This window comes from Flavobacterium piscinae, from assembly GCF_004122145.1.
Lineage (GTDB): Bacteria > Bacteroidota > Bacteroidia > Flavobacteriales > Flavobacteriaceae > Flavobacterium > Flavobacterium piscinae.
Window position 1 is genome coordinate 1 of record NZ_SBKQ01000018.1, and the last position, 50,747, is coordinate 50,747.

The 50,747-nt window shown below is 35.0% G+C and carries 44 protein-coding genes and 1 tRNA gene; 22 read left to right on the forward strand and 23 right to left on the reverse strand.

The genetic code is table 11. The features are described from left to right. The 3 genes from EQG68_RS14095 to EQG68_RS14105 form a co-directional block, all read left to right on the forward strand. Nucleotides 1-2,753, forward strand: a 2,753-nt coding sequence (locus tag EQG68_RS14095) for a gliding motility-associated C-terminal domain-containing protein (protein WP_129465532.1), incomplete at its 5' end; no start/stop codon positions are given. Between the two features lie 14 nt (nt 2,754-2,767). Next, nucleotides 2,768-3,709, forward strand: a complete 942-nt coding sequence (locus EQG68_RS14100; RefSeq protein WP_129465533.1) for a PorP/SprF family type IX secretion system membrane protein — start codon at nt 2,768-2,770, stop codon at nt 3,707-3,709. Between the two features lie 12 nt (nt 3,710-3,721). Beyond that, the gene (locus EQG68_RS14105) at nt 3,722-5,599 is read left to right on the forward strand and encodes an OmpA family protein (protein ID WP_129465534.1); all 1,878 of its coding nucleotides are present in this window, start codon (nt 3,722-3,724) and stop codon (nt 5,597-5,599) included. 2 nt (nt 5,600-5,601) lie between these two features. On the opposite strand, the gene EQG68_RS14110 is transcribed toward EQG68_RS14105, so the two are convergent. Together EQG68_RS14110 and EQG68_RS14115 are read right to left on the reverse strand one after the other, a co-directional pair. After that, complete coding sequence (locus EQG68_RS14110; protein WP_129465535.1) at nt 5,602-6,174, reverse strand: pentapeptide repeat-containing protein; 573 nt, start codon at nt 6,172-6,174, stop codon at nt 5,602-5,604. 61 nt (nt 6,175-6,235) lie between these two features. Further along, nucleotides 6,236-6,309, reverse strand: a tRNA-Arg gene (locus EQG68_RS14115). Between the two features lie 69 nt (nt 6,310-6,378). Here EQG68_RS14115 and EQG68_RS14120 point away from each other — a divergent pair. Continuing rightward, complete coding sequence (locus EQG68_RS14120) at nt 6,379-6,891, forward strand: adenine phosphoribosyltransferase (RefSeq protein ID WP_129465536.1); 513 nt, start codon at nt 6,379-6,381, stop codon at nt 6,889-6,891. Here the strand turns inward: EQG68_RS14120 and EQG68_RS14125 are convergent. Next, a complete protein-coding gene (locus tag EQG68_RS14125) occupies nt 6,885-7,037 on the reverse strand; it encodes an SsrA-binding protein (RefSeq protein WP_129465537.1) in 153 nt (50 codons plus the stop codon). The two genes, EQG68_RS14120 and EQG68_RS14125, sit on opposite strands and share 7 nt — an antisense overlap. Nucleotides 7,038-7,054: 17 nt before the next feature. After that, entirely contained in the window at nt 7,055-8,263 is a 1,209-nt protein-coding gene (locus EQG68_RS14130; protein WP_129465538.1) for an MDR family MFS transporter, read from the reverse strand. A 314-nt stretch (nt 8,264-8,577) separates the two neighbouring features. Here EQG68_RS14130 and EQG68_RS14135 point away from each other — a divergent pair, with 314 nt between their 5' ends. From EQG68_RS14135 to EQG68_RS14155, 5 genes are all read left to right on the forward strand, one after another. Further along, nucleotides 8,578-9,996 (forward strand): alpha-amylase family glycosyl hydrolase, encoded by a 1,419-nt coding sequence (locus tag EQG68_RS14135; RefSeq protein WP_129465539.1) that lies wholly within the window; start codon nt 8,578-8,580, stop codon nt 9,994-9,996. Nucleotides 9,997-10,022: 26 nt separating this feature from the next. Further along, nucleotides 10,023-10,619 carry a DUF1684 domain-containing protein gene (locus EQG68_RS14140; RefSeq protein WP_129465540.1) on the forward strand — a complete coding sequence of 199 codons (597 nt, stop codon included), beginning with the start codon at nt 10,023-10,025 and terminating at the stop codon, nt 10,617-10,619. Between the two features lie 50 nt (nt 10,620-10,669). Further along, the gene (locus EQG68_RS14145) at nt 10,670-11,326 is read left to right on the forward strand and encodes a TatD family hydrolase (protein WP_129465541.1); all 657 of its coding nucleotides are present in this window, start codon (nt 10,670-10,672) and stop codon (nt 11,324-11,326) included. Between the two features lie 57 nt (nt 11,327-11,383). After that, complete coding sequence (locus EQG68_RS14150) at nt 11,384-12,103, forward strand: tRNA threonylcarbamoyladenosine dehydratase (protein WP_129465542.1); 720 nt, start codon at nt 11,384-11,386, stop codon at nt 12,101-12,103. A 205-nt stretch (nt 12,104-12,308) separates the two neighbouring features. Then, the gene (locus tag EQG68_RS14155; RefSeq protein ID WP_129465543.1) at nt 12,309-12,968 is read left to right on the forward strand and encodes an HAD family hydrolase; all 660 of its coding nucleotides are present in this window, start codon (nt 12,309-12,311) and stop codon (nt 12,966-12,968) included. Nucleotide 12,969: 1 nt separating this feature from the next. On the opposite strand, the gene EQG68_RS14160 is transcribed toward EQG68_RS14155, so the two are convergent. The 4 genes from EQG68_RS14160 to EQG68_RS14175 all read right to left on the reverse strand — a co-directional run bounded on the left by EQG68_RS14160 (nt 12,970) and on the right by EQG68_RS14175 (nt 17,045). Then, the gene (locus tag EQG68_RS14160; protein ID WP_129465544.1) at nt 12,970-14,430 is read right to left on the reverse strand and encodes a cryptochrome/deoxyribodipyrimidine photo-lyase family protein; all 1,461 of its coding nucleotides are present in this window, start codon (nt 14,428-14,430) and stop codon (nt 12,970-12,972) included. Nucleotides 14,431-14,546: 116 nt separating this feature from the next. Beyond that, nucleotides 14,547-15,833 (reverse strand): cryptochrome/photolyase family protein, encoded by a 1,287-nt coding sequence (locus tag EQG68_RS14165; RefSeq protein ID WP_129465545.1) that lies wholly within the window; start codon nt 15,831-15,833, stop codon nt 14,547-14,549. Between the two features lie 42 nt (nt 15,834-15,875). Continuing rightward, nucleotides 15,876-16,574, reverse strand: a complete 699-nt coding sequence (locus EQG68_RS14170) for an SDR family NAD(P)-dependent oxidoreductase (RefSeq protein WP_129465546.1) — start codon at nt 16,572-16,574, stop codon at nt 15,876-15,878. Between the two features lie 3 nt (nt 16,575-16,577). Further along, nucleotides 16,578-17,045: an SRPBCC family protein gene (locus tag EQG68_RS14175; protein ID WP_129465547.1), complete on the reverse strand. Its 468-nt coding sequence runs from the start codon at nt 17,043-17,045 to the stop codon at nt 16,578-16,580. 137 nt (nt 17,046-17,182) lie between these two features. Between EQG68_RS14175 and EQG68_RS14180 the strand changes: the two genes are divergently transcribed. Further along, complete coding sequence (locus tag EQG68_RS14180; protein ID WP_129465548.1) at nt 17,183-18,031, forward strand: DUF2911 domain-containing protein; 849 nt, start codon at nt 17,183-17,185, stop codon at nt 18,029-18,031. 70 nt (nt 18,032-18,101) lie between these two features. On the opposite strand, the gene EQG68_RS14185 is transcribed toward EQG68_RS14180, so the two are convergent. The 9 genes from EQG68_RS14185 to EQG68_RS14225 form a co-directional block, all read right to left on the reverse strand. Then, entirely contained in the window at nt 18,102-20,513 is a 2,412-nt protein-coding gene (locus EQG68_RS14185) for a TonB-dependent receptor plug domain-containing protein (protein WP_129465549.1), read from the reverse strand. A 6-nt stretch (nt 20,514-20,519) separates the two neighbouring features. Next, nucleotides 20,520-22,226: a sodium:solute symporter gene (locus tag EQG68_RS14190; protein ID WP_129465550.1), complete on the reverse strand. Its 1,707-nt coding sequence runs from the start codon at nt 22,224-22,226 to the stop codon at nt 20,520-20,522. A gap of 114 nt (nt 22,227-22,340) precedes the next feature. Beyond that, a complete protein-coding gene (locus EQG68_RS14195) occupies nt 22,341-24,848 on the reverse strand; it encodes a PIG-L family deacetylase (RefSeq protein WP_129465551.1) in 2,508 nt (835 codons plus the stop codon). Between the two features lie 114 nt (nt 24,849-24,962). Continuing rightward, on the reverse strand, nt 24,963-26,792 hold the full coding sequence (locus tag EQG68_RS14200; RefSeq protein ID WP_129465552.1) for a BamA/TamA family outer membrane protein: 1,830 nt from the start codon (nt 26,790-26,792) through the stop codon (nt 24,963-24,965). A gap of 55 nt (nt 26,793-26,847) precedes the next feature. Beyond that, nucleotides 26,848-27,378, reverse strand: a complete 531-nt coding sequence (locus tag EQG68_RS14205) for a mechanosensitive ion channel domain-containing protein (protein ID WP_129465553.1) — start codon at nt 27,376-27,378, stop codon at nt 26,848-26,850. Nucleotides 27,379-27,389: 11 nt separating this feature from the next. Beyond that, nucleotides 27,390-27,971 (reverse strand): Maf-like protein, encoded by a 582-nt coding sequence (locus EQG68_RS14210; RefSeq protein ID WP_129465554.1) that lies wholly within the window; start codon nt 27,969-27,971, stop codon nt 27,390-27,392. Beyond that, entirely contained in the window at nt 27,964-28,896 is a 933-nt protein-coding gene (locus tag EQG68_RS14215) for a geranylgeranylglycerol-phosphate geranylgeranyltransferase (protein WP_129465555.1), read from the reverse strand. The genes EQG68_RS14210 and EQG68_RS14215 overlap by 8 nt, the downstream gene beginning before the upstream one ends. Nucleotides 28,897-29,070: 174 nt before the next feature. Then, a complete protein-coding gene (locus EQG68_RS14220) occupies nt 29,071-29,598 on the reverse strand; it encodes a KdsC family phosphatase (RefSeq protein ID WP_129465556.1) in 528 nt (175 codons plus the stop codon). After that, the gene (locus tag EQG68_RS14225; RefSeq protein ID WP_129465557.1) at nt 29,582-30,343 is read right to left on the reverse strand and encodes a Rossmann-like and DUF2520 domain-containing protein; all 762 of its coding nucleotides are present in this window, start codon (nt 30,341-30,343) and stop codon (nt 29,582-29,584) included. The genes EQG68_RS14220 and EQG68_RS14225 overlap by 17 nt, the downstream gene beginning before the upstream one ends. 151 nt (nt 30,344-30,494) lie before the next feature. Here EQG68_RS14225 and ccsA point away from each other — a divergent pair, with 151 nt between their 5' ends. Both ccsA and EQG68_RS14235 read left to right on the forward strand, forming a co-directional pair. Next, nucleotides 30,495-33,644: a cytochrome c biogenesis protein gene (gene ccsA / locus EQG68_RS14230; RefSeq protein ID WP_129465558.1), complete on the forward strand. Its 3,150-nt coding sequence runs from the start codon at nt 30,495-30,497 to the stop codon at nt 33,642-33,644. Nucleotides 33,645-33,717: 73 nt separating this feature from the next. Continuing rightward, a complete protein-coding gene (locus EQG68_RS14235; RefSeq protein ID WP_129465559.1) occupies nt 33,718-34,299 on the forward strand; it encodes a glutathione peroxidase in 582 nt (193 codons plus the stop codon). Between the two features lie 94 nt (nt 34,300-34,393). Here the strand turns inward: EQG68_RS14235 and EQG68_RS14240 are convergent, their stop codons facing one another. Then, nucleotides 34,394-34,900 (reverse strand): GNAT family N-acetyltransferase, encoded by a 507-nt coding sequence (locus EQG68_RS14240; RefSeq protein WP_129465560.1) that lies wholly within the window; start codon nt 34,898-34,900, stop codon nt 34,394-34,396. Nucleotides 34,901-35,029: 129 nt separating this feature from the next. Here EQG68_RS14240 and menD point away from each other — a divergent pair, with 129 nt between their 5' ends. Continuing rightward, the gene (menD, locus tag EQG68_RS14245) at nt 35,030-36,691 is read left to right on the forward strand and encodes a 2-succinyl-5-enolpyruvyl-6-hydroxy-3-cyclohexene-1-carboxylic-acid synthase (protein WP_129465561.1); all 1,662 of its coding nucleotides are present in this window, start codon (nt 35,030-35,032) and stop codon (nt 36,689-36,691) included. A gap of 56 nt (nt 36,692-36,747) precedes the next feature. On the opposite strand, the gene EQG68_RS14250 is transcribed toward menD, so the two are convergent. From EQG68_RS14250 to porX, 5 genes are all read right to left on the reverse strand, one after another. Beyond that, nucleotides 36,748-37,188: a GNAT family N-acetyltransferase gene (locus EQG68_RS14250; protein ID WP_129465562.1), complete on the reverse strand. Its 441-nt coding sequence runs from the start codon at nt 37,186-37,188 to the stop codon at nt 36,748-36,750. A gap of 4 nt (nt 37,189-37,192) precedes the next feature. Beyond that, the gene (locus EQG68_RS14255; RefSeq protein ID WP_129465563.1) at nt 37,193-37,576 is read right to left on the reverse strand and encodes a DUF4258 domain-containing protein; all 384 of its coding nucleotides are present in this window, start codon (nt 37,574-37,576) and stop codon (nt 37,193-37,195) included. 38 nt (nt 37,577-37,614) lie between these two features. Beyond that, on the reverse strand, nt 37,615-38,808 hold the full coding sequence (locus EQG68_RS14260) for an alanine dehydrogenase (RefSeq protein WP_129465564.1): 1,194 nt from the start codon (nt 38,806-38,808) through the stop codon (nt 37,615-37,617). Nucleotides 38,809-39,068: 260 nt separating this feature from the next. Then, on the reverse strand, nt 39,069-39,473 hold the full coding sequence (gene tsaE, locus EQG68_RS14265) for a tRNA (adenosine(37)-N6)-threonylcarbamoyltransferase complex ATPase subunit type 1 TsaE (RefSeq protein ID WP_129465565.1): 405 nt from the start codon (nt 39,471-39,473) through the stop codon (nt 39,069-39,071). 92 nt (nt 39,474-39,565) lie between these two features. Continuing rightward, complete coding sequence (gene porX, locus EQG68_RS14270; RefSeq protein ID WP_129465566.1) at nt 39,566-41,119, reverse strand: T9SS response regulator signal transducer PorX; 1,554 nt, start codon at nt 41,117-41,119, stop codon at nt 39,566-39,568. Nucleotides 41,120-41,243: 124 nt separating this feature from the next. On the opposite strand from porX, the gene EQG68_RS14275 reads away from it, so the two are divergent. The 9 genes from EQG68_RS14275 to EQG68_RS14315 all read left to right on the forward strand — a co-directional run. Then, complete coding sequence (locus EQG68_RS14275) at nt 41,244-42,488, forward strand: HD domain-containing protein (RefSeq protein WP_129465575.1); 1,245 nt, start codon at nt 41,244-41,246, stop codon at nt 42,486-42,488. A gap of 24 nt (nt 42,489-42,512) precedes the next feature. Beyond that, the gene (lpxD, locus tag EQG68_RS14280) at nt 42,513-43,538 is read left to right on the forward strand and encodes a UDP-3-O-(3-hydroxymyristoyl)glucosamine N-acyltransferase (protein ID WP_129465567.1); all 1,026 of its coding nucleotides are present in this window, start codon (nt 42,513-42,515) and stop codon (nt 43,536-43,538) included. Next, nucleotides 43,538-44,935: a bifunctional UDP-3-O-[3-hydroxymyristoyl] N-acetylglucosamine deacetylase/3-hydroxyacyl-ACP dehydratase gene (locus EQG68_RS14285; protein WP_129465568.1), complete on the forward strand. Its 1,398-nt coding sequence runs from the start codon at nt 43,538-43,540 to the stop codon at nt 44,933-44,935. Before lpxD ends, EQG68_RS14285 begins: the two co-directional genes overlap by 1 nt. A gap of 11 nt (nt 44,936-44,946) precedes the next feature. Beyond that, a complete protein-coding gene (gene lpxA, locus EQG68_RS14290) occupies nt 44,947-45,732 on the forward strand; it encodes an acyl-ACP--UDP-N-acetylglucosamine O-acyltransferase (RefSeq protein WP_129465569.1) in 786 nt (261 codons plus the stop codon). 54 nt (nt 45,733-45,786) lie between these two features. Beyond that, on the forward strand, nt 45,787-46,353 hold the full coding sequence (efp, locus tag EQG68_RS14295) for an elongation factor P (RefSeq protein ID WP_129465570.1): 567 nt from the start codon (nt 45,787-45,789) through the stop codon (nt 46,351-46,353). A gap of 66 nt (nt 46,354-46,419) precedes the next feature. Continuing rightward, entirely contained in the window at nt 46,420-47,349 is a 930-nt protein-coding gene (locus EQG68_RS14300; protein WP_129465571.1) for a UDP-3-O-(3-hydroxymyristoyl)glucosamine N-acyltransferase, read from the forward strand. Between the two features lies 1 nt (nt 47,350). Further along, nucleotides 47,351-47,713 carry a nuclear transport factor 2 family protein gene (locus tag EQG68_RS14305; RefSeq protein ID WP_129465572.1) on the forward strand — a complete coding sequence of 121 codons (363 nt, stop codon included), beginning with the start codon at nt 47,351-47,353 and terminating at the stop codon, nt 47,711-47,713. Nucleotides 47,714-47,821: 108 nt separating this feature from the next. Next, entirely contained in the window at nt 47,822-48,694 is an 873-nt protein-coding gene (sucD, locus tag EQG68_RS14310; RefSeq protein ID WP_129465573.1) for a succinate--CoA ligase subunit alpha, read from the forward strand. Between the two features lie 87 nt (nt 48,695-48,781). Next, the coding region (locus EQG68_RS14315; protein ID WP_129465574.1) for a leucine-rich repeat domain-containing protein at nt 48,782-50,747 on the forward strand (1,966 nt) is incomplete at its 3' end.

Sequence of the window (50,747 nt, forward strand, 5' to 3'; positions counted from 1 at the left end):
CAGGGGTGTATACGTATACCCTTATCGGAACACCACCCTGTGCAAACAGTACGGCCAGTGTAACGGTAACAGTCAACCCCACACCAAATCCGGGAGAAGCAGGAGCTGCCCCATTTTGTGCCAACTCCCCGGCAGATGATTTATTCAATTATTTAGGCGGTACCCCTGATGCAGGCGGAACGTGGTCACCGGCATTAGCCAGTGGTACAGGCGTATTTGACCCGGCACAAGACACCGCAGGCGTGTATACCTATACAGTAAGCGGCACAGCACCTTGTACCCCACAAAGCACCACAGTTACAGTCACAATTAACCCCATCCCCAATGCGGGAACTGATAACAGTATTGTTTTATGTGAAACAAGTCCGGCAGTAGATTTATTCACACAATTGGGCAATAGCCCTGAAACGGGCGGAACGTGGTCACCGGCATTAGCGAGTGGCACGGGAGTATTTGACCCGAGTCAAGATGCAGCAGGGGTGTATACGTATACCCTTATCGGCACACCACCTTGTGCAAACAGTACGGCCAGTGTAACGGTAACAGTCAACCCCACACCAAATCCGGGAGAAGCAGGAGCTGCCCCATTTTGTGCCAACTCCCCGGCAGATGATTTATTCAATTATTTAGGCGGTACCCCTGATGCAGGCGGAACGTGGTCACCGGCATTAGCCAGTGGTACAGGCGTATTTGACCCGGCACAAGACACCGCAGGCGTGTATACGTATACAGTAAGCGGCACAGCACCTTGTACCCCACAAAGCACCACAGTCACAGTAACGATCAACCCCATCCCCAATGCGGGAACAGATAACAGTATTGTTTTATGTGAAACAAGTCCGGCAGTAGATTTATTCACACAATTGGGCAATAGCCCTGAAACGGGCGGAACGTGGTCACCGGCATTAGCGAGTGGCACGGGAGTTTTCGACCCGAGTCAAGATGCAGCAGGGGTGTATACGTATACCCTTATCGGAACACCACCCTGTGCAAACAGTACGGCCAATGTAACGGTAACGATAGATTCGACTGCAAATGCAGGAGTTTTTACAGGAATTCAAAGTGTTTGTGCTTCTGAAGGAACATTTGATTTAAACAACTTATTAGATGGAACGCAACAAACAGGAGGTATTTGGACAGATAATCAAGGTGATGTGGTTACAACTGTGATTACAATTTCTAATTTATCAGCGGGAACATATAATTATACTTATTCTGTTACGACCGATTGTAATACTGATTCAGAACCTGTTCAATTAACAATTATTCAAGGAACAGAAATTCTACCGGAAGATGTGATTGTTTTTTCCCCAATTTGTCTAGGTGAAAATTCAACGGTTACGATTTTTAATCTACCTGATGGAAGTTATTCACTAAATTATTCATTAACGGGGAGCAATAACTTTCCAAATCAAATAGTATTGTTTACAGTTACCGGAGGCGAAGTGACCTTTGAAATTGATACGACACAATTAGTAAATCCAGGAATAACTAATTTAGTTTTTAATTCAATATTAAATACGGTTACAACTTGCGAATCTTTACTAACCGGATTATCATTCACAATTGAAATTTTACCGAGATTAACTTTAGTTGAGACAAACTTAACTATTCAGAATGTTTGTTTAGGAACAGATGTAATTGTTCAAATTTCAGGAGCAACCGGTTTAGCTGACGGAATTTATCAAATTATTTATTCCATTCCAAACGCTAATCCGATAACAGGGAGTTCTGGAGATTTTACTATTACTTCCGGATCCGGTCAATTTATAATTCCGGGTACTGTTTTTCCAAATGCAGGAGCCTATGTATTATCTATTAATTCAATTACAAGTGAAGCGACTCCTTGCGACAATTTGAATCCAGCTGTTTCCTTTTCTTTTGAAATTTTACCTGCAGCTACTATAACCGATGCTCTAGTTTCATTGTCTGCACTTTGTGCTAATACTGATGGTACTGTTTCAATAACAAATGCAACCAATTTGTCCAACGGGCTTTACGAATTAACCTACCAGATAACGGGAACTATTACGCAAAACCAAACTATTAATGTTGAATTTATAAACGGTGAAACTAGTTTTATAATTCCTTCTACAATCATAAATAATAGTGGTGAAATTACCCTTTCAATCAATCAAATCAATTCAAATGCAGGAAATGCTTGTGGTACACCCGGTCATACTTTCAATTCAGTAACGTTAACAATTGAAAATGTAGAAACCCCTCAACTTGTTGAAGGAGGAAATTCATTTTGTGAAGATGATAATGCCACTATTGCTAGTTTAAGTAGCGGAATCAACACAAACGAAACCATTATATGGTATGATGCTCCTTCGAATGGAAATGCCTATGCTGATTCAACAGTTTTAGTTGACGGACAAATTTATTATGCTGCAATTCAGTCTTCTACCGGTTGTGAGAGTACAATTAGATTAGAAGTCACTGTATTTATAAACGATTGTACAGAAATCATAATTCCTGATGGTTTTTCTCCTAATGATGACGGAATTAATGACTTTTTTGTGATTAAAAACATCAGAACACTTTATCCTAATTTTGATTTGGAAATATTCAACCGTTATGGAAATATTCTTTATAAAGGAAATGCAGCTTCTCAAGATTGGGATGGTACATCCGATAAAGGAATTCAAATTGGAGGGAACAAGCTTCCGGCCGGAGTTTACTTCTTTATCATCAACTTTAATGATGGTGAAAGAGAACCATTGCAAGGAAGAGTTTATTTAAGTAGATAATTTCAACATTAGTTATGAAAAAACGTTTGAGATATAAAATTCAATTATTCCTATTACTTATGTCAATGATGGCAATGGCACAACAGGATCCGCAATACACTCAATATATGTATAATATGAGTGTTTTGAATCCCGCCTATGCCACGGATAATCCGGATGTTATTAATTTTGGGGCACTTTATCGTGCACAATGGGTAGGTTCGGTTGGAGGACCGACAACAGGTTCTTTTTTTGCACATTCTCCCATTGCAAAAAAAGTGGAAATGGGACTTTCTGTCATTCATGACCAAATTGGCGATGTAGTAAATGAAACCAATGTGTTTGTTGATTTTGCCTATGTTTTAAAATTAAATGAGTCAAACAAACTCTCCTTTGGAGTGAAAGGAGGAGCTACTTTTTTTAATACAACGTTTGATGGTTTTGTTTATTCTGATGAATTACCTGATCCGGCTTTTGCTAATAATTTAAGTAGAGTATTTCCAAATATTGGGGTGGGAGCATTCTACTTTGGTGAAAATTATTATCTCGGTTTATCAAGTCCAAATTTATTACGAACTAAACATTTGGAAAGAGAAGACGGAATTATTGCAACCGGGGTAGAAGAAATTCACTATTTTTTTACCGGAGGATATGTGTTTAATTTGAATGATAATTTAAAGTTTAAACCGGCTTTTATGTCCAAAGTAGCCACCGGAGCTCCAATGTCTTTTGATGTTACTACTAATTTTTTAATTAATAATGTATTTGAAATTGGTGCCGGCTATCGATGGGATGATTCGGTGAGCGGATTAGTAAATTTTAAAATTTCTCCTTCATTAAGAATTGGTTATGCCTATGATTACACGCTTTCTAATTTGGGTAGATTTAATTCCGGTAGTCATGAGATTATGATTTTATTCGATTTGAATAAAAAAGGTAGTATGAACGGTTATGATAAATCGCCTCGATTCTTCTAAAAAATAGAGAAAATGAAAAACATAAAAATACTATTTTTCTTTTTGGTTTGCAGTCAATTGTTATTGGCTCAAAAAGCGACACTTAAAAAAGCAAATGAACTTTTTGCCAATAAAGCTTACATAGAAGCAGCCAAAATATATGAAAAATTTAAAGATAAACAAGAACAAAATGTACTGCAGAATTTAGGAGATTGTTATTATTATAATGCAGAAATGAAGTTTGCTGCAGACAATTACGGAAACTTGGTTTTTAAATATAAGGACAGTGTAAAACCGGACTATCTTTTCCGCTATGCTCACGCTTTAAAAGGTCTGGAGGATTATGAACGAGGAGATAAAATCATGAGTGACTATTTGAAATATCCCGTCGATACTAAAAAATTTAAGGAGCATCTGAATAATATTGTTCCCTATAATTACAAAGTCAATCAAATGACCAGAAGTACTAGTACAGGTGATTTCGGAATTTCAATTTTTGGGGAGAAAGTTGTTTTTGCTTCGCTCCGAAATGCTGAAAGTCCGTTATACAAATGGAATGAAAAACCTTATTTGGATTTGTATGAAGCAACAGTTTCTAAAGACGGTATTTTAGAAAACATCAAGCCTTTTTCAGAACAAATCAATACTAAAACACATGAAAGTAATGCTGTTTTTACGAAAGATGGAAAAACCATGTACTTTAGTAGAACCAATGATAAGCAAGTGCAAGTGGGTGATGAAAAATTTGCCTCGGTTAAGCTTTTTAAGGCTGAATTAGTTGAAAATGAATGGACAAATGTATTGGAATTACCCTTTTCCAGCGATCAATTTTCAACGCAACATCCTGCTTTAAGTGTGGATGAGAAGAAGTTGTATTTTTCAAGTGATCGAGATGGTTCACTTGGTTCATTTGATATTTTTTATGTTGAAATTTTAGAGGATGGTACTTTTTCTGAACCTCAAAATTTAGGGGATAATATCAACACCATTCACCGTGAACAATTTCCATTTATTGATGAGGAAGGAACCTTGTATTTTGCTTCTGATGGGTTACAAGGTTTGGGTGGCTTAGACATCTTTATGGCTAAAGTTTATGATAATGTGTTTGCCAAACCAATTAATTTAGGTGAAACGATTAATACAGGAATGGATGACTTTGCCTATGTTTTAAAGCCCGGTGAAAACTTAGGTTATTTTGCTTCAAATCGAAAAGGGACAGATAATTTATATTCGTTTATCAGAGAAGAGAACGAAAGGAGATTTATTGTCGAAGGTGATGTTCGGGATAAAGTAACCAAGGAATTGTTACCAGGTACAACAGTTACTTTATTTGATATGGATGATAAATTAATAGGTCAATTAGTAGTTGGTGAAGATGCTGATTATGTTTTTAATACAGAACCCAACACAAAATATAAGATAGTTGCAGACAGAGATTTTTATGCATCCAAAGAACAAATATTTGAAACTACCGATGATGGACGTGTTCGTTTTACCATTGAATTAGAAATTGAATCTTATGATGATGCCGAAGAAATCATTGTAACCAAAGACGATGGATTGGTTTATATTCAACTTGAGAATATTTATTTTGATTTGAACAAATGGGATATTAAAGAAGAAGCGGCTCGCACATTGGATGTATTGGTGGCAATTATGAAAAAATATCCAAGAATGGTAATTGAGTTAGGAGCTCATACCGATTCACGTGCTTCAGATGCTTATAACTTGCGATTATCACAAGATAGGGCAGGAGCAGCTCTGGAATATTTAGTTTCTAATGGAATTGATAGAAATCGCATGCGTTCAAAAGGGTATGGCGAGCGTGTACCTTTAATTAACTGTAGTGATAATTGTTCAGAAGTTGAACATTCAATCAACCGCCGTTGTGAATTTATTATTCTGAAATAAAGTTACTTAATTACCAAATCATATTTAGAGAGCAATCCTTTTAGACCTTCTGTTGAAAAGATTGCTCTTTTCATTTTGTTTTTTTCAGGATCGATGTTAAAGTCATAACTCGAATAGAAGTCGGCTTTTTGCAGAATAGTATCAATAAAAACAGCTCTTCGTAAGTTACAATTGTCAAACAATGCTTCGGTTAAATCACAATTCATAAAATCAACCGAAATCATACTGCAATTAATGAACTGCATTTTTTTTAGTTTCAAAGCATAAAATTGAGCATAATCCAACAAACAATTTGTAAAATTAAAATTGTATATCACTTGGTCTGTCATCGCAAAATTTACCGATGTAAAATCACAACCAACAAATTCTACATCTCTTAAAGAAACATAATTAATTTTGGTTTCTTTGAAATTGCATTCATGAAAAGTACATTCTATAAAAACCACTCCTGTAAAATCACAAGATGCAAAATCACAGTTTCTAAAAATACATTGTTCAAATTCATTATAACGAATGGATGAATTTTCATAAATAATATCGTTAATTTCTTCGTTGTAAGTATAATTTGTTTTCATCAATTAAATTTTTAAATATAAAAAAAGCTTCTCTAGTAGGAGAAGCTTTTAAAGATTTTTGTGACCTCGACAGGATTCAAACCTGTAACCTTCTGAGCCGTAATCAGATGCGCTATTCAGTTGCGCCACGAGGCCTTAATGCGGGTGCAAATATAGGTATTTTTGTGTAACTTGCAAACCTAAATTCAAATTAAACCAACTTTTATGGCTCTTGAACAATACATTCGTGATATAGTAGATTTTCCCAAGCCCGGTATCATTTTTAAAGATATTACCCCACTTTTAGCAAGTCCCAAAGGAACAGAAGAATGTTTACAGTTGCTAATCAATAGTTTGAAAGAGAAACAAATTGACAAGGTAATTGGAGTGGAGAGTAGAGGATTTTTCTTTGCTACCCTTTTAGCTCATCATTTTAATGCCGGTTTTATTCCCGTTCGAAAACCTAAAAAATTACCATTTGAAACCATTTCTGCTTCCTATGAACTAGAATATGGAACGGATACCCTTGAAATGCATATCGATGCTATTCAACCCGGAGATAAAGTTTTAATTCACGATGACGTTTTAGCCACCGGAGGAACCGCCAAAGCTGTTTGTGAATTGGTGAAACAATTAGGAGGCGAAATTGTACAAGTGAATTTTTTGATGGAACTCTCCTTCCTAAACGGTCGAGAAAAAATCAAAGAATACGATATTTTTACCGCTATAAACTATTGACGCTTTTCATCCAAAGCTCTTGTAGTTACATAATACCTCCAGCCAATTATTGCCATTTGCCATTTTTTGGCTTTGGTTAAATCCAATTGTTGTTTGGTAAAACTGGGTAATATGATTTTATTGATTTTGGATAAGAATGTATACATGTTGTAAAAATATAAAATTATTCCTTTTTAACCATCTTTATCACCCAAATCGAACACAAAACAGCCACCATTCCGCAGGTGCCCATCACCAACCAATTCACTTGGTAACCATAAATGTCAATAATTTGCATGCCCATTTTTGAACTGACAATATGAGCCAAACTGAATGTCATGGTATATAAGGCCATATAACGACCTTCATGTCCTCTTGGTGCCCGGCTTAACGCAAATGAGTTGGAGAATGGGAAAGCAAACATTTCACCAAACGTTAAAAACAAAATGTTGATTACTAAAATTCCCGCCCAAATATTAATTAACAAAGCATAAAATCCTAAAGCCATACATAGTGAACCTAATAAAACAATTTTCATTTTATTGACTTTGTTGCGTTCAAAATAGCTCACAATCGGCATTTCTAAAAGGAAAACTAAAAAACCATTCAACGTCATTAATAATCCGATTTCAAATTCGGTTAATCCATATTGTTTATTATTGTATAAAGGTAATGTGGTAAATAATTGAAAGAAAATCATCCCCGTCACAAAACTCACAAACAAGAATACCCAAAATGGACGGTCTTTGAAAACCGATTTTCTAGGTTCTTCAAATGCATCAACATGTTCATTTTTTATTTTTTTCTTTTCTTTTACCAAAAGCCAAAAGATGGAAATCGCCAAGATGCAAGTACCACCATCCACCCAAAATAATCCGGCATACCCAATATTCATAATGATTAAACCTCCCAAAGCCGGTCCGGCGGCAAACCCTAAATTTACTGCCAATCTCACTAGGGTTAAAGCTCTGGTTCTGTTTTCAGGCTTGGCATAAGCTCCTAACGATACAAACATGGCGGGTCGAAACATATCGGCAATAATCATCACAAAAAACCAAGCAATACAAAGTGTCGAAAATTCTGTAATAAACGGAAAAATAAAAAGCAATAATCCTGTACTCATTAGACTGAAAACCATGACTTTATAAAAACCAATTTTATCGGCTAACTTTCCGCCAACCCATGAACCTATCATTGAACCGGAACCAAAAAAGACCAAAATTGTACCTACATCAGAATAACTAAATTTTAAATCTTCATTTAAATATTTAGTCAAAAAAGGCAACACCATCGTTCCTGCTCGATTAATAAAAGTAATAATCGTCAGAATCCAAATTTCTCTCGTAAAACCACGAAAATTATTGATGTATCTCGAAAATGCAGTTGTGAGCATGCGTAAAAGTTGACTGTCGCAAAGGTACAAAGTCAAGTGAGTAATTAATATAAATTTAGTATCAATATTTTTTTAGAAGCTATTCCGGCTATTCGTTCCAAGATTTTTTGTCTGTTTGTTTTTTTCTAAGGCAAAAAAATAGCTTCCGCTGGTCGCTTTTTTTTTGCCAAGAAAAAATACAACCATACTGCAAAAGGCTTTCCACTACTATCCGGGCTAGGATATTGTGCTAAAAAGAAAAAATCTTTTCAATGCTAAATTCAAACGGTTCTTTTTAAGTATATTTAAATTTTCAAAATTCAAACTTACTATACATGAAATTTTTTTTTAAATCGAATCGAATACATACTATTTTATCAGTTGTTATTTTTGCGTTGCTATTGAGTTGTAATAAAGAAGAATCCAACAAACAAACCAACCAAAATAGTGATGATGATCGTTATCTTCCCAAAGAATATGTGCAAGTTAAACATCCGGAATGGGTCAAGAATGCTACGATTTATCAATTAAATACTCGTCAATTCTCAGCAGAAGGAACTTTTAAAGCTGCTCAAAAAGAACTTCCAAGGTTAAAAGAAATGGGCATCGATATAATTTGGCTCATGCCTATCAATCCCATCGGTGAAAAAAATCGAAAAGGTACTTTAGGAAGTCCATATTCCGTAAAAGATTACCGAGCTGTAAATCCTGAATTTGGCACATTGGATGATTTAAAATCCTTTGTAAAGGAAGCTCACCAATTGGGTATGCATGTTATTTTGGATTGGGTGGCTAATCATACCGCTTGGGACAATCATCTGGTAAAAGATCATCCCGAATGGTATAAAAAAGACTATAAAGGTGAATTCAGACCCACGCCTTGGTGGGATTGGGACGATATTATTGATTTGGATTACAGTCAACCGGAATTGCGAAAATACATGACTGACGCTATGAAATATTGGGTTAAAGAAGCCGATATTGATGGCTATCGTTGCGATGTTGCGGGTTTTGTACCAATCGATTTTTGGGATAATCTACGTACAGAATTAGATGCCATTAAACCGGTTTTTATGTTGGCAGAATGGGAATCCCGTGATATGCATGCCCATGCGTTTGATATGACTTATGCTTGGAGTTGGAACGAAAAATTACACAAGATTTGCAAAGGACAAGCAAATGTAAATGAGCTTTATATATATTATTCGTGGAATGAAAGTTTTTTTCCGAAAAACAGTATTCGAATGACTTTTGTGAGTAACCACGATAAAAATGCTTGGGAAGGCACCATGTGGGAACAATTTGGTGACGGATTAGAAGCTGCCATTGTACTCTCGGTTGTGGGGGATGGGATGCCATTAATTTACAACGGTCAAGAAGCCGGAGAACCGAAGCGTTTAGCTTTTTTTGAAAAAGATCCAATCGTTTGGAAGTCGCATCCAATTGGTGATTTGTATAAAAAGTTGTTTGCTTTAATGAAACAAAATACTGCTTTGTGGCATGCTAATTGGGGAGCTTTAATGTTAAAAGTACCTAACTCAAAGGAACAACAAGTATTTAGTTTTGTGCGTCAAAATGAAAAAGATAAAGTTTTTTGTGTGTTTAATTTTTCAGATAAAACTCAAGATGTAACCTTTAAAGAAACACTATTTCCGGGAACATATCAAGATTTTACCACAGAAGAAAGCATAACATTATCACCAACTACCCAAATGACTTTAGCCCCTTGGTCTTACAAAGTATTTGTAAAATAAATAGTTGAAAATTTAAATCAATATCTATGAAAAAAGTTTTCTTTCTTTTCTTACTCACACAACTCGCTTTTTCACAACAACAATTTGAACGCGATTCGGTCATTCAGTTTCAAAAAAACATGAATGAACATTACGCTGATTCAGCTAAGAGTCCGTTAAAGAAAAAAGATGTAGCCGTTTTTCAATCGTTAGATTTTTTTCCAATCAACGAAAAGTATTTTGTAAAAGCAACCTTCAAACGGACCAAAAAAGAAAAACCGTTTGAAATGAAAACGACAACCTCACGCAGACCTTTGTATGTCAAATATGGCGAACTTCACTTTGAAATCGATGGAATTAATTGTCAATTAAACGTTTATCAAAACGTTGAATTTTCCAAAAAACCGGGTTACAAAAACAGTTTGTTTCTCCCTTTTACCGACTTAACTTCAGGTATTGAAAGTTATGGAGGTGGCCGCTACATCGACCTCAAAATCCAAGAAGGAAAAATCTGGACAATTGATTTCAACCAAGCCTACAATCCGTATTGTGCCTACAATGAAAAGTATTCCTGCCCAATTGTTCCTGAAGAAAACGATTTGAAAGTGGAGATAAAAGCGGGGGTAAAGGCGTTTAAGAAATAAGTTTTTAATTGCTTCGTGAAATTAGAAATCCGTGAAAATCTGTGAAATCCGTGTCTAAATTATTTAACTTACACACTCATAACTACACCAACCAAGAAAAGATTCTCGAATTGGTCAATCAATACCCGTGGGAATTTGATGAGAAAATCCCATTTTATTCCATCGGAATTCATCCGTGGTACATCAACGAAGACAGATTGAGTTTTGATTTACAAGTAATTGAACAAAAATTAGCTATAAAAAATTGCCTCGCTTTAGGCGAATGTGGACTCGACAAACGCATTGAAATTCCATTAGAAACCCAAAAAAAAGTATTCAAAGCCCAAATTTTATTAGCAGAAAAATACCAAAAACCCTTAGTTTTGCACTGCGTTGCTGCTTTTCAAGAAATCATCCAAATCAAAAAAGAACTGAACATCACAGTTCCCATGATTATTCACGGATTTTCTAAAAATGAACCAACCGCAAAACAACTTTTGGATAACGGATTTTATCTTTCCTTTGGGAAATATTTAGTGCGAAATCCGGAGTTGAAAACCGTTTTTCAATCGGTACCCAACGACAGATTTTTTCTCGAAACGGATACCATTGAAGAATCGCTTGAAGAAGTATATGCTCTAGCAGCAAAGTATAAAAACATAGAAATTGAGGAGGTAAAGTTGATTATTCAAACAAATTTCAGCAAGGTTTTTTTGCGAAATTTATGAAGTCCGATAACAGAACTGACAACTGAAAACTGACAACCGAAAACTGACAACTGAAAAATGGCTAAATGGCAAGAACGAGCTGAGCTCTTATTTAAAACCGAAGGATTAAACAATTTAAAAAACGCAAACGTACTGGTCGTTGGATTAGGCGGAGTAGGCTCCTTTGCAGCCGAATTCCTTGCCCGTGCCGGCGTGGGCAACATGACCATTGTAGATGGTGATACAGTAGATATTACGAACATCAACCGACAATTACCCGCTTTACATTCTACCGTTGGGATGCCCAAAGTGCATGTTGTAGGCGATCGATTGATGGATATTAATCCCGAATTGAATCTAACTAGAGTACAAGAATTCCTCTCTCCGGAAAGAGCGTATGAATTGGTTACTTCCGATTTTGACTATGTGTTGGATTGCATCGATAGTATTACTCCAAAACTCAATTTATTGATTGCTGCCAAACGCAAAAAAGTAAAAGTCATCAGTAACATGGGAGCCGGAGGTAAGTATGAAGCTTCCAAAGTGAAAGTACGCGACATTAGCAAAACGGAATATTGTCCACTAGCCAAAAACATCCGCAAGCGTTTGAAAAAAGAGGGAATTTCCTCAGGAATCAAAGCGGTATATTCCACCGAAATGCCTGACGAGTCCAGTTTAAAAATGACCGATGGCACCAATTTTAAAAAATCGTTTTACGGAACCAACAGCTGGATGCCGTGCTTATTTGGATTGCATGCGGCCGAAACGGTGGTGAAGTATTTGTTGAAGAAAAACTAATGTGGCAATTAGCCAATTAGTCAATGTGACAATTAATGGCATTTTCAAAATTTTATAGATTTTTAAAATCTGTGTTCAAAAAATATTTAAAAGCATTTACAAAAGCAAAAAAAAATCTGTCCCGATAGCTATCGAAATCCGCGTTTAGCTTCAGCTAATCAGAAAAATCCGCGTTCAATTTTTAAATTTAATCATAACAATCTTAATGATACAAACCGTAATTTTCGACATGGATGGCGTAATCGTTGACACCGAACCGGTGCATCATTTTGCCTATCAACAACATTTTAAGCAACTAAACATTGACGTTTCGCCGGAAATGTATGCTTCGTTTACCGGAAATTCTACCAAAAATATTTACGAACGACTTAAGACTGTTTATGGTTTAAAGGAAGAGGTGTTGGATTTGGTAGAAGTGAAACGCAATCTGTTCAATGACGCTTTTGACCAAAAAGAAGATTTGTATTTATTGGATGGAGTAGAAGATTTAATTCAAGAATTACATCAAAACGGCATGCAATTGATTTTGGCTTCGTCATCAGCCAATGTTACAATTCAACGTATTTTCAACCGATTTGATTTGGATCAATATTTCACCCACAAAGTCTCCGGAGAAGATTTTCCGAAATCAAAACCGCATCCGGCCATTTTTCAAAAAGCTGCAGAACTGGCAAAAACTCCGGTGGAGCATTGCATCGTAATTGAAGACAGCACCAACGGAATCATGGCTGCTAAAGCGGCAGGAATTTACTGTGTGGGGTACGATAGTTTTCACTCTAAACTCCAAGATTATTCATTAGCCGATAAAGTTATCAGTCATTTTAATGAATTGAGTTTTGAAAAGATTCGTTTTATAAAACACTAAATTATTGAGCCTCTCGATCCGGCAAAGTATGTTTTTCTATAATCCGAAAACTATCTTTTTTGACTTCTTTTTCTTTTCGCATCGACCAGAAAAAATCACTTGAAAATCTTCTGGCTTCTTCCAAATTCACAATTGGAAAAGGATAATCGGCTCCTATTTCAAAATCATACAGCATCTGTTCGATTGGGGTTAGTTTCCAAGGTTCATGAATAAATTCAGTTGGAATTTTGACAAGTTCCGGAACCCATTTCCGAATAAAAACTCCTTCCGGATCATGTTCATACGAGTTTTTCACCGGATTATAAACGCGTAACGTATTGATTCCTGTAACTCCGGCTTGCATCTGAATTTGCGGATAATGAATGCCGGGTTCAAAATCAAGAAATTGTTTGGCCAAGTGCGGACTACAATTTTGCCAAGGTTGAAACAGATGATGGGTGTAAAACGAAACCACCAAAGCCCGCATTCTGAAATTCAAATAACCGGTTGTATTCAAACATCGCATGCACGCATCCACCAGCGGAACGCCTGTTTTTCCTTTCACCCAAGCTTGATGGTATTCCGGAATAACCGTTTGCTTCAGATTGCGATAGCCTTTGTTCACGGCTATAAATTCCATGTGGCATTCCATTTCAAATTTTTGAATAAAATGGGCTTGCCACCGCAAACGAGAAGTGAAGTTATCAATTTGTCGCACGTTTTTCTTTTGAGCCCTGAATTGCATGCTTAATTGAATTACTTGTCGAATGGAGAGATTTCCCCAAGCAATATAAGGTGAAATTCGGCTGCAACTGTGTCGTCCTAATTCGGGTTTTGAAATATGCCGACTATAATTGGCGACTCGTTCCTCTAAAAAAGATTTCAAATAGCGAATTCCGGTAGTGGTACCTCCTTTTTGAAAAGGAGTGTTTTTTGGAGTTGAAAGTGAAACAGTTTTGAAAACTGCCTTTATTTTTTCAAAATCATTTTCAGTTAAAAAAGAATTTGATTTGGGTTGAAAAGAAAATTGCGGTAATTCCATGAATTCCACCCAATCATCACGCCACGTTTTTCGGTTGGATAAGCCACGTTTGACACCATTGGTGATGTATTCATTCCAAAGAATATTATTTTTTTTACAAAAAGTTGAAACGGCTTTGTCCCGATCAAAAGTGAGTTTGATACCGGTTTCCTGATGAGAAAAAAGTCTGGAAATCGATTGAATTTGGTTGATTTTTTCCAATGCATCAACAACTTCACTTTCAATGATTAATAGTTCAGTTGAATAGGATTTTAATTGCTTTTGAAGGTCTTCTAACGATTGTTTGATGAAATCAAAATGACGTGGACTATAATGATGATCATTGAGTAATGAAGGTTCAAAAATGTACAACAAAAGCGTTGGTTTATTCGATTCCAAAGCTCGAAAGAGAGCTTCGTTATCGAATAATCGCAAATCTCTTTTGAACCAAACGATGTTCATTTTTAAAATAAGTTACTATTATTTTTTAAACCATTAAGAGATTTAGTTACATTAAGAAATTTGATAACTTAATGAACCTTAATGTCTTAATGGTTAAAGTTTTATTATCTATGTTTTTATCCAACGGCTTCTTTATACACTTTTAAGCATCGTTCTCTTGCTTCTTTGTGATCTACAATAGGTTTAGCATACGCAGAAGTTTCCACTTCCGGCACCCATTTTTTAATGTATTGCCAGTCTTTATCAAACTTTTTGATTTGCTCTGTCGGATTAAAAATTCTGAAATACGGAGCCGCATCAACTCCGGAACCCGCTGACCATTGCCAATTGCCGATATTACTCGCTTGTTCGTAATCCAATAACTTTAAAGCAAAATAGGCTTCGCCCCAACGCCAATCGATTAAAAGATGTTTACATAAAAAACTGGCGACAATCATCCGGACGCGGTTGTGCATATGTCCGGTAGTATTCAATTCCCGCATTCCGGCATCAACGATGGGATAACCGGTTTTTCCTTCGCACCAATTTTTAAAATCCGTTTCGTTGTTATTCCAACGAATGGCATCGTATTTTTCTTTAAAACTTTTATTGATGGTTTGTGGAAAATGCCAAAGAATTTGCATAAAAAATTCACGCCAAATGAGTTCGTTCCAAAAGGTTTCATTTTTATTTTCAATGGCTTTTGCGACCATTTTTCGAATGGAAACGGCTCCAAATCGCAAATAAATACCAAGCATCGAAGTTCCCTTAATTGCCGGAAAATTTCTCGTAGCTTCGTAATTAGAAATTAACTTTTCTGAAATATCATATGGAGCTACTTTGATTGGAGAAGGTTCAAATCCAATTTCTTTCAAACTTAAAAAAGGGTAAGAGTGACTCGCGATTTTAGCTAATTTTTTTTCGGATTCGTAATGAACTAAGGGAATCGTTTTAAACTTTTCTTTCCATTTTCGGGAGTAGGGAGTATAAACAACATACGGATTTCCATCGTCTTTGGCGACTTCGCTTTTTTCAAAAATTACTTGGTCTTTACTGGTTTTAAACTCAATGTTATGTTCTTTGAAAAGTTGATACACTTCTTTATCCCTTTTGCGGGCATAAGGTTCGTAATCATGATTGGTATAAACCGTATTTATTTTTTGTTCACGAATTAATTTTTCAAAAATATCAAGGGGTTTGCCATGAAAAATAGCCAAAGATTTTCCGATTTCGTTTAATTGATGTTGAATAGTGGAAAGACATTCATGTATAAATGTCACCCGAGCATCATCTTTTGGAAGTTGTGATAAAATTGCTTCGTCAAAAATAAAAATGGGCAATACTTCTTCATTACTATTCAAAGCATGAAAAAGCCCAATATTATCATCTAAACGTAAATCTCTTCGAAACCAGAAAATTGTCATAAGTTGGGTAAAGGCTTAATGGTAATGGATATTAGTTCAAAGTTAACCATTTACAAGTAAAGTGGACATTCCGCCATCTACGTGAAAAATTTGTCCGGTTATCCAAGTGCTTTTATTACTCAATAAAAATTCGGCCATTTGTGCTAAATCTTCCGGTTGACCGTAACGCTTTAAGGGATGACGTTCTGCCGATTTTTCTTTTTTTACCTCATTATTCAAAAATTTATCCGCTAATGGAGTGTCCGTTAAAGAAGGAGCAATTACATTAACGCGAATTTTTGGAGCATATTCAGCTGCCAACGCTTTTGCAAAACCTTCAATGGCACCTTTTGCAGCGGCAACACTGGTGTGAAATGGCATTCCCATACTCGCTGCAACACTACTGAACAACACAATACTTGCTTGTTCAGAGGCAGTTAATTGTGGTAAAACAGTTTGAATAACTTTTACCATATTAATAAAGTTGACTTGCAAATCACTTTCAAAAGTTTCGGGTTTAATACCTTTAAAAGGGCGTAAATTGATGCTCCCTGGGCAAAACACTAAACCATCAATTACTGCTGGTAGTTGTGCGTTATCTAATACATCAGTTGAAGCATCAAATGGAATGTAATTTACCCTTAAATTTGTAATTTGTTCATTAGTTCGTGCGGCGATGTATAAGTTGCAATCAAATTGCATCAATTGTGCAATGGCTTTTCCGATACCATATGAACCGCCAATCAATACTATATTTTTCATCGTTTATCCTTTATATTCTCCAAAAAGTTCAATTAATTTTTTCTGACGATAATCAAAGATTTCCTTCAATTTAGGTTTTACCAAAATAGGATGCACCATTTGACCTAAGATTCCCAATGGGATTTTATAATCTACAATGTCTTCCATTTCCACACCACCCGGAATCTCTTTTAAAAAGTGTTTGTGATGCCACAAAGCATAAGGCCCGAATCGTTGTTCATCTACAAAATATTTTCTGTCTACTACATGTGTAATTTCGGTGACCCATTTGGTTGGTATGCCTAAAACCGGTGTTACGATATACTGTATTAATTGTCCAGGATACATTTCGCGGTCAGCACCGGATAAAATATTAAAACCCATGTAATCGGGTGTAATTGTTTTTAGATTTTTTGGATCTGATAAAAATTTCCAAGCCTCTTCTAATGAAATTGGCAAGTTTTGTTTAGTGTGTAAAGTGTATATTTTCATTTTTTTTGGTAAAGATATAAAAATGTTTAATCATTTGTTTAAAAAGCTAAACAAAATAAAATGTATTTATATTTTTTTTAACAGTCAGTACCGTTTGTAAACAGTAAATTTGAAACATAAACAAAATGTATTTAACTATGAAAAAATTATTTGTAAGTGCTTTTTTAACAATAGCTTTGATGAGTACTCATGCTCAAGTAAAAACACCAGCTGCCAGTCCAAGAGCTAATTTTGAGCAAATGGTTGGATTAACGGAAATAGAAATCGATTATAGCCGTCCGAGTGCAAAAGGAAGAACCATTTTTGGCGATTTAGTTCCATTTGGAAAAATGTGGCGAACCGGAGCTAACCAAAACTCCATGATTACTTTTGGGGATGATGTAACGGTGGATGGTAAAACAATCAAAAAAGGAAAATATGCTTTATTTGTTACTCCAAAAGCTGATAATTGGGAAGTTATCTTTTACACCGATACTGAAAATTGGGGTACTCCAGAAAAATTTGATGAGTCAAAAGTAGCCACACGTGTAAATGTAAAGCCGGAAACTTTAAATCGTCATGTGGAAACATTCACCATTTCATTAAATAATGTAGATAATGATTTTGCTCATTTAGAATTTGCATGGGAAAAAACGGTTGCAGCAGTAAAAATTGAAGTGCCAACTAAAAAGTTAGCCATGGCTAATATAGATAAAGTTTTGGCCGGTCCATCTGCGGGGGATTACTTTTCTTCTGCACAATACTATTACCAATCAAATGGTGATATAGCAAAAGCATTGGAATATGTGAACAAAGCAACTGAAATGACATCAGAAAAAGGAACTCCATTTTGGTATAACCGATTAAAATCTTTGATTCAAGCGAAAGCCGGAGATAAAAAAGGAGCTATTGAAACAGCAAAAGTTTCGTTAGAAGCCGCTGAAAAAGCCGGTAATGCAGATTATATAAAAATGAATAAAGACAGCATTGCGGAATGGAGTAAATAATAAGCTCACGTTAACTAAAATTGAAAATCCTATCCTTGAAAGGGATAGGATTTTTAATTTCTATTTATGATTAAAAAGCTGTTCGAACCGCTAATATGAAGTTTCGTCCCGGAGCAGTAATTCCGGAAGAATAGGGTCGATAGCGTTGATCCGTGATATTTTCTATACCACTGGAGAACGACCAAGTTTCATTCAATTTGAAGACCGATTTAACATTTAATGTATACCAACTCGGCACATACGGATTTCCATTCGCATCAGAGGCATATAAATAGTCTTTTTCAACTTCTGAAGGAGCTAAATCTTCGGCTTTTACTTGTGAATTGTAAACCAAAAACAAATCCGTAGTCCATTTATTCAATTTTAAAATCAAACGAGTATCGCCAAAAAATGGAGCAGCATGGCGAAGTGGTGCAGTATCTCCATTGTCTAATTCTTCTTCGCCTTTAGTCCAATTAGCATTGGTTTTCCAATGTAAATAGGGTAGAAGTTCTACATTCAAACCTGCTTGAATTCCATACACATTTGCTTTTGCTGCATTTTGAATGGCTTGGATGTTGCTTACTTCCCCTTGAAATTCAATAGTACTTTCACCATTTAAGGTATAATTTCTTCGTACTAACGCATCAATTACGTGTGTGTAAAATCCGGTTACATCAAACGAAATTGATTTACCTATTTTTTGTTGGATTCCAACTTCGGTATTGTAAGCATATTCAAATTCTAAATTAGGATTGGGAACCACTAAATTTCCGGGTGTGCTTTCATAAATTTTTCCGACATCATCCACATTAGGTGAGCGAAAGGCTGTTCCGGCATTATAAAATAAGGCTGTATTTTTGGCTGCTAAATAAGTGAAACCCAAACTTCCGGTAAATGCACTTGTGTTGATGTTTGTTTTGTCAAATGGATAATTTACAAAGGTTTTATCAAAAGTAGCATCCAACCAAATTTGATTAAAACGTATTCCGGATTGAAATGTAAATTTTTCAGATAATTTATTTTCATATTGTAAATATGCCGCCAACGATTGCCATCTTGCACCATCCGGATAACGAGAAGGTGCATTACTTTGTTCTTGCGTTTCAATATTTCTTTGAAAACCGGTTGAATTTACATTATTTAATATGTACTCTACACCATATGAGATTCTGTTTTTTGAACCAAATTTTTTAATAAAATCGAAATTAATCGAAAAAGCATCAACATTTTCAATAGTACTGTTTCGAGTTAAGCTATTAAAGTTTCGGTTATGGCGGCTTTCTTCAAATTGTTGAAAACCGGCATTAAATTGTGCTTTATCAAACCATTTGTTTCCTTTGGAATACTTTATTTTTAAGTGATGCATGGTCCATTCTTGCGGTCCATAATACCATTCTGCAAAGCGAAGATTTCCATCTCTTCGACGTAATAATTGGTCATAACGATTAATATCGGAAGTAGTTGAATAGTGGAGAGCATATTTAAAATACCAAAACGCGTTTGGTTTATAAGCTATTTTTTGAATAAAATTGATTTGATTATAACCGGAAGCAACTTGCCTTTCGCGGTTGTCATTGGTAATGATTTCATCTACGCCATCAATAGTTTGCACATAATCCGGTCGGGTGTAAGCATCCGGGCCATGATTTCCCATACGTAAATCTTCAAAGTCACTAAAGGAAGCTGAAGTAACAAACGCCCATTTTTCAGAAGCTACATTCAAATTAAAATGAAGTGTTTTTTCATTGTTGGCAGAAGACCAGCGGCTCATGACATTACCAAAATAGTACTGGCTTTTATCACTTGAAAATTCTGGAGCTAAGGTGTAAAAATTCATCACACCTCCAATTGCGTCGCTTCCGTAAATCACAGTACCGGGACCAAGAATTACTTCTGTATTTTGAATGGAATTGGCATCAATTGAAATCACATTTTGCACATTTCCGCTTCTGAATATGGCATTATTCATTCGGATTCCGTCAACATTAATTAACACACGATTAGTTGCAAAACCACGAATCATTGGACTACCGCCACCCAATTGGCTTTTTTGCATGAATACTTTTCCGGTGTTGGTTAGTAAATCGGCTGTCGTTTGTGGATTAGCCAAAACAATATCTTTAGGCTTAAATGTAAGAATGGAATTGGGTACACTTTTTTTAGATTCTTCCCACTTTGAAGCGGATAGAATTACCTCATTAAGTGAAGTATTATCGGGTGTAAGAAATAGTTTGAACCCCAGTTCTTTAATCTGACTGTAACTTAATGTTAAGGTTTCATAACCTAACATTCTAATAACTATTTTTCTTGCATCCTTAAAATTTGAAAGGTCTACAACTCCCATTTTATTTGTAATTGCAGATGTTTTCGGGTGATTGGAATTAAATGTTACTGACTCAAGATTTTCTCCGGTAGAGCTGTCTTTAACCGTTACTTCTTGAGCAAATAATCCGAATGAAAAGAATTGGATTAAAAGAAACCCAAGTAATTTTTTGTACATATTACTTTAGTTAATTTTTGGTTTTGAAAAAACCTGAATAAAAATTGACAAACCTATAGTAAGTAATGCTCCAAATGCATTAAGCCATAAATAGCCCAGTATTTCTTTACCGGAAGGATAAATATGAATACAAAAGTAATAAATCACAAAAATGACTAACTGACTAATTACCCCTCCATAAAAAATGGCATTTCCTTTGATAAATTTGAGAAAGAAGGCTACAAGAAATATGCCAAGAATGGTACCATAAAACACAGATCCAATAATATTTACTAATTGGATAAGGTTTTCCACCAAAGTTCCAAAACAGGCGAATAGAATGGCAATTATTCCCCAAAGTAAAGTAAAAACCTTAGAAGCTATTACAAAATGTTTATCTGATTTTTCACTTTTGATATTTCGCTTGTAGATGTCAATTACAGTTGTGGAGGATAATGCATTTAATTCTGAAGCGGTGGAAGACATGGCGGCCGAAAGAATAACGGCCAATAACAAACCTACCAGTCCGGTTGGTAAGTAATTGAGAATAAAATGAATGAATACGTAATCTTTGTCATTTGATTCTTGATTGAGATTTTTAATGATGACTTTTGCTTCTTCTTTTAAAAGTTTTTCCTTTTCGTATAATCCAATCATCCTTTTTCTTAATGCAGCATTGTCCACATCAATATTCAATTGCTTTGCATAAGTGAGTGTGATGATTTTCTTTTCTTCGTGGATTTCTTCCAATTCCTTTTGTAATGCCTTGTATTCTTCGGCATGAATTGATTTTTCAACAGCAATTTGGCTGGTTGGATTAAAATTCAACGGAACCTTGTTAAATTGAAAAAACACAAAAACCATGACGCCGGTTAACAATATAAAAAATTGCATTGGTACTTTCAAAAAGCCATTGAAAATTAGTCCGAGTTGACTCTCACGCACCGATTTTCCGGAAAGATAGCGTTGCACTTGGGATTGATCGGTTCCAAAATAAGAGAGAGCCAAGAATAATCCGCCGGTGATTCCGCTCCAAAATGTATAACGACTATTCGGATTAACGGAAAAATCCAAAATATTCATTTTGTCATTCACTCCGGCAATTTGAAGTGCATTGCTAAACGAAACCTCTTCAGGTAGATAGCTCAAAATCAAGTAAAAGGCAATGAACATTCCCAACATGATGATAAACATTTGTTGTTTTTGGGTTACGTTTACTGCTTTTGTACCTCCGGAAACAGTGTAAATAATTACTAAAACGCCAATGATAAAGTTCAGCCAATTCAGGTTCCAACCCAAAATGGAAGATAAAATAATAGCCGGAGCATAAATTGTTATTCCTGCCGCCAAACCTCTTTGAATGAGAAAAAGAATCGCGGCTAAACTTCGTGTTTTTAAGTCAAATCTTTTTTCTAAAAACTCATACGCCGTATAAACATTTAGTTTATGATAAATTGGAATAAAAAAGATACAGATGATTACCATGGCAATGGGCAATCCAAAATAGAATTGCACAAATCCCATTCCGTCATGAAAAGCTTGGCCGGGTGTAGAAAGAAAGGTAATAGCACTGGCTTGTGTGGCCATAACGGATATACCAATTGTCCACCATTTGGCTTCGTTATTGCCTAATATATACTCTTTTACATTTTCACTGCCTTTTGTTTTCCATGCACCATATACTACTATAAAAAGTAGTGTAAAAATGAGTATTAACCAATCAAGTGTTTGCATGGATTAAGAAAAATAGGTTTTAATAAAATAAAACAAAAGGATATAGAAAGCATTGGCAACCAACACCCAAATGTAAATGCTTTTTATAGCTATTTTTTTATCTTCTTTCATGTACTAATTTGTTTTTGTTCCGATTGAAATCAGGTTTGCAAATAACCGGTAGGCACCTGCAACTCCTGCAGGAAGTTCTCTAAAGAAGCTTAATCCTGTATATATGTAATGTCCTTTACCGTATTGAGCTACCAATAATCCTCCATTTTTTGGTTTTTCGTCTTTGTCGTTAGATGATAATATAGGTGTAAAGGTTGCGTCCCATTCATTCGGATAATACAAGCCTTGTTCTTGCACCCAACCTTTAAAATCATTGGAGGTTATTTTATTTGGAAAATTTAGTATTTTATGATTTGGTGCTAAGAATCGCACTTCAGCATCTTCTTCTGTTACCCTATCTCTGGAAATTTTTAATGATAAAGGAGCTAGTTCTTTCACTTTCATTTTTCCGGTAGTGTTGTATTGCACTATCATTGTATTGCCGTTTTTGACAAAATCAAATAAAATTTGTTGTTTAAAAGCTAATTCATCCACTGTATTGTAAGCTCTAATACCCAAAATTACGACTTGAAAGGTTGCCAAATTTTCGGATGTAATTTCCTCCGGGTTAATGACACTCACTTCATATCCCATTTGCGTCAAATAAAGGGGTATTTCATCACCGGCACCCATGATATAGGCGATTTTTTCATTTGTCGTAACGATGTCTAATTTATTGAATTTAGCTTCAGAATTGACTAAAACTTGTTGTTGGGCAATGTGCTCATATTGAATAGTAATTTGTTCTTTGTCTAATTTTTCATCCTCAACAACCACATAGCTAGAAGCAGTAATCTCACTTGAATTTTTTGGAGGCGTTACTTCAAAATACACAGTCTTTTCACCCCCTTTTTTATTAATTTGAAAAGGAATGGATTCCGGCGAAACTTTCCACCCCTCGGCAGTTACGAGGAACGCATTTCCAATAATATTATCTTTTCCGGCTTTGATTTTTACACCAACTGTTTTGCTTTTATCCGAATTAAAAATTTTAACTTTGTCTAAAATCGATGAAGTAGCAACAGGTACAACATCAAAAGGTTTGTATACTTCACCTTTCACTTCATCATTGTATTTGTAGATTACTTCTCTTTCGAAAGGAATGACAACACCATTTATTTCCACCATAAAAGTAACCGAAATGGTTCGGATTATGTCAGGAATTCCAACGTTTTCCTGATTAGATACGGCATACATTCCAACAGTCCCTTGCTCTTTTAACCAATAGGGAGCTGTATAAGCTTGGTTTTTATCAAGCAATAATTCCAACTCAACAAAATGGGGTTGATTATTTTCTAAAGGTGTGGAGGAAAAGGTTGCTTGGGATATTGGTTTGGAATTAATTCCATTCAAAACCATTCTTTGAGCACTGCGGTTGATGGCCTCCAATTTTACTTTTAGTGTGCTTCCGGGGGTTGAACTTTGTGATTCTGCTACGGCTTCTAAAAATAAACCGGCACAACCTGCAATGATTTTTTTTATTTCCTCCGTTTTGATTTTTTTCCAATGTTCATTCTCTAATTTTTGAATCAATGAATAAGCTTCTAGTAATGTTGGAATACTTGCAGAAGGGTTTTTAAAATCAAAATTCTTCTCAATTTGTGTAATTAAACTTCCAATTGGAGCACCGCCTTTTACGCGATTCCATGAAGTATCAATGCCTTCAAAAATATTTTGTTTGTCTTTGGCTGATTCACCTTTAATCAATTCTAAATATTCAATTTCATCGCCTCTTGAACCCGTGCTGCCAAATCCTTGTGATTGATGACGACTTCTGCTCAACGCAGCAATTTCCTGATTTGACTTTCCAATAGACGGATAATAAACACCCATGTCAAAATTATTCAATTTACTTTTGTCCGCCTTGTCAAATTTATCTTTTCCGCCGTAAAACCACCACGAAGTATTAAAAAATAATCGTTTAGGTTGCCAAAGGGATGTATATCTTAATTGTTCTGGATAAAAAGAAGAATCATTTACTTTATCAAATAATTCAATGGAAAGCATGGCCGAAGAGGTGTGATGACCGTGAGTGGTGCCCGGTGAACGATGGTCAAATCGATTGATAATGACATCCGGTTTAAATTTGCGAATGATGTATACCATATCCTCTAACACTTGGTTTTTATTCCAAATTTTAAGTGTTTCATCAGGGACTTTGGAAAAACCAAAATCATTGGCTCGCGTAAAAAATTGCTCTCCGCCGTCAATTTTTCTGGCTTCTATTAATTCTTGTGTTCGAATGACTCCCAACAATTCCCGTAATTCGGTTCCGATTAGATTTTGACCCCCATCCCCACGTGTAATTGACAAATAGCCGGTTCTTGCTTTGACATGATTCGCCATATAAGAAATTAACCGCGTGTTTTCATCGTCCGGATGGGCAGCAACATATAGTACAGAACCTAGGAAATTTAGTTTTTGAATTTGATGATAAATTTCAACTGAAGAAGGTTTTTGTGGCTGTTGAGCCAGTAAAGTAGAGGATAAAAGTAAAAAGTATAAAAAGGAGCAATATTTTTTTAAACCCATTGAAAGCACAATTTTCAGTAAAAGTCAAATATAGTGAATTAAATAAGTTGATTTTTTAATTAGAATTTCTTTAACAGTTATTCCATTTAATTTGTTAAAATAACAGATAGTATTTTATTCATATAAAACAGTTTTTGGTTTATTGATTTCAAAATCCAAATAGCCAAAATCACTCGTTTTATAAGTATTTGATTTAAAAATATTTTCTCCTTGATTCGGAATTCTAGGATAATAAGCAAAAGAAATTTGAAACGAATTAAACACTAAATAATCGTTGGTAATAATAACTCCAAAACCTAATTTAGAATAGCCTGAGCTTATGCTGAAATCGCGTTTAGAATCAGCTAAAAACGCTAAAGAGTAATTTAGAAACGGACTAAAACGAAAGCCAGCCCATTGCCATGGAGAATAGCTTTGACTTTGAAATGAAAAGAGCATTTTTCGGGTTCCAAGAAATTTTGGATCATTGAAACCATTGATTCCGTTTGATTCATTGATGGAAATTCTATCGCCAACCGACTCTAATCGATGACTACCGAGGATGACATCGCTTTTAAAAAATTGCCGTACTTTCCATTTTCCTAATTCAATTAAAGGCGTAAAATAATTGATTTGCAAAACAAAAGCAGTTTGTTGATTTTTTTTATCTTTAAAAAAACTTCCATATTCGTAATTCGTACTAAAATAGCCCCATTTAAAATAATTACCTAATGTAGCTTTGATGCCAAAATATAGTCTGTTTTCAAAATTTTTGTTTTGAACACCTCCCGTAATACCATAGTATTTTCCGATTGGAATATCTTCAGCAATTGCGAAATTGAAAACATATTCATCCTGAACGAATTTTCGGGAAGAGAGTCCAATCCCGGTAAGCCAAAATGATTCACTGGAAAAGAAGTCAACTGCATCAAATTCTGAAGCGATGTCTTTTAAATAATTTACTTTATAATATCGCAAAGTAGTAACTAAATTGGTGTTTTTTCGGTCATTAAACTCATCACTTTTTATTCGAAAGGAATGTCCGGCCCATAAATCAATCGTATTGTATTTAAAAGTTTGAAGTGAATATTGAAAGGAAGAAGATGGTAGACTATCTTTTCGTAACCGATTCTCCACAAATGCTCCACCGGCCCATCGGGTGAAGGGAGAGAAAAATTTACGTTCTACGCGAATGCTTTTTGAATAATTGTTTTCTAAATCAATTTGATAATTTAAATCAGTTTGGATATAGGTGTTTTTTATATTCGGAACTACATAACGAGTAGAAAATGCTCTTCTTTTGTCATTTAAATCGTGTTGGTATTGATTATCCCAAAGATGACCCGAGCCTAAAAAATTTCGTTCGGTAAGTTCATAAGTTGCTTTGTTTGGAGTGATGTTTGCATTCGGAATCAAACTCCAAGAATCTAAAACAACAACAGTAACATCAACACTATCAGCATTTTTACCGGCTAATTCTGCCGTAATATCAACTCGTCTAACAAAACGTTGGCTTCTTACTAAACGTGCAGTTTCAAGAATTAGTAAACTGTCATAAGGTTGATTTTGTTTAAGTAAAAGCACATTGCGAATAGCAAAATTTCTACTTTTCATGTGGACTGCATTACCAGCTTTTTCGCTAAATCGTTTGGGTTTTTTGGTAGTATCAATTTCAGAATATCCAAACGGGTCCAGCGTTTTAATGGTGATTTTGCGAATGATTTTATTTTCGTAAATGACGTGTTTTTTTGCTATCGATTCTACTTTATCAGGATGAGTAGGCTTAACATCGGTTGATTTAAAAATAAGCTTGTGCACGAATTTCGTGAACTTATTTTTTTTTGAATAATTTTCAATCTTTTTATATCCGATAGCTGCAGAATCAGTTTTGGTTTTATTATCCTGAGCATAGGAAATAAAACAAATCCAAAGGAAAAGAAACAAATAAAAGTATTTTTGAGTCATAGCTTACTGATTCGAAGATAACGCAAAAAAGTTTACTTGTGTTATAAAGGGAAAGTTAATCCGTAAACTCTTTTTCTTCTGAAGGAAATTTTAAAACTGAAACACCTTTTTGTAACAGTAAACTATTAGGATAAGTAATAAGTTCTCCTTCTTTGGTTTTCAAGTAAGTATGAAATCCTCTGATGTCTTCAATTTCTGCTTCTAGAGGAAAATCTTTGTCGTGAATTCGAATGGTATCCCCAATTTTGAATGGGGCTGAAAAGAATAAAATGATCCCTGATGTTACATTACTCAAAATAGACCATTGGGCAAACATTGCCACACCAATTACGGCAAAAACAGAAGAAAAGACAAGAATTACATTTTGAGGTTTTACCCCCCAAATAATAAAGATAGCGATAACCGCAATCGTACCTAAAAGAATATTAAAATATTTAATCACCAAATTAGAGCGGTGTTCAAGTGTTTGACTGATTTTTGCAAACCGACGCACAATTTTTGCTGTGATGATTCGGGCGATAAAAAAGAACAACAAAACAATTCCTGTTGCAATTTCCTCTTTGATATATAGTTTTAGGAATTCCATAGTTTATTAATTTATAAATTCATTAGTTTTTGATACACCAAATGCATTGGCATTCCCACCACATTCGTATAAGAACCTTCTATTTTACTAATGCCAATATAACCAATCCATTCTTGAATGGCATAACTACCGGCTTTGTCGAAAGGTTTGTAATTGGTTAAATAATAACGAATGGCTTCATCGGTAAGTTCCTGAAAAGTCACTTTAGTTATTTCATGAAATGTTTCAGTAGTTGTATTGGTTTTAAAACAAACAGAGGTAATTACTTCATGAGTGGAATTCGATAACGATTTCAACATGGTAAAAGCATCATTTTCGTCTTTTGGCTTACCCAAACATTGGTTGTTGTGCCAAACGATAGTGTCGCTGGTAACTACAATTTCGTCTGATTTCAGTTCTCCTTCAAAGGCATTGGCTTTTAATTCGGCCAGGTAATTGGTTATTTCTTCTGCTTGAAAGTGAGGTGGATAAATTTCTTCCACTTCCTTCAACCGAATTTCAAAATCAATGTCTAATTCCTTAAAAAATTGTTGCCTTCTGGGTGAACCCGAAGCTAAAATGATTTTATACGATTTAAGTTTTTCTCTAAGCATTGGTGTTGATTTTGATGTTGTAGGTAATCACGGCAATGGATAAAATCCCAAAGAAAATAACCCATTTTAAAATTGTACTCAGGTGATGAAAATCAGAGACAGATTTTGCATTCCAACTTTTAATAAGTACATACATAAGAGGGCCAAGTACCAAGAAAAGGACATACAATACGGCATAATACAAATCAAAACTCATTAAATGTTTATTGGTATACCAGAGTACAATCGCAACAGCAATTGCAACTAATCCGAACACAATTTTTGCCGTTCTGTTCACACCAAATACAATAGGAAGTGTTTGCATACCTTGGTTGTAATCACCTTTACTGTCTTCTGCATCTTTGATGATTTCACGAATTAGATTCAATACAAATGCAAAAACAGCATAATCAGTTAGTATTTTAAACAGCAAACCCATTTTTTCCCGATTGCCGTCATAAGTGGCCGGATATAAATCAAATACACCAATAATTAAAACACTTAAACCAAGAATAAAAGCAACTAAAATATTTCCTAACAGCAACATTTTTTTCAACGTGGTGGCATAAAAATAGAGTGAAGCAGCAATAAATATAAATATTGTTGCAAAACTTGGTTTTTGAATTACATTGGAAAGATAAAATCCAATAGACACCCCAATAATATTTAAACCAACATAAATATTGTATGCTCTTGATTCTGAAATGGCTTTTCCAACAATCACTTTTTCAGGACGATTGATGGTATCGGTTTCTTGATCAAAAATATCATTAATGACATATCCTGCAGCGGCTAATAAAACGGTGGATAAAACCAATAAAAAATATTGCCAATCAGCTAATGCCAAATAACCGTCTTGTTGATTTAAAAAACCGTAACGGAAAATGATTTGCATTAGAGCAAGTAGTAATAGATTTTTGTATCGTATTAATTGTAGATATATCATCTTTTTGATTCAGTTATTTTTTTTAATAATAATACTTTTTGTGCTACTTTGTAGGAGATTGCTTCGCCAGTTCGCTATCGCTCGTGTCCTCTTTCGACTTCGTCCTCTTTCGGAATGACAAAAAGCGGTGCGTAGCTCGCATCCCGAAACCCGCAACTTTTCAACCCGCAACTTCTAATCATGCTTCCCATTGTAATACAAATGCCATTTATCTTGTACTTTCATCACTTGTTCGATGACTTCACGAACGGCACCTTTTCCACCGTTTTTGTGTGAAATATAGTTTGAAATGGCTTTGATTTCCGGACTTGCATCTTGCGGACAAGTAGGTAGTCCGACCAGTTTCATAACATGATAATCCGGAATGTCGTCACCCATGTACAAAACCTGACTGGGATTTATGTTGTAAATGGCACAGTATTCTTGAAAAGTTTTCACTTTATCCGGAGAACCTAAGTAGATGTCTTTAATGCCTAAATTTTTGAGTCGAATTCGAACACCTTCATTGCTTCCGCCGGAAATGATACAGACATGATAACCACTTTCAACAGCGGCTTTCATGGCAAAGCCATCTCTAATGTTCATGATGCGAAGCATTTCTCCGGATGGTGTAATGTGCACACTACTGTCGGTTAACACACCGTCCACATCAAAAATAAAAGTGGTAATGTCATGCATTAATTCTTTATAGCTTTTTGCCATCGTCAATAATTGATTTAGTGATTAGTTTATAAATGTCTTTTTGATTTTCATCAGTCAAAAAATTCAAATGCGAATTTATAGTTGCCGTATCGTTCCTTTTTGCCGGACCGGTTTGTGCATTTTCAGGTGTTAATTGAATGATTTTTTGAGCGGTTTCCTGAATTAAAGGCTTCAATAAATCAAATGAAAGTTGGTTTTCTTTACAAATATCATTTCCAATTTTGAATAAATGATTCACAAAATTACATACAAAAACAGCCGCCACATGAAGTGCTTTTCGTTGTTCTGATGAAATAAATTGCACCACAGTTGAAACGGATTCAGACACAGTTTGGATTATTTTAAAATCATCTTCTTTTTCTGCTTCCAAACAAATCGGAATTTCTTTAAAATCAACCGTTTTATTTTTTGTAAAAGTTTGCAAAGGATATAAAACACCTCGTCGATTTTTGGCATCTAAAATTTCCATCGGCATGCTGCCTGACGTGTGAACGACCAATCGATTTTCAAAGGGAAGTTTACTGGAAACAGTAGCAATTGCATTATCCGAAACGGCTATAATATAAATATCTGCCACTTTTATTTCATCATAATTAGAAACAATTTTATCCGAAGAAATCAATTGTAAAATACTTTCTTTTTGCCTCGAAAAAACCTGAACAAGCTCAATTTCATCACTTTGCAAAAAAGCAGTAATCAAATGTTGAGCTACATTTCCGGAACCGATAAGGACAATTGAAATCATGCGTCAAAAATAAGAAAAACACCAGCGATTTCCGATTAAAATTAAAGAGAATAAAAACCTACTTAAACTTCCCTTAAAAATTCCATAAAAATCAGTAAGTTTCTTTCTTTTATAAGTATTTTTGTGCTTTCAAAAATTACCCTTCTTAAAAATGGACAAAAAAATACTTTCCTTCCTTTTTTCCACGCGTTTAATGGCTTTTTTATTTATTGCTTTTGCAGCAGCTATGGCGGCCGGAACTTTTATTGAGAGTTATTATAACACGGATACGGCCCGAATTTGGATTTATAATGCATGGTGGTTTGAAGTGATTATGTTCTTTTTTATGCTTAATTTTTTTGGAAACATTAAGCGGTATCAACTTTGGAAAAAGGAAAAATGGGCAACGTTACTGCTGCATTTTTCATTTATTTTCATTTTAGTTGGAGCGTTTATCACACGATACATCAGTTATGAAGGGATGATGCCTATTCGCGAAGGTGCAGCCGAAAAACGATTTTATTCCGATAAAACCTATCTGACCATTTTTGCCGATGGTAATTACAAAGGTGAAATCAAGCGAAAAACCATCGAAAAGCCACTGATTTTGTCCCAAGCAGCCGATAATAGTTTTTCAATCAACGATAAGTTTGACACAAAACCTTACACCATTCGCTATAAAAATTTTATCATGAACGCTACCGAAACCATCAAACCCGATGAAAGTGGCGAAACCTATTTAAAATTAGTAGAGTCGAGTGGGGGAACACGTCATGAACATCACTTAAAAGAAGGTGAAGTGCAAAGTTTACACGGAATCCTCTTTGCCTATAACAAAGAAACCGACGGAGCAATTAACATTATGCACGACGGGGATTCCTTTTTTATCAAATCTACCTTTGGTGGTGACTTTATGCGAATGGCCGATCAAATGAAAGGATTGGTAGTAAAAGATTCTGTTCAACCGTTAATGTTTCGCTCATTGTATAACATTGCCGGTGCTCAATTTGTATTGCCTGAAGCTCCTGTAAAAGGGAAAAAAGAATATATTTCGAATAACGATTGGAAAGATATGATGACTGATGATGCTTTAGTATTGGAGGTCGAAGCAAATGGTGAAACAAAAGAAGTAACATTAGTAGGTTCCAAAGGAAAACAAGGAATTCCGCAAACCGTTAAAATGGGTGATTTAGACATCACATTGATGTTCGGAAGTAAAATTTATGAATTACCGTTCAGCATTCAATTGAATGATTTTATTGCCAAGCGTTATCCCGGAACCATCAATAGTTATTCCGCTTTCGAGAGTAAAGTCACTGTTTTGGATGGCGACAAGAAGCAGGATGCTCATATTTTTATGAATAATATTTTAGATTACAAAGGCTACCGATTTTTCCAGGCACAATTTGACGAAGATGAAAAAGGAACAATCCTTTCTGTTAATCACGATTTTTGGGGAACTTGGATAACTTATATTGGTTATTTTTTGCTTTACATTGCTATGATGGCCATTTTATTTGATAAAAATACGCGTTTTCACGACCTTAAAATGAAGTTGGAAAAAGTGAAAAATAAGAAAGCTTCATTGTTATCAATATTATTTTTACTTTTTTCAACATTTGGTTTTTCTCAAGAAGCAAGTGAAAACCCAAACCATAATCACCAAAGACCATCACTAGCTGAAGTGGAGAAGTTTCTGGAAACCACAATTCCTACTCCGGAACATGCCGCTAAATTTGGTCGTTTAGTGATACAAGATGCCGGTGGAAGAATGAAACCGGTGAATACTTTTTCTTCAGAATTACTTCGTAAAGTCAGTAAAAGTGATCATTACAAAGGCTACACTTCCGATCAGGTTTTCCTATCGATGTCGCAAACACCCAATGCGTGGTTTGAAATTCCGTTGGTTTATTTAAAACGTGGAAATGATAGTATCCGAAACATTTTAGGTGTTGAAAAGGATGCCAAATTTGCTCCTTTTATTCGTTTTTTTGATGAAAAAGGAAATTATAAATTGTCTCCCTTTTTAGATGACGCTTACAAAGCGGCTATTCCAAATCAATTCCAAAAGGATTTTATTGAAGTAGATAAAAAAGTAGTTTTGTTGAATTCTGCCTTGAGTGGAAGTATTCTCCGAATTTTCCCTATTCCAAATGATCCAAATAATAAATGGATTTCCTATTTGGAATTAGACGAATATGAAGATACTGAACTTAAAAATTTAAAAAATATTCTTCCAGCTTACATGCAGATTTTAGCAGAAGCCAGCCGAACACAAGATTATAAAATGGCGGATGATATTATTGGCGGTATGGAGAAATTTCAAATGAAATACGGTAGCGAAGTACGACCATCAGACAATAAAATAGATTCTGAAATTATGTATAACAAGTACGATATTTTCAAACGTCTCTTTTATTTGTATATGCTAGCCGGGGTATTGATGTTGATTTTTAGCATCATCCAAATTTTTAAATCATCCAAATTTTTAAATTACACTGTTAATGCCTTTCATATTCTAATCGGGCTTTTCTTTGTCTTGCATACGCTAGGTTTAATTGCTCGATGGTATATTTCTGGACATGCTCCGTGGAGTGACGCTTATGAAAGTATGATTTATGTCGCTTGGGCTACGATGTTTTTCGGATTGGCATTTGACAGAAAATCGAAATTAACCATTGCCTCGGGAGCTTTTGTTGCTTCCATGATTTTGATGATTGCACATTGGAATTGGATGGATCCATCGATTGCCAACTTACAACCGGTTTTAAATTCCTATTGGTTGATGATTCACGTGGCGGTGATTGTGGCCAGTTACGGACCTTTTACATTGGGAATGATTTTGGGAATTGTAGCATTGCTGTTGATTCTTTTGACCAATGATAAGAACAAAGAAAAAATGAAGTTAAACATTCAAGAGATAACCTATATCAATGAAATGGCGTTAACGATTGGATTGGTCATGCTTACCATTGGAAACTTTTTAGGAGGACAATGGGCTAATGAAAGCTGGGGTCGCTACTGGGGTTGGGACCCAAAAGAAACCTGGGCTTTAATTAGTATCATGGTGTATGCGTTTGTGATTCATGCCCGATTTGTTCCCTCGTTACGCGGAACTTGGGTGTTTAATTTGATGAGTATTTTCGCTTTCTATTCGATTATGATGACGTATTTTGGTGTGAATTTTTACCTAACCGGATTGCATTCGTATGCGAGTGGTGATAAAGTAGTCACGCCAAGTTTTGTGTATATCTCGGTAGCAGTGATGATTGTATTAGGAATAGCTTCTTATTTTCAATACAAAAAATACTATAAAAAATAGTTTAGCAGCTTTTTATGATTTGTTTAGGAGAGTCATCTTTCCTAAAATTGTAAATTTGAAACAAAATATCACTATGAAAGCATCTTTTTTAATCATTTTTTCTTGTTTTATGTTGATGAGCTGTCAAAATCACGCTCAAAACAAAAAAGAAAATACAAGTACATCAAACACAATGAAACAATCAATTTATTCATTTAAAGTTGAAGATTTAGAAGGAAAAGAATTTGATTTTGCTTCCTTGAAAGGTAAAAAAATCATGGTGGTCAACACGGCTTCCAAGTGTGGATTGACGCCACAATACAAAGATCTTCAGGCATTGTTTGAAGAATACAAAGACAAAGGTTTGGTAATCATCGGTTTTCCCGCCAATGATTTTATGAAACAAGAGCCGGGAACCAATGAAGAAATCGGAGCTTTTTGTCAAAAAAATTACGGAGTAACTTTCCCAATGATGAGTAAAATTTCTGTAAAAGGAAAAGAAATGCATCCGCTTTATCAGTTTTTAACCCAAAAAGCTCAAAACGGTTTGCAGGATAGTGATGTGGAATGGAATTTTCAGAAATACCTTTTAAACGAAAAAGGAGAATTAGAAAAAGTCATCAGTCCGAGAACTAGTCCAAAGGACAAAGAAATAATAGATTGGTTAGCGAGTTAGATAAACTTGAAGACCAAATTGAATAGGAACACAGATTAGAAAAATCAGAAAAATTTTTAAAATTTTATAGATTTCTTTCATCTGTGTTCTTCGTTTATGTATTTTCCTCTAATATCAGTTGCACAAAAACCGAATCCAACCAACGATTAAACTTAAAACCGGATTCTTTTATAATTCCCACCTTTTTAAATCCATACTTTTCATGAAAGAGAATACTCTCTGTATTTTCAGCATCAATCACGCCAATCATTGTGTGTAAACCTTGTTTTTTGGCTAATTCGATTAACGATTGAAGTAACTTTCCACCCACACCTTTTCCTTTAAATTCATTCGAAACATAAACGGAATGTTCTACCGTAAACCGATATGCATCGCGAAAGCGAAATTCACCATACATACCAAATCCGGCTATTTTGCCATCCATTTCTGCCACAATCACCGGAAAATGTTTGGCTGTTTTTTCTTTTAATAAATCACTTTGCTTGGCTAAACTTCTGGGTTCATAATCATACAGCGAAGTGGAATGCAAAATATTATCGTTAATAATGTCCAAAATAGCCGTTACATCAGCTTCTGCATAAGGTCGAATTTGTATTGTCATTTGTTGAAAAGTATGTTCAAATATAACAAAACTTTAATCGTTGCAACAAGCTTTTTTCGATGTTAAAATAATAACTTTGTTTGTTGCTTCAAGTGTTTTTTTGTTGCAATTAATTTTCATCAGAAAAAAATGATTTATCCCAAAATAGCGTTAGCCCAAAGCATCATTGAAATTTGTCATGCCAAAGGTATTCAACACATTGTCATTGCCCCCGGTTCGCGAAATGCACCATTAACCATTGGCTTTACGGCCAATCCGTATTTTACGTGTTACAGCATTGCCGACGAGCGTTGTGCCGCTTTTTTTGCACTAGGAATTGCTCAGCAAATCGGTAAACCGGTTGTAGTGATTTGTACTTCCGGTTCGGCAGTATTAAATTTTTATCCGGCTGTAGCTGAAGCTTTTTACAGCATGATTCCGTTGGTCATCATTTCTGCCGACCGACCCAAAGCAATGGTGGATATTGGCGACGGACAAACCATTCGTCAGGAAAATGTGTTGGCCAATCATACCCATTTTAATGCCAATTTAACCGAAATGGCTTCGGAAGAAAATGATTTTTTAATCAACGAAGCGTTTAATAAAGCTTTTTCAAAATCGGGTCCCACGCATATTAATGCTCCGTTTGAAGAACCTTTGTATGAAACCATCTCTGTGCCAACTGTTGATACTATGATTTCCACGTTTGGGAAAGTATATAAAACTATTCCGTTTGAAGATATTATTGCCTCTACAAACATTTGGAATACGGCTCGAAAAAAAATGGTTTTGGTTGGTACACTCAATCCAAATGAATTAGATGTATCAATTATCAATCATTTGGCTAATGATCCTTCGGTTGTTGTGATGACGGAAACAACTTCAAATTTGCATCATGCATCGTTTTTAAACAATATCGATGCTATTATCACCCCGTTTTCAATAGAAGATTTCGAAGATTTTCAACCGGATATTGTATTGACTTTCGGTGGAATGATTGTATCAAAACGAATAAAAGCTTTTTTACGAAGTTATCCTCCAACACACCATTGGCATGTAGATAGGCTTAGGGCTTACAATACATTTGGAAGCTTGACCTATCATTTTGAAGTCAACCCAAATGATTTTTTTAATCAGTTTTTGCCCTATACAAAATATATCCAAAGTAATTACCACGATTTAGGATTACGAATTAAAACATTGCGGAAAGAGAAGCATACAACGTATATGAACCGTTTGTCGTTTTGTGATTTCAAAGCATTTGAACTAATCGTAAATCATTTACCAGAATACCTTCATTTACAAGTAGGAAACAGTTCATCTATCCGCTACTTACAACTGTTTGATTTGCCAAATAAAGTCGAAGTCTTTTGTAATCGAGGAACAAGCGGTATTGATGGAAGTACATCAACTGCGATTGGAGCTGCTTTGGCCTCTGAAAAGGACACTTTATTAATTACGGGTGATGTGAGTTTCTTTTATGACAGTAATGCATTGTGGAACAATTACATCCCCAAAAATTTTAAAATTATTATCATTAATAATGGAGGAGGAGGCATCTTTCGCATTTTGCCCGGTCATGAAGAAAATGAAACGTTTCATACCTATTTTGAAACAGCTCATTGTTTAACAGCTGAACAATTAGCGACAATGTTTCGTTTTGGGTATCGAAAAGCGAGTTCGATAGAAACAGTAGAGAAGGAGTTAAAAGTATTTTTTGCTGAATCAGAAGTACCACAGATTTTGGAAATATTTACACCAACCTATGAAAATGATATGCTGTTGAAAGAGTATTTTAGGAGGCTGAACTAAAAACAGTATTCTTGATTCTTATTTTGTTTTACTTCGAATTTAAGAAATAAAAAAAATTATTGTAGAAATATTTTACAAACAAACTTTTTATGTGTGTTTGGAAATCCTTCCCGTTCATAAAAAGCATGAGCTTTTTCACGCTTAAAACTTGATGTAACTTCAAGTTGGAGGATATTTTTTTCTTTGGCAATTTTTTTTAATTCATCAAGTAATTGTTTGCCAATTTGTTTACTTCTATATTGTTCAAGAACAAACATTTCCTGAATTTCGCCCACTAAACCACCATGATGAATGAGGTTTTGCACATGACAACTGATAAATCCAACCGGGATTTGGTTGATTTCGGCCAATAGAAAAATATGTTTAGGATTGGAAAGATTTTCGAGAAAAATGGCTTGTTGAGAAGCTTTTGGAAAAACGAAGTCTTCCAAAGCGTTGATAAATTGATAAACGGCCTCAAAATCGGTTTCGGAAACGGGACGAATGAGGCAATTCATAGGACTATTTTTTGATGGATTTTAATACTGCTTTATTTTCAAAATTAAGCACTTCTATGAAGATGGGAATCTGTTTTACTGTTTTTCCTTCAATCACGTATAGTTTAGCCGCACCAACTTTTACATTACTTTGACTAAAATCGATATCGCCGTGGGTTAATGTGTTTTTGATGTCAACCGTATCAATCCAAGTTTCTGCCAATACGGCTGATGCTTCTTCGGAATAGTGAAAAGGTTTGGTTCGAATGTCTTTTAGTACACGGCAATTGGGTAAATAACAGAATGTTACGCCTCTCGATTCTGCTTTTGCTCCTAAAAAGTAAACTAGGAATATCACCCCGATTAATAAACCGAACAGAAAAAAAGCAAGCCTTTGATAGAATTTCATCACTAAGTTTTAAGATAACAAAAGTACGAACAAATTCGCTAAAACACAATCAAATTAATATCGCTGTTGGGCAAATCAAACCAATCTCCAATGGATTTACTGGTCAAAATTCCGTGGTAAAAATAAAGTCCGTTTTTCAGTCCACGGTTGCAACGAATAGCACTTTCCACACCACCGTCTTCGGCAATCTGAATTAAATAAGGTGTCAAAATATTACTGATAGAGAGTGATGCGGTTTTGGAATACCGCGATGGAATATTCGGTACGCAATAATGAATAACATTGTTTTTGATAAATGTCGGTTTTTCGTGCGTAGTGATTTCTGAGGTTTCAAAACAGCCACCGGTATCAATGCTCACATCCACAATTACGGCTCCTTTTTTCATGTGTTCCACCATGGTTTCGGTCACCACAACCGGCGTGCGGTTTTGTCCACGCATGGCTCCAATCGCCACATCGCAACGGCGTAAGGCTTTTAATAAACCTTTTGGTTGAATGGTAGAGGTAAAAATCGGATGTTTTAAATTGTTTTGCAAACGACGCAGTTTGGTGATGGAGTTGTCAAACACTTTTACGTTGGCACCCAAACCAAGTGCAGTTTTAGCAGCAAATTCACCTACTGTTCCGGCACCAATAATTACCACATCAGTAGGAGCAACGCCGGTAATATTACCAAATAACAAACCTTTTCCAAATTGGTTGTTAATCATTAATTCGGCTGCGATTAAAATGGAGGCAGTTCCGGCAATTTCACTCAACGATTTCACAGCAGGGTAGGAACCATCGTCATCTTTGATGAATTCAAACGCAAAAGCGGTGATTTTTTTCTTGGCTAATTTTTCGAAATATTCCTTTTTTCGGGTTTTTAATTGAATGGCAGAAATGATAATGGTGTTGGGATTAATCATTTCGATTTCTGCAGAAGTGGGTGGTTCGACCTTCAGAATCATCGGACAGCTAAAAACTTTCTTGGGGTCTTGGGTGATTTCTGCTCCGGCATCTGAATATTCTTTGTCGGTATAACTCGCACTTTCTCCGGCTCCTGCTTCCAATAAGACGCGATGACCATGTGATACCAATGAATTGACAGCATCCGGTGTTAAGCAAATTCTTCGTTCCTGATAAGAAGTTTCTTTGGGAATTCCGATGAACAACTCGCTTTTGTGTCGTGCGACTTCCAATTTTTCTTCCTGAGGAAGCAATTGTTGTTTAGAAAAGGGTGTAAGCGGCATAAATGATGCTAAAAATTAATGGTCTAAGTTAACAATTATTTTGGAAATAGAAATAGTTTTTTTTGTTTCAGGTTTTAGGTATCAAGTTTCAGGTTGATTTGTGCTTTGAAGAATATTTAGTACTTATTAATCTGTTGCAATCTATTACAGCGAAGCTGTTAAAATCTGCGTGAATCTGCGTTTTGCGAAGCAAATCCGTTCAATCCGTGTTCTATTTTAAAGTTTCAAGTTTGATGTTTCAAGTTGAAACTAATTATAAATCAGCTTAAAATTAATTTACGATCGCCATTTTCCATTATTTCAATCGTAATCACACTATGTTTTTTAGGAATGAGATTTGGAATTTTTTCTGCCCACTCAATAAAACACCAATGACCGGAATAGAGGTAATCTTCAATTCCGAAATCAAGGGCTTCCGTTTCGTTTTTCAAACGGTACATGTCGAAATGGTAGACTAATCCATCGTGTGCTTCATATTCATTCACCAATGAAAAAGTAGGGCTGGAGGTTGGGTTTTCAACTCCTAATGCTTTGGCTAAAGCCTTGATAAATGTAGTTTTTCCGGCTCCCATTTGGCCGTTAAAAAGCATGACTTTTTCAGGATTGGATGATGCTATTTTTTGTGCGATGATTTCTATTTCGCTTAAATTGAATTGGTATTGCATTTTGCTTTTAAGTATTAAACACGCTGAATTAATGTCTTAGTAAATGCAAAATTAGCATTTTTCAACTAACAATCGAAAACCGACAACCGTTGCTACCTCGGATTAAACACCAAAAAAGGTACAATCATTTCTTCCAACGAAATACCGCCGTGTTGATAGGAATTTCGATAATAACTCACGTAGTGGTTATAATTGTTAACGTAGGCTAGAAATAAATCATTTTTGGCAAAAATAAAAGAGCTGCTCATGTTGATGGACGGTAAACCAATTTTTTTCGGGTCTTTCACGGCATACACATCTTTGTCTTCGTAGGTCAAACTGCGTCCGGTTTTGTAACGCAAGTTCAAACTTGTGTTTTTATCGCCAATTACTTTGGATGGATTTTTAACGTTAATCGTACCGTGGTCGGTGGTTAAGATAAGTTTAAAACCCATTTGTTGAGCCATTTGAATCATTTCCAACAAAGGCGAATTTTTAAACCAACTTAGTGTTAATGAACGATACGCTTTGTCATTTGAAGCTAATTCTTTCACCACTTCCATTTCTGTTTTAGCATGCGATAACATATCCACAAAATTGTAAACGATAGTGGTTAAATCATTGTTTTTTAGTCCTTTAAAATTATCGACTAGTTTTTTACCGTCTTTAAAGTTGGTGATTTTATAGTATTCACTTTTTATGTTGAGGCCTAATCGTTTTAATTGAGCTTCTAAAAATTCACCTTCGTAAAGGTTTTTTCCACCGTCTTCCACATCATTTCGCCAATATTGCGGAAATTGTTTTTCCATTTCCAACGGTGTTAAACCGGAGAAAATTGCATTTCTTGCATATTGCGTAGCGGTGGGAAGCATGGCATAATAAGCCGTTTCTTTTTCCGTTTTGTAATGATTATTTACCACACTTTCAAACGCTTTCCATTGGTCATAACGCAAATTATCAATCACAACAAACAAAATGGGTTTGTCTTTTTTTACGATTTCCGGCACAACATATTCACGGAATAATTTGTGTGACAAAACCGGCTTGTCAGCTTTTTCATCAAACCATTTTTCGTAATTTTTTTCAATAAATTTCCCGAATTGTGTATTTGCTTCCACTTTTTGCGATTCTAAGATGGAAATCAAGCCTTGGTCTTCGATATTTTCTAATTCAATTTCCCAGAAAATTAGTTTTTTATACAATTCCGCCCAATCTTCAAAAGAATTTACCATCGCTAAATCCATAGCGATTTTCCGGAATTCTTTTTGATAATCCAGCGTAGTTTTTTCAGTAATTAAACGTGAATGGTCTAGATTTTTCTTTAATGCCAACAGAATTTGGTTCGGGTTAACCGGTTTTATCAAATAATCGGCAATTTTAGAACCAATGGCTTCTTCCATGATATGTTCTTCCTCGCTTTTGGTAATCATAATCACCGGTACTGATGATTTTTTTTCTTTCATTTCCGAAAGCGTTTCCAAACCGCTCATTCCGGGCATGTTTTCATCTAAAAAAACAATATCAAACTGGTTTTCTTCAAAGATATCCACCGCATCACGACCATTATTGCAAGTGGTCACTGCATAATTTTTGTTTTCTAAAAAGAGAATATGTGGTTTAAGTAAATCAATTTCATCATCTACCCAAAGAATTTTTATTTTGTCCATAAAGGTTTTTTTTAATTGGTGCAATTTAACAATTATCGAACGCTGGAAGTATTAAAGTTATTGTAAAAATTTGATGAATTATACAAAATCAAAATCAGTATATTTGCAATCCAATTCAAACTTTGTGAGTCGAACCAATAAATTAAAAATTTTTAACGATCCAATTTACGGATTCATTACAATTCCGAATGAATTGGTTTTTGATTTAATTCAGCATCCTTACTTTCAGCGATTGCGTAGAATTTCTCAAATGGGAATGTCGTACTTGGTTTATCCCGGAGCACATCATACGCGTTTTCATCATGCTTTAGGTGCCATGCATTTGATGCAGAAAGCGGTTAAAGTATTGCGTTTCAAAGGAATTTCGATTTCACATGAAGAAGAAACAGCACTCTATATTGCTATTCTTTTGCATGATATTGGGCACGGACCTTTTTCGCATGCGTTAGAACAAAGTATCGTTGAAAATGTTCATCACGAAGAAATTTCTCTTTTGTTTATGCATCGACTGAATGAGGAATTTGAGGGGAAACTAAGCTTAGCCATTCAGGTTTTTAAAGGGGAATACCCTCGTAAATTTATGCTTCAATTGATTTCAAGTCAGTTGGATATGGATCGAATGGATTATTTAAAACGAGACAGTTTTTATTCGGGTGTAGCTGAAGGAAATATTAATTCAGACCGACTCATTCAGATGCTTCATGTTATTGATGATGTTTTGGTTGTGGAAGAAAAAGCGATTTATTCCATCGAAAAATTCTTAATGGCAAGACGTTTAATGTATTGGCAAGCTTACTTGCATAAAACAAGTTTGGTGGCCGAATTGATTTTAACCAAAGCATTAAAAAGAGCCAAAGAACTTACTCAAAAAGGAATTGTTTTGGAGGCTTCAAAATCTCTTTCATTTTTCTTGAATCATAAAATAGAAAGAGAGGATTTTACAAATGAAGTATTAGAAAAATTTTCCCAATTAGATGATTTTGATATCATTTGTGCATTGAAAGCATGGCAAATACACGAAGATTTTGTACTCAGCACTTTGAGTAAAATGATAATTAATAGAGATTTACTGAAAATTAAAGTAAGTAACGATAAATTTGATAAAGCAATATTGTTAGCTTACAAGCAACAATTGCTAGCTGATTTTCCTGTCACCATGTCAGAAACGGATTATTTTGTATTTAAAGGAAAAATAAAGACTTTAGGATACAATAAGGAGTCGCAACCCATTAAAATTGTTAAAAAGGACAGGACAGTGGAGGATGTTGTAATTTCTTCTGATCAACTTAATTCGAAAGCTTTCTCTAAACCGGTAACAAAGTTCTATATTTGTTTTCCAAAAGTACTCGAAGAAATTAACAAATTTTAGGTAGTTTTTTATATTTTTGTCGGAATGAAATTCACTGCAGCTCAAATAGCATCCATATTAGAAGGCGAAGTCGTTGGAAATCCCAATGTAGAGGTCTATAAATTATCTAAAATAGAAGAAGGTTCTGAAGGTTCGCTAACGTTTTTAGCCAATCCCAAATACGTCAATTTTATCTATTCTACTCAAGCATCAATCGCAATTGTAAACCATACATTTGAACCGGAACAAGCAATTTCAGCAACTTTAATAAAGGTGGAAGATGCTTATAAATCATTTTCTAAATTACTGGAATATTACAATCAAGTCAAGTTAATGAAATCAGGTATTGAGCAACCTTCGGTTATATCAGAAGGAGTTAGCTATGGTGAAGGATTGTATTTAGGAAGTTTTTGTTACATCGGAAAAAATGTCAAGATTGGAACTAATGTTAAAATCTACCCCAATAGTTTTATTGGAGATAATGTGGTGATTGGTGATAACTGCGTATTTTTTGCCGGAGCCAGAATTTATTCAGAAACCGAGATAGGAAATAATTGTGTGATTCATTCCGGAACGATTATAGGTTCTGACGGGTTTGGTTTTGCACCTAACGAAGATGGAACCTATAATAAAGTGCCTCAAATAGGTAATGTAATCATCGAAGATAACGTTGAAATTGGTGCATGCTCTACTATAGATAGAGCAACTTTAGGTTCAACGGTTATTCGAAAAGGAGTGAAGTTAGACAACCAAATTCAGGTTGCTCACAACGTTGAAATTGGTGAAAATACCGTTATTGCAGCACAAACCGGAATTGCCGGTTCTACAAAAATTGGTAAGAATTGTATAATCGGTGGTCAAGTTGGAATAGCCGGACATTTAACTTTAGCAGATGGAGTCCGTATCCAAGCCCAATCAGGTATTGGAAAAAGTTTAAAAGAGGGAGAAACTGTTCAAGGATCACCGTCTTTTAATTACGGCGATTACAACAAATCGTATGTGCACTTTAAAAACTTACCAAAAATTGTCAACGATATACACGAATTAAAGAAAATAATAATAAAAGAATAATGGTACAATCGGTTAAACAAAAAACCATAAAAAACGAAGTTACTTTAAAAGGAGTAGGACTACATACCGGCCAAGAAGTAACCATGACGTTTAAGCCAGCACCGGTTAATAACGGTTTTACATTTGTGCGAGTGGATTTAGAAGGACATCCTATCATAGAGGCTGATGCAAATTATGTAGTCAATACACAACGTGGAACCAATTTAGAAAAAAATGCAGTCAAAATTCAAACCTCTGAGCATGTTTTAGCAGCCTGTATTGGTTGTGATGTTGATAATATTATTATTGAGTTAAATGCTTCAGAACCACCAATTATGGACGGTTCTTCTAAATATTTTGTTGAAGCTCTTGAACAAGCAGAAGTAGTGGAACAAGAGGCGGAACGAAAAGTTTATGTAGTCAAAGAAGTCATTTCTTATACAGACGAAGCAACCGGAAGTGAAATATTAGTGATGCCATGTGAAACTTACCAAGTAACTGCCATGGTTGACTTTGGTACAAAAGTACTTGGCACACAAAATGCCACCATGAAAAACATCAGTGAATTTAAAAAAGAAATTGCTGATGCCAGAACATTCAGTTTTCTTCACGAATTAGAATCACTCTTAAATAATGGTTTAATAAAGGGAGGTGATTTGAATAACGCCATCGTTTATGTGGATAAAGAAATTTCAACTGAAACAATGGAAAATTTAAGAACTGCTTTTGGAAAAGATAACATTTCAGTTAAACCTAATGGCATATTAGATAATTTAACTTTACACTATCCGAATGAAGCGGCTCGTCATAAATTGTTAGATGTTGTAGGAGATTTGGCTTTAGTGGGCACACGAATTCAAGGAAAAGTGATTGCCAATAAACCTGGTCATTTTGTCAACACACAGTTTGCTAAAAAACTTGCAAAAATCATCAAAATTGAACAACGAAATCAAGTGCCTTGTTACGATTTAAATCAGGAACCCTTGATGGATATTCATAAAATTATGGCCATGTTACCACACCGACCTCCATTTTTGTTGGTCGATAAAATTTTTGAATTAACAGAACAACATGTGGTTGGGTTAAAAAATGTAACGATGAATGAACCGTTCTTTGTGGGACATTTTCCGAATGCTCCTGTAATGCCTGGTGTTTTAATTGTAGAAGCAATGGCTCAAACCGGAGGAATTTTAGTATTAAGTACTGTTCCGGATCCTGAAAATTATTTGACGTATTTTATGAAAATAGACAATGTAAAATTCAAACACAAAGTGTTACCGGGTGATACATTGATATTTAAATGTGATTTAATTTCTCCCATTAGAAGAGGGATTTGTCACATGCAAGCCAATGCTTATGCCAATGGAAAATTAGTAGCAGAGGCTGAATTAATGGCTCAAATTGCCAAAAAGAACTAAAAAAGAAAAGTATGAATCAACCGTTAGCATACGTACATCCGGGAGCTAAGATTGCCAGAAATGTGGTAATCGACCCGTTTACCACTATTCATAATAATGTAGTAATTGGTGAAGGAACCTGGATTGGCTCAAATGTTACCATTATGGAAGGAGCCAGAATTGGTAAAAACTGTAATATTTTCCCCGGAGCTGTTATTTCAGCTGTTCCTCAAGATTTAAAATTTGGCGGAGAAGAATCTTTAGCCATTATTGGTGATAACTCTACCATTCGGGAGTGTGTTACAATCAACAGAGGAACCATCGCTTCCGGTCAAACAACCATTGGTAAAAATTGTTTGATTATGGCAACGGCTCACGTGGCTCATGATTGTCATATTGGTGATAATGCCATTATTGTTAACGGGGTGGCTTTAGCCGGACACGTTACCGTAGGTAATTTTGCTATTATTGGCGGTTTGGCAGCCGTTCATCAGTTTATTAATATCGGTGATCACGCTATGATTTCCGGTGGCTCATTGGTTCGAAAAGATGTACCGCCCTTTACAAAAGCAGCCAAAGAACCGCTTTCGTATGTGGGAATTAATTCTGTTGGATTGAGAAGAAGAGGATTTACATCTGAAAAAATCAGAGAAATTCAGGAAATCTATCGTATTTTATATCAAAAAAATTATAACACCTCTCAAGCAGTAAGTATCATTGAAGCCGAAATGGCCGCTTCTCCTGAAAGAGATGAAATTCTTCAGTTTATCAGAAATTCTTCACGTGGTGTGATGAAAGGGTATACAGGAGTTTATTAGAAAGGTAATTTTCTATTAATATAACAAACAAATTAAAATTTAAATAAAAAAAGAATGGCAAGTACTGCAGATATTAGAAACGGATTATGTATTAAACACAACCATGACATTTACAAAATTGTAGAATTTCTTCACGTGAAACCGGGTAAAGGACCTGCATTTGTTAGAACTAAATTGAAAAGTTTGACCAACGGAAAAGTGTTAGATAATACGTTTTCTGCCGGACATAAAATTGATGTAGTGCGAGTAGAAACGCATACGTTCCAGTTTTTATATTCAGAAGGGAATGAATTTTACTTCATGAATACAGAAAGTTTCGAACAAATTACGTTAAATAAAGATGTTTTAGATGCTCCGGATTTATTGAAAGAAGGAACTAACGTAATGGTTCAAATCAATACTGAAAATGATATGCCATTATCAGTAGATATGCCGGCATCCATTATTTTAGAAGTAACGTATACAGAACCCGGAGTGAAAGGAAATACTGCTACAAACGCAACAAAACCAGCCAAAGTGGAAACCGGAGCCAACGTGAATGTTCCATTATTTATTAATGAAGGCGATAAAATTAAAATTGATACCGCTTCCGGTGCTTATATGGAGCGAGTGAAAGAATAGTCAATTTCAATTTCAAAAAACAATTTCAATTTCAAAGTTCAATATCAATAGCAATTTTCAAGTTTTATGAAATTTCCAAAAACGCATTCGCTCAAAGAAATAGCTCAAATTATTGGTAGTGAATTTGTGGGCGAGGAAAATTTTCCGGTACACGGTATGAATGAAATTCATGTGGTTGAACCGGGAGATATTGTGTTTGTTGATCATCCAAAGTATTACGACAAAGCTCTTCAATCAGCCGCAACCATTGTTTTGATTAATAAACAAGTGGATTGTCCCGAAGGAAAGGCTTTGTTGATTTCTGATGATCCTTTTCGTGATTTCAATAAATTAACGAATCATTTCAGACCGTTTGCGTATTCGAATGTTTCTATTTCTTCTTCCGCTCAAATTGGAGAAGGTACGGTAGTTCAACCGAATTGTTTTATTGGAAATCATGTAAAAATCGGTAAAAATTGTCTGATTCATGCCAATGTTTCCATTTACGATCATTGTGTGATTGGCGATAATGTAATTATTCAAGCCGGAACCATTTTAGGTGCTGATGCATTTTATTACAAAAAAAGACCCGAAGGATTTGATCAATTGCTTTCCGGTGGTCGAGTGGTAATTGAAGATAATGTTGGAATTGGAGCGTTATGTTCCATTGATCGAGGAGTTACCGGAGACACAACCATTGGAGCCGGTACAAAAATCGACAATCAAGTGCATGTGGGTCACGATACCGTAATTGGTAAAAAATGTTTGATTGCGGCACAAACCGGTATTGCCGGTTGTGTGGTGATTGAAGATGAAGTTACCTTATGGGGGCAAGTCGGAACCACAAGTGGCATTACGATTGGATCAAAAGCTGTTATAATGGGACAAACCGGAGTAACCAAATCAATTGAAGGAGGAAAAACTTATTTTGGCACTCCAATTGAAGAATCAAGGGAAAAATTGAAACAATTGGCTAATATCAAACGAATTCCGGAGATAATTGAAAAATTAAAATAAAATGAGCCCAAAAGAACTAGTTCAATCATTTTACCAATCCGATGCTTTGTATAACACCAAAACATTAGAGACTTATTTACATCCCGAAGTGATATTAGAGTGGAATAGCAGTAAAGGTTTTATCAAAAAAGATCATGATGGATTATTACAAATGGCGAATGATTTAAAAAAAGGTTATGAAACATTTGTCGTTCAAATTCATCAACTAGTAGCCGAAGATAATCTAGTTTCAGTACATTACACTCATTTTGGTACCACCATTGAAAATCCTAATCAAATTAATCGCTTGGCTTATTTTTTTGTGATTTGGGAAATTCAAGATGGAAAATTGTACCGAGGTTATCAAATGAGTCAATTGCCTTAATCCTATTTTTGTATAGCAATTTTACAAAAAAAATAAAAAAAACGTAAAAAAAGAATTTGAAAGAATTACTTTTGTAACGCAAAAAATTAAACACAAACAAACACAATCATGAGCGTTTTAGTCAATAAAAATTCAAAAATAATTGTTCAAGGATTTACCGGAAGCGAAGGAACTTTTCATGCTTCACAAATGATTGAATATGGTACAAATGTAGTGGGTGGAGTTACACCAGGTAAAGGAGGAACAACCCATTTAGACCGTCCGGTTTTTAATACAGTAAAAGATGCGGTAGAAAAAGCGGGTGCCGATACAACCATTATTTTTGTTCCACCGGCTTTTGCTGCTGATGCCATTATGGAAGCGGCTGATGCAGGTATTAAAGTCATTATCACCATCACAGAGGGAATTCCGGTGGCTGATATGATTAAAGCGTATGACTATATCAAAGGTAAAAATTGTCGCCTAGTCGGGCCAAACTGTCCGGGTGTAATTACGCCTGAAGAAGCGAAAGTAGGTATCATGCCGGGCTTCGTTTTCAAAAAAGGAAATGTGGGAATCGTTTCAAAATCGGGAACATTAACGTATGAAGCGGCTGACCAAGTGGTAAAACAAGGTTTAGGAATTACCACCGCTATCGGTATTGGTGGAGATCCAATTATTGGAACTACAACAAAAGAAGCAGTAGAATTATTGATGAATGATCCGGAAACACATTGTATCGTAATGATTGGTGAAATTGGAGGTCAGTTAGAAGCGGATGCAGCTAAATGGATTAAAGCCGACGGAAACCGTAAACCGGTGGTTGGATTTATTGCCGGTGAAACGGCTCCAAAAGGAAGAACAATGGGGCACGCCGGTGCAATCGTTGGTGGTGCAGATGACACCGCCGAAGCGAAGAAAAGAATCATGAGAGAAAATGGTATTCACGTGGTTGACTCACCGGCTGAGATTGGTAAAAAAGTAAAAGAAGTTTTAGGATAATTTCCAAAGTTATCTTTTTATAAAATAGTAAAGTCTTTCCGTTTTTGGAAAGACTTTTTTTATATATTTGATTTTCAAATACTTTTTATGAAGAAATTTTACACTTTAGTTTTGTTTGTGATTACTTTTTTTAGTGGGAATGCTCAGATAGTTAATATTCCTGATGCGAATTTTAAGGCGAAGTTGTTGGAGGCAGATTATGATAATGATATTGCTGATTACATTAAAATTGATTTAAATGAAGATGGTGAAATAGATTTTGCAGAGGCTAGTAGTATTACAAGTTTAAAAATAAATAATTCGAATATTAGTAGTATAGAGGGCATTGATGCTTTCATATATTTATTAGATTTATTTTGCTATAATAATAACCTCACTACAGTTGATATATCTCAAAATTTATCTCTAAGGTATATTGATTTTAGTCAAAATAATTTAACGAGTTTAAATACTTCTCAAAATGTTAATTTGAATAACATTAAATGTGATGACAATCAACTAACGGTTATTGATGTTTCTCAAAATCCTCTTTTACTGGAAATATCTTGTAGTAATAACCTAATAACATTTCTTGATGTTTCTCAAAATCAAAATTTGACAGATTTAGTGTGTGATAATAATCAGCTCTTGAATCTAGATCTTTCACAAAATTTGCAATTAATTACACTCATTTTCTCCTCTAATCAAATTACAGATGTTGATGTCTCACATCTACATTTTTTACGTAATTTATTGTGTAATGATAATCAATTGACAACTTTGAATGTTTCACAGAATATACTTTTAAGACAATTAAGATGTGTAAACAATCAATTGGTAACATTAGATGTTTCACAAAATGCTATCTTGGAAGATTTAATTTGTGGATTTAATCAATTAACAACTTTAGATACTACACAAAATCCACTATTAAAGCAACTTTCTTGTGGAGGTAATCAATTGTCAACTTTAGATTTTTCTCAAAACCTACAATTGCAAACATTAAATTGTTCAGATATTCCGTTAACAATGATAGATCTCTCTCAACATGTTTACTTGGAAATTTTAAAATGTTCTAATAATCAGTTGACTTCACTAATTATTAAAAACAATAACCAAGGTAATTGGTTTAATTTAGATTTCAGCAATAATCCTAATTTACAATATATTTGTGCAGATGAAGCAGATATAGCATTCGTTCAACAGCGAATAGCTTTTTATGCTTATACCAATTGTCATGTAAACAGCTATTGTTCTTTCGTTCCTAACGGTACATTTTATACCATTCAAGGCAATACTAAACTAGATGCTAATGCTAATGGTTGTGATACTTCTGATAGTAATATGCCTAATCAGAAATTTACTTTTACCTCTGGTTCTTTAACGGGTTCTTTAATTCCTAATGAATCGGGTTCTTATGGTTATGATGTGCAATCTGGAACACACGTAATTACGCCTGTTTTAGAAAACCCAAACTACTTTATCATTTCTCCAACTTCTGCCAGTGTTACTTTTCCGGCTTCAACCAGTCCATTCATACAAGATTTTTGTGTAACTCCCAATGGCATAAAAAATGATTTAGAAATAACCATCATTCCAATTGAAGTGGCTCGACCGGGTTTTGATGCTGAATACAAAGTTATTTACAAAAACAAAGGAAATCAAGTGGCAAACGGAGCTATTACTTTTAATTTTGATGATACAATTATGGATTTGATTTCATCAATTCCGTCAGTTGATGGTTCAGGAACAAATAGTTTCAATTGGAACTTTACTAATTTAAATCCTTTTGAAACCAGAGAAATTGATTTAGTATTTAATATCAACTCGCCAATGGAAACACCTGCCGTAAATAGTGGTGATATTTTAGTTTATAACGCTACTATCGTTGGAGCAACAGATGAAACACCAACTGACAATACATTTACTTTAAACCAGACCGTAGTTAACTCCTACGATCCAAACGACAAAACCTGTTTAGAAGGAAATACAATTTCACCAGAAATGGTTGGTGAATACGTACATTATATCATCCGTTTTGAAAACACAGGAACTTTTGCTGCCGAAAATGTAG

What these genes read in the sequence shown, in the direction of transcription:
- EQG68_RS14185 (WP_129465549.1), bottom strand. Translation starts at nt 20,513, where the DNA reads ATGTACAAAAAATTACTTGGGTTTCTTTTAATCCAATTCTTTTCATTC.
- menD (WP_129465561.1), top strand. Translation starts at nt 35,030, where the DNA reads ATGATTTATCCCAAAATAGCGTTAGCCCAAAGCATCATTGAAATTTGT.
- EQG68_RS14200 (WP_129465552.1), bottom strand. Translation starts at nt 26,792, where the DNA reads ATGACTCAAAAATACTTTTATTTGTTTCTTTTCCTTTGGATTTGTTTT.
- EQG68_RS14250 (WP_129465562.1), bottom strand. Translation starts at nt 37,188, where the DNA reads ATGAATTGCCTCATTCGTCCCGTTTCCGAAACCGATTTTGAGGCCGTT.
- EQG68_RS14170 (WP_129465546.1), bottom strand. Translation starts at nt 16,574, where the DNA reads ATGAAAAATATAGTATTGATTGGCGGTTCATATGGTATCGGAAAAGCC.
- lpxA (WP_129465569.1), top strand. Translation starts at nt 44,947, where the DNA reads ATGAATCAACCGTTAGCATACGTACATCCGGGAGCTAAGATTGCCAGA.
- EQG68_RS14100 (WP_129465533.1), top strand. Translation starts at nt 2,768, where the DNA reads ATGAAAAAACGTTTGAGATATAAAATTCAATTATTCCTATTACTTATG.
- ccsA (WP_129465558.1), top strand. Translation starts at nt 30,495, where the DNA reads ATGGACAAAAAAATACTTTCCTTCCTTTTTTCCACGCGTTTAATGGCT.
- EQG68_RS14130 (WP_129465538.1), bottom strand. Translation starts at nt 8,263, where the DNA reads ATGCTCACAACTGCATTTTCGAGATACATCAATAATTTTCGTGGTTTT.
- EQG68_RS14155 (WP_129465543.1), top strand. Translation starts at nt 12,309, where the DNA reads ATGATACAAACCGTAATTTTCGACATGGATGGCGTAATCGTTGACACC.
- EQG68_RS14190 (WP_129465550.1), bottom strand. Translation starts at nt 22,226, where the DNA reads ATGCAAACACTTGATTGGTTAATACTCATTTTTACACTACTTTTTATA.
- EQG68_RS14225 (WP_129465557.1), bottom strand. Translation starts at nt 30,343, where the DNA reads ATGATTTCAATTGTCCTTATCGGTTCCGGAAATGTAGCTCAACATTTG.
- EQG68_RS14205 (WP_129465553.1), bottom strand. Translation starts at nt 27,378, where the DNA reads ATGGAATTCCTAAAACTATATATCAAAGAGGAAATTGCAACAGGAATT.
- efp (WP_129465570.1), top strand. Translation starts at nt 45,787, where the DNA reads ATGGCAAGTACTGCAGATATTAGAAACGGATTATGTATTAAACACAAC.
- EQG68_RS14260 (WP_129465564.1), bottom strand. Translation starts at nt 38,808, where the DNA reads ATGCCGCTTACACCCTTTTCTAAACAACAATTGCTTCCTCAGGAAGAA.
- EQG68_RS14175 (WP_129465547.1), bottom strand. Translation starts at nt 17,045, where the DNA reads ATGAAAATATACACTTTACACACTAAACAAAACTTGCCAATTTCATTA.
- sucD (WP_129465573.1), top strand. Translation starts at nt 47,822, where the DNA reads ATGAGCGTTTTAGTCAATAAAAATTCAAAAATAATTGTTCAAGGATTT.
- EQG68_RS14120 (WP_129465536.1), top strand. Translation starts at nt 6,379, where the DNA reads ATGGCTCTTGAACAATACATTCGTGATATAGTAGATTTTCCCAAGCCC.
- EQG68_RS14160 (WP_129465544.1), bottom strand. Translation starts at nt 14,430, where the DNA reads ATGAACATCGTTTGGTTCAAAAGAGATTTGCGATTATTCGATAACGAA.
- EQG68_RS14305 (WP_129465572.1), top strand. Translation starts at nt 47,351, where the DNA reads ATGAGCCCAAAAGAACTAGTTCAATCATTTTACCAATCCGATGCTTTG.
- EQG68_RS14165 (WP_129465545.1), bottom strand. Translation starts at nt 15,833, where the DNA reads ATGACAATTTTCTGGTTTCGAAGAGATTTACGTTTAGATGATAATATT.
- lpxD (WP_129465567.1), top strand. Translation starts at nt 42,513, where the DNA reads ATGAAATTCACTGCAGCTCAAATAGCATCCATATTAGAAGGCGAAGTC.
- EQG68_RS14240 (WP_129465560.1), bottom strand. Translation starts at nt 34,900, where the DNA reads ATGACAATACAAATTCGACCTTATGCAGAAGCTGATGTAACGGCTATT.
- EQG68_RS14210 (WP_129465554.1), bottom strand. Translation starts at nt 27,971, where the DNA reads ATGCTTAGAGAAAAACTTAAATCGTATAAAATCATTTTAGCTTCGGGT.
- EQG68_RS14125 (WP_129465537.1), bottom strand. Translation starts at nt 7,037, where the DNA reads ATGTATACATTCTTATCCAAAATCAATAAAATCATATTACCCAGTTTT.
- EQG68_RS14195 (WP_129465551.1), bottom strand. Translation starts at nt 24,848, where the DNA reads ATGGGTTTAAAAAAATATTGCTCCTTTTTATACTTTTTACTTTTATCC.
- EQG68_RS14255 (WP_129465563.1), bottom strand. Translation starts at nt 37,576, where the DNA reads ATGAAATTCTATCAAAGGCTTGCTTTTTTTCTGTTCGGTTTATTAATC.
- EQG68_RS14135 (WP_129465539.1), top strand. Translation starts at nt 8,578, where the DNA reads ATGAAATTTTTTTTTAAATCGAATCGAATACATACTATTTTATCAGTT.
- EQG68_RS14105 (WP_129465534.1), top strand. Translation starts at nt 3,722, where the DNA reads ATGAAAAACATAAAAATACTATTTTTCTTTTTGGTTTGCAGTCAATTG.
- EQG68_RS14300 (WP_129465571.1), top strand. Translation starts at nt 46,420, where the DNA reads ATGAAATTTCCAAAAACGCATTCGCTCAAAGAAATAGCTCAAATTATT.
- EQG68_RS14110 (WP_129465535.1), bottom strand. Translation starts at nt 6,174, where the DNA reads ATGAAAACAAATTATACTTACAACGAAGAAATTAACGATATTATTTAT.
- EQG68_RS14215 (WP_129465555.1), bottom strand. Translation starts at nt 28,896, where the DNA reads ATGATATATCTACAATTAATACGATACAAAAATCTATTACTACTTGCT.
- EQG68_RS14180 (WP_129465548.1), top strand. Translation starts at nt 17,183, where the DNA reads ATGAAAAAATTATTTGTAAGTGCTTTTTTAACAATAGCTTTGATGAGT.
- EQG68_RS14285 (WP_129465568.1), top strand. Translation starts at nt 43,538, where the DNA reads ATGGTACAATCGGTTAAACAAAAAACCATAAAAAACGAAGTTACTTTA.
- porX (WP_129465566.1), bottom strand. Translation starts at nt 41,119, where the DNA reads ATGGACAAAATAAAAATTCTTTGGGTAGATGATGAAATTGATTTACTT.
- EQG68_RS14140 (WP_129465540.1), top strand. Translation starts at nt 10,023, where the DNA reads ATGAAAAAAGTTTTCTTTCTTTTCTTACTCACACAACTCGCTTTTTCA.
- EQG68_RS14235 (WP_129465559.1), top strand. Translation starts at nt 33,718, where the DNA reads ATGAAAGCATCTTTTTTAATCATTTTTTCTTGTTTTATGTTGATGAGC.
- tsaE (WP_129465565.1), bottom strand. Translation starts at nt 39,473, where the DNA reads ATGCAATACCAATTCAATTTAAGCGAAATAGAAATCATCGCACAAAAA.
- EQG68_RS14150 (WP_129465542.1), top strand. Translation starts at nt 11,384, where the DNA reads ATGGCTAAATGGCAAGAACGAGCTGAGCTCTTATTTAAAACCGAAGGA.
- EQG68_RS14220 (WP_129465556.1), bottom strand. Translation starts at nt 29,598, where the DNA reads ATGGCAAAAAGCTATAAAGAATTAATGCATGACATTACCACTTTTATT.